This window comes from Pseudomonas sp., from assembly GCF_028293835.1.
GTDB lineage: Bacteria > Pseudomonadota > Gammaproteobacteria > Pseudomonadales > Pseudomonadaceae > Aquipseudomonas.
Genome location: NZ_JAQGNX010000023.1, coordinates 1 through 56,574, shown reverse-complemented (window position 1 = coordinate 56,574; position 56,574 = coordinate 1). Strand labels below are relative to the sequence as shown.

Here is a 56,574-nt window from a genome sequence, read left to right as displayed (position 1 = left end):
GTTGATCGTGGCGTTTCTGGCCGAAGGCATGGACATCCTGCTGGACGCCGAAAGCCTGTTGCAGCGTTGGCGGCAGCATCCCGGTGAGCGGCAGGAGCTCAGCGCACTGCTTGATGAGTTGACCACTTTGGGCCACGGTGCGCACCTCGCCGATCTGCCGCAGGTGGATGAGTTATGCGAGGCACTGCTTGATCTGTACGGCGCTGTTGAAGAAAGCAGCCTGGCGGTCAGCGATCGTTTCTTTGATGAAGCGGCCAGCGGACACGAAGCCTTGATCGACATGCTCGACCAGGTAGCGGCGGGCCAGGAAGTGGATGCGCGCCCGGAACGCATCGAAGCGTTGCGCGACTTGCTCGATCAAGCGCTCGACCCCAGCGCCATGGGCGTGATCAAAGCCGACGGCAGTACCCGTGCGTTGAGCGTCACCGAATTGAATGCTGCCACCGAGCGCCTGGCGGCTCAACTGCCTGACGATGCCTCGGCGTCCGACGAATCGTTTTCCGAGTCAACATGGGCGCCAAGCGGCGAGATTGACCACGAGATTGTGGAGATTTTCCTCGAAGAGGCGGTGGATATTCTCGACAGCGCTGGGCATGCCCTGCATCGCTGGCTGGATGATCCTGATAACCCGACGCCGCTGTCATCCTTGCAGCGTGATTTGCACACCTTGAAAGGCGGCGCCCGCATGGCTGAGATCCAGCCGGTGGGGGATTTGGGCCATGAGCTGGAAACCCTGTACGAAGGCTTGATCGACCGTCGTTTCAGTTATTCAGCGGAAATGGCCAGTCTGCTGCAACGTAGTCATGATTTGCTGGCGGAGCTGCTGGAGCAGTTGCAAGCCCATAAACCGCTTAGTTGTCCCGCCGGGTTGATCGACGCGATTCGCGCGTTTCGACAGGGTAATAGCGTCGTCCAAGGCCATGAGGTTGACGTAAAACCCATCAAGTCAGCGGTCGAAACCCTCAATGAGCGTGATCCCGAACTGCTGGAAATCTTCCTCGAGGAAGGCTTCGATATCATCGAAAGCTCCAGCGGTGCGTTGGCCCGTTGGCAGGATGAGCCGAAAAATACCCTTGAGATCGAAAACCTGCTGCGTGATTTACACACCCTCAAAGGGGGGGCGCGCATGGTTGAAATCGCCCCGATTGGCGACTTGGCGCACGAACTTGAGTTTCTCTACGAAGGCCTGGCTGCTGGTTCTTTGCACAGCCATCCACTGCTGATCAGCTTGCTGCAAAGCGGTCATGATCTGCTCGCTGACATGCTTGATGCGGTGCGTGGGCATGAGCCATTGCCCAGTGCGAAACTGTTGATCGATAGCATTCACCAGTTCAGTGCCCTCGGTGATTCGGCTGAGGTGGCAGCCAGTGCCGCGCCAAATACAGCCACCGAACCGGCATTGCCCGTGGTGCTCACACCTGAGCCCGAAGCGGAGCGTACGCCGCCGGAAATGGTCAAGGTCGCCGCCGAGCAACTGGAAAGCCTCGTCAACCTGGCGGGTGAAACCTCAATCTTTCGTGGGCGCATCGAACAGCAGGTCACAGACGCCGAAGTTACCCTGGCCGAGATGGAAACCACCATCGAGCGGATGCGAGACCAGCTTCGACGTTTGGACATTGAAACCCAAGGCGGCATCCTCAGCCGCGAGCAGGTCCAGGCCGAACGTTTGGGCTATGAAGAATTCGACCCGCTGGAAATGGACCGCCATTCGCTATTACAGCAGCTGTCGCGTGCCTTGTTCGAGTCCGCCTCCGACTTGCTGGACCTCAAGGAAACCCTTGATACCCGTAACCACGACGCGCAAACATTGTTGTCGCAGCAGGCCCGGGTCAACACCGAACTGCAAGAAAGCTTGATGCGCACGCGGATGGTGCCCTTCGAGCGTTTGTTGCCGCGTTTACGGCGGATCGTGCGACAGGTCGCGGGAGAGCTGGATAAGCAGGTTCAGTTCGAGGTGGGCGATGCCGAGGGCGAAATGGACCGCAACGTGTTGGAGCGAATGGTCGCGCCGCTGGAACACATGCTGCGTAACGCCGTCGATCATGGCTTGGAAAGTGCCGACGAACGCCGTGCGGCGGGCAAACCGGAAGAGGGTACGATCAGTTTGAGCCTGGCCCATGAAGGCGGCGACATCGTCATTGAAATGCGCGATGACGGGGCTGGCATCGATCTGGATGCGGTACGCCGCAAGGCTATCAAGCGCGGGTTGGTCGAAACCGGTACTGAGGTGAATGACTACGAACTGCTCCAATTCATTCTTCAGGCGGGTTTCTCCACGGCGGAAAAAGTCACGCAGATTTCCGGACGAGGCGTGGGCATGGACGTGGTGCATGCCGAGGTCAAACAGCTCGGCGGCTCTATGATCATCGACTCAACGCCGGGGCAGGGCACGCGCTTCCAGATTCGTTTGCCATTTACCGTGTCGGTCAACCGGGCATTGATGGTGCAGTGCGGCGAGGAGCAATACGCCGTGCCGCTAAACACCGTCGAAGGCATTGTGCGGGTCATGCCTAACGAGCTGGAGGCCTGCTACCAATCGAACCCGCCGCGCTATCAGTTTGGCGAGCGCATTTATGAATTGCGCTACCTCGGCGAATTATTGAACAACGGTTTGTCACCTAAATTGCTTGGTCAAACCCAGCCGCTGCCGGTGTTGTTGGTGCATATGTACGATCAGTGGGTCGCCGTGCAAGTGGACGCATTGGCCGGTTCACGGGAAATCGTGGTAAAGAGCCTGGGCGCGCAATTTTCCGGCCTGCAGGGTATTTCCGGCGCGACCATCTTAGGTGACGGTCGCGTGGTATTCATTCTGGATCTGTTGGCGCACATTCGCGCGCTGCATTTGAGGCTGTTAGCGCAACAAGCAGCGGGCTTGGGTGCGCCGAAATACGTTGAAATGGAACAGGCGCGCCCGCTGCTGGTCATGGTGGTGGACGACTCGGTGACGGTGCGCAAAGTCACCAGTCGCTTGCTCGAACGCAACGGCATGAACGTGCTTACAGCCAAAGATGGCGTCGATGCCATGGCGCTGTTGCAGGAGCACACGCCGGACATCCTGCTGCTGGACATCGAAATGCCGCGTATGGACGGCTTTGAAGTGGCCACTCGAATTCGCAATGACGAACACCTCAAAGACCTGCCCATCATCATGATCACTTCCCGTTCAGGGCAAAAACACCGGGATCACGCCATGGCCATCGGCGTAAACGATTACCTGAGCAAGCCGTATCAAGAGTCAGTCCTGCTAGAGAGCATCGCCCAATGGAGTCAGGTCAATGTCTAACCCCACCGCCTCTTTAAGCTTGAGCAGCCGCGTCACCAGTCTGACCGGACTGTTACTGCCTTTGAGCGACCGCAGTCTGTTGCTGCCCAACATTGCCGTGGCTGAACTCATCGATTACCAAGACAGCAAGACCGAGCCGGATGCACCCGATTGGTACCTCGGCCCTATTACCTGGCGCCATCGCACCTTGCCCCTGCTCAGCTTCGAAGCCGCTTGCGGTGGCCGCACCCGCGTCGGCGGTCGTGCACGGATCGTCGTCCTCAACGCCCTTGGTGGCCGTGCCGATCTGAAATTCATCGCCCTGCTGACCCAGGGTATTCCCCGCTCCTGCAAAGTCGACAGCCAACTCAGCTACGTCGACGTGCAGTTAGCCGAGCTGGAACTCGCTGCCGTCCAAGTCGGCGACACCGTCGCCAAAATTCCGGATTTGGTCGGATTGGAAGAGTGGCTGGTTGCATCCTCTGTGGGCGCTAATCTGTTGGCGAAGCAATAATTCCCACGGTCTACAGATCCTCTGTAGGAGCCAAATTGTTGGCGAGGCAATGGAAGCCTCGCCAACAAGTTGGCTCCTACGGAATATTTTCAAGCATAGATCTTAGTGTGCGAACTGTTTCGCCATGGCTTTCGTCACAAGACGCAGGCGCATAATGAGCCGAATATTAACCGTATTCGGCTCACGCCATGAGCCGAATAGGGCTATTATTCGGCTCATATGTCTCGGAACCAGCCCATGAACGAATCCACCGATTGGATCTGGCAGCAATCTGCATGGCCGCACTTCACGTGGCAGGCAGAGCGCTTGACCGTCTTGTTGCGCGCTTGCTCCCAAGCCCAGGGTCAATTGCTGGGGATGATCGGCGCAGCAGGATCCGATGCCAGCGCACAGACCGAACTGGACGCATTGCTACAAAATATCATTACTTCATCGGCCATCGAAGGGGAGCAACTGAACGCAGGCTCGGTTCGCTCGTCCCTGGCACGGCGCCTTGGATTGGCGGGGAACCAACCTGTCAGTCAGCGTAGCGAGGGCTTGGCCGAATTAATGCTCGATGCCACTCAACAGCATCTGTCGCCATTGACCCTTGAGCGAGTATTGCACTGGCACCGGTTGCTGTTCCCCGTTGCGCAAACCTACTCATCGCATGCTATCCAGGTGGGCACATTGCGCGGCGACGAGCCGATGCAGGTTGTGTCCGGCAGGCTGGATCGGCCGACAGTGCATTTTCAAGCTCCCCCTCGTGAAGGCCTGGAAGCGCAGCTCACTGCGTATTTCAACTGGTTCAACAGCAGTCGGGCAGACGCAAATCTGGATCCTTTTCTAAGGGCAGGCATCGCGCATTTCTGGTTTGTGACCTTGCACCCGTTCGACGACGGCAATGGCCGTTTGACCCGTGCTATTACTGACCTTGCGTTAGCTCAAGGCGAAGACCAGGCCATCCGTTTTTACGCCATGTCGGCGAGTATCCTGACAGCGCGCCGAGACTATTACCGCATTCTCGAACACAGTCAGAAGTCGACGCTGGATATCACACCGTGGCTGGAGTGGTTCCTGCAAACCCTATTAGAGACCTTACAGCAGGCGATCAAGCGTATTGACCGAGTGCTGAGCAAGGCGCGTTTCTGGCAGCAACACCGTGAGCATGGGCTGTCGGCGGAACAGATTAAAGTGCTCAACCGTTTACTGGATGGCGATGTGTCGGCAGACAGAAATGGATTCGAAGAAGGCATCAGCGCCGCCCAATACCAAGCGGTGACGAAGGTGAGTAAAGCCACTGCCACCCGGCATCTCGGTGACCTGCTGGAAAAAGGCTGCCTGCAGAAATTACCCGGCGGCGGACGCAGTACGCGGTATCAGATCAATTGGCGGTAAACACATTCGCTGGCGCCCGCCTGGATGGGCGAACTCTCAACGCCTGTTTGATCGCCACAAGTTGGCTCCTGCAAAGGGCGTGGGCCATCCGCAACCATTACCCCAACCGTAACGATTACGCCATCTGCTTGATTGATGCTGAAGGCCATTCGCTTCTAAGGTGATCCACGACAGCGAATTCGTGGAGCCAGCATGACAACAATAACGACACTCGATCCGCGCTGGTCGCGTCGGCGCAACGAAAAGCAGCGGCGGCTCGAGCAGGTGCGGTCTCTCGCCGATGGCGTAGTTCTGCCAACCGAAAATATCGTCGCGGCGCTTGAAGCACTCATTGCACCCGGCGACCGTGTGGTCCTCGAAGGCAACAACCAGAAGCAGGCAGATTTTCTGTCGCGCTCACTGGCCAAGGTCGATCCCGCCAAGCTGCACGATCTGCACATGATCATGCCCAGTGTTGGCCGCTCCGAACACCTTGACCTGTTCGAACTGGGCCTCGCCCGCAAGCTCGACTTCTCCTTTGCCGGCACCCAAAGCCTGCGCATCAGCCAACTGCTTGAAGATGGCCTGCTGGAAATCGGCGCCATCCACACCTACATCGAGTTGTACGCACGGCTGGTGGTCGACCTGATTCCCAATGTCGTGCTTTCAGCCGGGTTCATGGCCGACCGCGCGGGCAACATCTACACCGGCCCCAGCACCGAAGACACCCCGGCATTGGTCGAACCCGCTGCGTTTAGCGACGGCATCGTGATCTTCCAGGTCAACCAGATCGTCGACGATGTCAGCGACCTGCCACGTGTGGATATCCCGGCTTCGTGGGTCGATTTCGTGGTCTTGGCCGATCAGCCGTTCTACATTGAACCGCTGTTCACCCGCGACCCGCGCCACATCAAGCCCGTTCATGTCCTCATGGCGATGATGGCAATTCGCGGCATCTACGAAAAACACAACGTACAGTCGCTGAACCACGGCATTGGTTTCAATACGGCAGCCATCGAGTTGATCCTTCCTACTTATGGCGAATCCCTTGGGCTGAAAGGAAAGATCTGCCGCAACTGGACGCTCAACCCACACCCGACTTTAATCCCGGCGATTGAAAGCGGTTGGGTCGAAAGCATCCATTGTTTCGGTACTGAACTGGGCATGGAGAATTACATCGCAGCGCGCCCGGATGTGTTCTTCACCGGTCGCGACGGCTCGCTGCGCTCCAACCGGATGATCTGCCAACTGGCCGGCCAATACGCGGTGGACCTGTTCATCGGCGCGACCTTACAAGTCGATGGTGATGGCCACTCTTCAACCGTTACCCGTGGCCGCCTCGCCGGTTTCGGTGGCGCGCCGAATATGGGCCATGATCCCCACGGCCGCCGTCACGCTACGCCGGCCTGGCTGGACATGCGCCAACAGACCGGTGATGGCCAGGACGCCTACCTTGAGCGCGGCAAAAAGCTCGTGGTGCAGATGGTCGAGACCTTCCAGGAAGGCGGCAAACCCACCTTCGTGGAAACCCTGGACGCGGTTGAGGTGGCGAAGAAAAGCGGCATGGCGCTGGCGCCGATCATGATCTACGGCGACGACGTCACCCACTTGCTTACCGAAGAAGGCATCGCCTATTTGTATAAGGCGCGCTCGCTGGAAGAACGCCAAGCGATGATCGCTGCGGTCGCCGGTGTTACTGCGATTGGTTTGCGCCACAACCCCAAAGACACTGCGCGGATGCGTCGTGAAGGCTTGATCGCGCTGCCGGAAGATTTGGGCATTCGGCGTACCGATGCCAGCCGTGAACTGCTCGCTGCCAAAAGCGTCGCCGATCTGGTGGCGTGGTCCGGAGGCTTGTACAACCCACCCGCCCAATTCAGGAGCTGGTGATGCGCGCGCTCAAGCTGGAAGCCGTGGCCTTATCGCTGGCAGACCGTTTGGCTGACCTCGCGGTGGACGCATTGATCGACGAAGCCGACCTGTCGCCGAAACCGGCATTGGTCGATCGTCGCGGCAACGGTGCCCACAGCGATTTGCACTTGGGCCTGATGCACGCCTCGGCGTTATCGCTGTGGCCAGCGTTCAAAGAAATGGCCGAAGCCGCGCTGCAATTCGGCGTTGTTGGCCAGCCATTGCGTGAAGCCATTGGCCGTATCGGCCGCGAAGGCGAAGCCGCGATGCTGCACACCACGGGCGGTGTGAACACCCATCGAGGGGCGATCTGGGCCTTGGGGTTGTTGGTGGTCGCTGTCGCGCTGGAACCCGCCCATCGAACCCCGGCCGCTATCGGTTTGCGAGCCGCACGCTTGGCACTGATCGACGACCGCAACTCGCCGGTGCAAAACAGCCACGGCGCGGAAGTGGCCCAGCGCTACGGCGCGCGCGGCGCCCGAGAACAGGCGCAGTTGGGCTTTCCTGCGGTGCTGCAATGGGGTCTGCCACAGTTGCAACGCAGCCGGGCCACCGGCCATGGCGAGCAGAACGCCAGGCTCGATGCATTGCTCGCGATCATGACCACGTTGGGCGATACCTGCGTGCTGTACCGCGCCGGTGAAGCCGGTCTTGAAGCAATGCAGCGCGGTGCACAAAAAGTGCTGGATGCGGGGGGCAGCGCGAGCCTCAGCGGTCGGCGTTGCCTGCATGAATTGGATCAGCAACTGTTGAGCCTGAACGCGTCGCCGGGTGGCGCGGCGGACTTGCTCGCAGCCTGCCTGTTTATCGATAGCCTTGAGCCTAAGCTCGGCGAACCTTCGAGGAATTTTTGACCATGGAAACCCTGTCTTTTGAATTCCCCGCCGGGCAACCGCCTATGGGCCGTGCATTGGTGGGCTGCGTCGGATCTGGCGATCTGGAAGTGATGCTGGAACCCGGCGCACCGGGCAAGTTGTCGATTCAGGTGATAACGTCGGTCAATGGCGCTTCATCCCGTTGGCAGCACCTGTTTGAGCGTATGTTCGATGGGCAAACCCCGCCCGCCATGAGCATCAACATCCATGATTTCGGTGCGACGCCCGGTGTTGTGCGGCTGCGCATGGAGCAGGGCTTCGAGGAGATCGGTCATGACTGACAGCGCGCACTTGCTTCAGCAACACAGCTTCGTCGAGCTCAACGCTCGTCAACGTGCTCGGGCCATCCTGGACGCTGGGAGCTTTCGTGAATTAGTCGGTCCTTTTGACCGGATGACGTCGCCCTGGCTGGCCAAGCAAGGCGTCGTGCCCCAGGCCGATGACGGTGTGGTCATCGCCAAAGGCACCGTCGGCGGTTTGCCCGTCGTCGTCGCCGCGATTGAAGGTGCGTTTCAGGGCGGCAGCATGGGCGAAGTCGGCGGCGCGAAAATGGCTGGCGCTTTGGAACTGGCCGCTGAAGACAACCGCAACGGGATTCCCACCGCCGCCGTCCTACTGCTGGAAACCGGTGGCGTGCGCTTGCAGGAAGCCAACCTGGGCCTGGCGGCGATTGCCGATATTCATGCCGCAATTGTCGACCTGCGCCAGTACCAGCCGGTGATCGGTGTGGTGGCAGGCAGCGTTGGCTGTTTCGGCGGGATGTCCATTGCCGCAGGCTTGTGCAGCTATCTATTGGTCACCCAAGAGGCTCGTTTGGGCTTGAACGGTCCTCAAGTAATTGAGCAAGAAGCCGGTATTCAAGAGTACGACTCGCGAAATCGGCCCTTCATCTGGAGCCTGACCGGAGGCGAGCAGCGTTTCGCCAGCGGCTTGGTGGACGCGTTTGCCATTGATGACAAAGCGCAAATCCAACAAAAAATCGCGGGTCTGCTCGCCAAAGGTTTGCCGACCCTGAATCGCAGCGGTCGATACGAGCACTTTTTGCAGCGACTGTCTCAGTTGGACACCACCACACAAATCGACCCGCAGACGGTGCGCACGTTGTATGAGGGAGAACAGTCATGAGTGATTTCTCAGTGCGGGGTTTGCAGTGGTTTTTAGCCCTGAGCAATGGCGCCGCTGAAGTGCAAGGTTTACCTGTTTCACTGAAAGTGGCCGATGGCGAGTTGGGCCAGCAGCCAGCGCGCTTTTTAGCCGTGGTCGCTGATCCTGAAAACCCCTTTCCCCGGGCGCGTAACGGCGAAGTCGGCCTGCTGGAAGGTTGGGGGTTGGCCAAAGCCGTCGATGAGGCCATCGAGCTGGATCAGCGCAACGAACACAAGCGCACCTTGATTGCCATCGTCGATGTGCCAAGCCAAGCGTATGGGCGCCGGGAAGAAGCATTGGGCATTCATCAAGCCCTCGCCGGTGCTGCTGACAGTTACGCCCGCGCCCGTTTGGCCGGGCACCCGGTGATTGCGCTGTTGGTGGGGAAGGCCATGTCCGGCGCATTTTTGGCCCATGGTTATCAGGCCAACCGCCTGATTGCCCTGCGCGATCCCGGTGTGATGGTACATGCCATGGGCAAAGCGTCTGCGGCTCGGGTCACGCTGCGCACTGTCGAAGAACTGGAAAAACTCGCCGCCAGCGTTCCGCCCATGGCTTATGACATCGACAGCTACGCGAGCCTCGGTTTGCTGTGGAAGACCCTTGCTGTCAGCCAGATCGAACAGCCGACCCCGCAGGATATCGAGCAGGTTCAAGCGTGCCTGATCGCCGCCGTAGATGACGTTCGCGGGAAAGGAAACGACCTGAGCAGTCGCCTCGGTGCCGACAACCGCGCGGCCTCTTCCAAAGTGCGAGAACTGCTGCGGGCGCAGTGGTAAATGAACGGTCTCGGCGCGGTGCTGCCCCATGATTTGCTCTGGGGTTTGCCTGCGCGTGCGTTACCAGCCGACGCGCCCCACTGGGTGGCCGAAGCGCTGAGCCTCGATCAGCCGGTGGTGGTGCGTCGGGCGTTGGTGGCGGCTGATCAAATCGCGGTGGGCGTTCGTGGGCCGTTGCGGGAACAGCGCTACGCCACGCTGATGAGCCGCGCTGATATTCAGCGACAGGTTTCGCCGGAGCAATTAATCGAGGTTGGTTGTCAGCGCAGCCTCGATTGGCCCGCCTTAAAAGCGCTGCAGCAGATTCGATCAGTGATGGACGATTTGGGGCTGGTATGGGGTATCAGCGGCAGCGCTGGATTTGAGTTGGCCAGCCGGTGTGCGGCACTGCACGCGGACAGCGATCTGGATTTGATACTGCGCACGCCGGTGCTATTTGATCGTGCACGGGCCGCGCAGCTGGTCAAAGATCTGCAGCGCGTGGCATGCCAAATCGACGTGCAGCTGCAAACCCCCGGGGGTGGCTTAGCACTGCGGGAGTGGGCAACTTCTGCGCGATCGGTTCTGCTTAAAACAGACCAAGCCCCGCGCCTGATCGACGATCCCTGGCTGTTAGCCGAGTGTGCCGCATGAGCAGCTTTATGGTGTTCCCCGGCCAGGGCGCGCAGTACCCGCAGATGCTCCATCAACTGCCCGAGCAAGCGCTGATTCGTCAGTGCTTGATTGAGGCCAGCGATGAATTGGGCGAAGACGCATGGGCCCTGGATTCTGCCGAAGCACTGGTCAACACCCGCGCCGTGCAGCTGTGCTTATTGATCGCAGGTGTCGCCTGCGCCCGGTTGCTGATTGAACGAAGTGCAGCGCCTACGTATGTCGCTGGCCTGTCGGTTGGCGCGTACCCCGCAGCCGTTATCGCCGGTGCGCTGGATTTTGCCGATGCCGTACGTCTGGTCGCTTTACGCGGCACGTTGATGCAAAACGCCTACCCCTCGGGGTTTGGCATGACCGCAATTCTCGGGCTGGATCAAACTACGGTCGAGGCCTTGATCACTGAGGTTCATAGCACCGAGACGCCGCTGTACCTGGCCAACATCAATGCCGACGCGCAAATGGTGGTAGCCGGCAGTGACATAGCGATGGCGCAGATCGCCGAGTTGGCAAAAGCCCACGGCGCAGCGGCAGTAAAACGCTTAGCCGTCAGCGTGCCATCTCATTGCGCGTTGCTCGAGCAACCTGCTTCGGCGTTGGCCGAGGCGTTTGCCACAGTGTCCATGCGAGCGCCCGCCGTGCGTTACCTGAGCGGCAGCACGGCGCGCCTGATCATGACCGCCGACAAACTACGCGATGACCTGACCTACAACATGTGCCGGGTGATCGACTGGCGCAGCACGGTGCAAACCGCTTACGAGCGTGGCGTGCGCCTGCAAATCGAGTTGCCGCCTGGAACCGTGCTTACGGGGTTGGGCCGAAAAGCGTTTGAGCAAGGAACAGCGGTCGCCTTTCAGGGGGCTCGCATGGATACGTTGAGCGCGTTGCTGCAAGAGGAGGGAAGCCGTAACCCATAGACCGATAGCTGCTGCGAAGGATAAAAACAACAACTTCAGCAACGCAATGTGAGGATAAAAATAATGATTATTTACGGCGTGGCCTTACTGGCTATCTGCACCCTGGCAGGGGTAATTCTTGGCGACATGCTGGGGGTTTTGCTAGGCGTCAAATCCAATGTCGGCGGTGTCGGTATCGCCATGATCCTGTTGATCTGCGCCCGACTGTATATGCAAAAACGCGGCGGCGGCATGACCAAAGACTGTGAGATGGGCGTCGGTTTTTGGGGCGCGATGTACATTCCGGTAGTGGTCGCCATGGCCGCGCAACAAAACGTGGTGACTGCCCTGCATGGCGGCCCGGTAGCCATTTTGGCTGCCATCGCCTCGGTGTTGGTTTGTGGTTGCGTAATCGCGCTTATCAGTCGCTTCAACAAAGGCGAACCGCTGCCGGATGAAGAGCCTTCGCTGATTTTGCCCGCTTCACCGTCGCCGCCTGTTGCAACCACCGCAGGGGGACGCTGATATGTGGCCTCTACTGGCAAAAGATTTGGGCCAATACGGCCTGGTGACGGCGTTCGCGTTTGTCGGCATCGTCATGTGGGTGTCGGTGTTGATCTCCAGGCACCTGACCTTCGGGCGCATTCACGGCTCGGCGATTGCGATTGTGATCGGGCTGATTCTGGCCTGGGTTGGCGGGACCATGACCGGAGGCGAAAAAGGCTTGGCGGATATCAGCTTGTTCTCCGGCATCGGCTTGATGGGCGGCGCCATGTTGCGTGACTTCGCCATTGTTGCCACAGCTTTTGAAGTGCAAGCCACCGAAGCGCGCAAAGCGGGATTGATCGGCGTCATCGCCTTGTTACTGGGCACCACGCTGCCGTTTATCGTGGGTGCGAGCATCGCCTGGATGTTCGGTTATCGCGATGCAGTCAGCATGACGACCATTGGCGCTGGCGCCGTGACATACATCGTTGGCCCAGTGACTGGCGCAGCGATTGGAGCGAGCTCTGACGTGATGGCCTTGTCCATCGCAACCGGGTTGATCAAGGCGATTTTGGTCATGGTCTGCACACCCATGGCTGCACGTTGGATGGGCCTCGACAACCCACGCTCGGCGATGGTCTTCGGCGGCTTGGCGGGTACTGTCAGCGGCGTTACTGCGGGACTTGCGGCAACCGATCGACGCCTGGTGCCATACGGCGCGCTTACCGCCACCTTCCACACCGGCTTAGGCTGCTTATTGGGGCCTTCGGTGCTGTACTTCATTGTCCGCGGGATAATGGGTTAGGGAGAAGGCCACTCGCTTGTGCCTGATACGCCGCCTCGCCAACGCGGTGTATCAGACAAACCGCGCCGTCCGCGTCCTACAGATCAATTGCCGTTGTATCAGGCCGAATGCCGATTCGCATACATCCGGCATTCAGCCACTAATGCCAACAAGTTTGGGTCGCGTTCTTTGGCTTTGAGAAATACCACGCCGATGTGCTGCTGCATGCGGTAGCGCTGTTGCAGCGGGATCAAGCGCACTCGGTTTTCGTACACCGCCGCCACCCGTCCCGGCAGCAGGGCATAACCAACCCCGGAACTGACCATGCTCAGCAGGGTAAAGATGTCGTTGACCTGCATCGCCACTTTTGGCTCGAAGCCCGCCTGTTGAAACACCCGAACACCGTCCTGGTGGGTGGCGAAGCCTTGGGTCAGGGTCAGGAAAGTGGCTTCGCGCAGGTCGCTGAGGTCGACTTCGCTTTGATGGGAAAACGGTGAATCAGCCGGTGCAGCGAGAAAGATATCGTCGGAGAACAGCGCCAGCTGCTCGCAGTCCGGGTCACTGACGCTTTCGTTGAGCGACACCAGAATCGCGTCAACTTCCATGTTCTTCAGCTTGTAGAACAGGTCAATGTTCGAGCCGAGGATCAGATCAATGTTCAACTCGCTGCGACGTATTTTCAGTCCCATGATCAACTGCGGCACGGTTTTGACGGTGAGCGAGTACAGCGCGCCAAGCTTGAAACGCGCCGCTGAAAAGCCGGCCGCCTGGCGCGTCATCTCGACCGTTTTGACCACGTCCTGAATCAGCTTCTGCGCGCGTTCTTCCAGCACATAAGCACTTTCCAGCGGAGTTAAATTGCGCCCTTCGTGTTTGAACAGCGGACAGCGCAGTGCGCTTTCCAGCGAGTGAATCGCCCGGTGAACACTGACATTGCTGGTCTGCAGCTCAACGGCTGCCCGCGCCAGGTTGCCGGTGCGCATGAAGGCCAGAAAGATCTCCAGCTTCTTCAAGGTCAATTCTTCATCGATCAGCATGGCGGGGTGGCTCCATCAAACAACGTATAAATTACTGAATGAAGGTAACTGTAGGAGGGTGTTTTGCTAAATAGAGCGGCCACCAAATCGCGCAATTGTGCCCGAGTCGTCGGCTGCTGGCTGCACATCAAAACCAATCAGCATTCAGCAGGCCGCTGGTCAGGCCCAGCGCTGTGCCGATGAGGATCAGCCAGATGGCGTTAAGACGGGAAAAATAGATGACCGCTGCGCTGACGATGGTCAGGGATATCTGCGCCCAGCCGTTCTCCATGCTTTTGATCAGCACGAATGACGCTGCCAGAATCAGGCCGATGGTCACCGGCAACAGCGAGCGTTTGACTCGTTGCACCCATGGCCGATGGGATTGGCGCTCCAGCCAGGCCGCACCGTAGTAAGTGATCATCGAACATGGCACCAGCTTGGCGACCATCACGGTCAAGGCCCCCGTAACACCCGCCGCCTCTTGACCGATGAACACCAGAAACATGCCATTTGGCCCTGGCAACGCTTGGGCCATGGCAAAGAAAGCGACAAATTGTGCATCGGTGACCCAATGCGCCTGCATCACCGCGTAGCGGTGGATATCACTGATCGCCACGCTGTTGCCGCCAATGGCCATCAGCGACCACAGCGCGCAGTTGAACATCAATTGCAGCAGCACACTCTGCATGGGCTCAGGCCTCGCCGTGACTGGCGCGTACGCCGGGCGTGAGGTAACTCAGGGCCAGGGACAGGGGAATGCAGATCAGCAATACCATCCACAGCGGCAGCACCAGCAGCCCGGTCAGGACAAAAGTGATGACGAACACCACAAGGGTGTGCACATTGCGCGGCATCCCGTGCAGCAAGCGTAATGTGGTGCCGAGCATCAGGCCGGTGGCAATGGGCATCACGGCGCCAAATACCTGCTGCACCGCATACACATTCCACCATCTGGTGTAAGCAAAACCGGCGAGGATCGTGACAATGGTGGGAAATAAATACAGCCCGACAATGGACACCCAAGCCCCGGCGAGTCCTTGCTGGCGCCTGCCGTAAATAATGCTGATATTGCCGATATTCGGCCCGGGGAAAAACTGGCCAGTGGTCAACAGTTCGGCGAATTCTGCCTCATCTACCCATTGTCGACGGTCGACCATCATCTGCCGCGCCCACGGCATCACGCCACCAAACCCGAACAGTCCGACCATGGCAAAGTTGAAAAACAGCTCCCACAGCGTTGGGCGAATACGGTCGGAGGGTTCCATGTTGATTCCCAAAAAAGGTTAAGGCGTAAACGGTGCCAGTGTGAACGTTAGGGAGCTAATTACTCTAGCGTTTTATCGACTGGCGTTGCGCCAGTTCTCGCCGGGGGATTGCGCTTTTGCGACAGAACCCTGAGCCTTGCGCGCTTGGTTGTGGCGCTTTTGGGGTTCGAGTATGTATCACGGAGAACGTTTCAACGCCTGGACCCACCTGGTGGGTGCCGTGCTGGCATTGGTCGGCGTGGTCTGGATGCTGGTGCTGGCGAGCCTGGGCGGCGACGTCTGGAAGATCGTCAGCATGGCCATTTATGGCGTGACGCTGTTGCTGCTGTACAGCGCATCGACGATTTATCACAGCGTTCGCGGAAGGGCGAAGGTGATCATGCAAAAGGTCGATCACCTGTCGATTTACTTGCTGATCGCGGGCAGCTACACGCCGTTCTGCCTGGTGACATTACGCGGCCCGTGGGGCTGGACCCTGTTCGGTGTGGTTTGGGGATTGGCGGTCATCGGCATGTTGCAAGAAATCAAACCGCGTTCCGAGGCGCGGGTGATGTCCATCGTGATCTACGCGGTGATGGGCTGGATCGTATTGGTGGCGGTCAAGCCGTTGATGGCAGCGTTGGGCACGGCGGGATTCATGTGGCTGGCCGGAGGTGGGATTTTATATACCATCGGCATTATATTTTTCGCGTTCGACACCCGTTTCAGGCACTGGCATGGCATCTGGCACTTGTTCGTGATTGCTGGCAGCTTGCTGCACTTTGTGGCGATTTTGTTTTATGTATTGTGAGGCGAGTAGCGAGGCGGCCCAGCAAGGTCCTCGCCTACAAGTTGGCTCCTTGGGGTTGTTCCGATCTCAGAAATCACCCCACAGTTGTTGTGCGATGCTTAATGCGACCACGGGTGCGGTTTCGGTTCGCAGTACACGGGGGCCGAGGCGGGCGGCGTGGAAGCCAGCAGCTTTCGCCTGATGGATTTCGGCATCGTTGAGGCCACCTTCCGGGCCAATCAAAAAGGCCAGGGTGAACGGGCGGTCGTGCCGGGTCAGTGGTTCGGCAACCGGGTGCAACACCAGTTTCAAATCGGCATCGGTTTGCTTCAGCCAATCGGCCAGTACCAGCGGCGGATGGATCACCGGCACCACCGAGCGCCCGCATTGCTCGCAGGCACTGATTGCGATTTGTTTCCAGTGCAGTTGGCGCTTCTCGGCGCGCTCGTCTTTGAGACGAACCTCACAGCGCTCGCTAATGATCGGTGTTATTTCACGAACACCCAATTCGGTGGCCTTCTGAATCGCCCAGTCCATGCGCTCACCCCGTGATAAGCCCTGGCCCAGATGGATTTTCAGTGGCGACTCGGTTTGTCCGGCGAACTGTTCGTCGAGTGTCACCCGCACGCGTTTCTTGCCGACTTCCAGTAATGTGCCGCGAAATTCATTGCCCGAACCGTCGAACAATTGCAGCGCGTCACCTTCGGCCATGCGCAGCACTCGGCCAATGTAGTGCGCCTGGGCTTCTGGCAATTCGTGTTCGCCAAGGCTCAATGGCGCATCGATAAAAAAGCGGGACAGTCTCATGTTGGGTCTCTGGGATTTAGTAAACAGTGCTTCTTCAAATGCATGTTCCCCTGTAGGAGTATGTGTACCCGTGCTGCTTAGCCCGGATCACGAAAATCCGGATGATAATTTTCGTGCACGGCAACGCTGACATGGGTGCGGGTTGCGATGTCGATGCCTTCTGTGGCGACCGCGGCCAGAAAGTCGATTTCTTCCGGCGTGATCACATACGGCGGCAAGAAATACACCACGCTGCCCAGCGGACGCAACAGGGCGCCGCGCTCCAGTGCATGCTGGAACACTTTCAAACCACGTCGTTCCTGCCACGGATAGGCAGTTTTTGTAGCCTTGTCCTGGACCATTTCGATGGCCAGAGCCATGCCGGTCTGGCGCACTTCAGCCACGTTAGGGTGATCAACCAAATGCGCGGTCGCGCTGGCCATTCGTGCAGCCAGGGCCTTGTTGTTTTCGATGACGTTGTCCTGCTCGAAAATATCCAGTGTCGCCAATGCCGCCGCACAGGCCAGGGGATTTCCGGTGTAGCTGTGGGAATGCAGGAAGGCCCGCAAGGATGAGTAGTCATCGTAAAACGCGTTGTACACGTCGTCGGTAGTGATGCAGGCGGCCAGGGGCAGATAACCACCGGTAAGCGCTTTGGACAAGCACAGGAAATCCGGGGTGATGCCGGCTTGCTCGCAGGCGAACATGGTACCGGTGCGGCCGAAACCCACCGCGATTTCATCATGAATCAAGTGCACACCGTAGCGATCACAGGCATCGCGCAGCAGCTTGAGGTAGATCGGGTCATACATGCGCATGCCGCCAGCGCCCTGAATCAACGGCTCGACGATTACGGCTGCCACGGTGTCGTGGTGCTCGGCCAGGGTCTGCTCCATGGCGGCGAACATGTTGCGCGAATGTTCTTCCCAGCTCATGCCTTCGGGGCGATGGTAGCAATCGGGGCTCGGCACTTTAATCGTGTCCAGCAACAGCGCTTTGTAGGTCTCGGTAAACAGCGGCACATCGCCTACCGACATGGCGGCCATGGTTTCGCCGTGATAACTGTTGGTCAAGGTGACGAAACGCTTTTTGTTCGGCTGACCGCGATTGAGCCAGTAGTGGAAGCTCATTTTCAACGCGACTTCGATGCACGAAGAACCGTTGTCGGCGTAAAAGCAGCGGGTCAGACCCTCAGGCGTCATCTTGATCAGGCGTTCGGAAAGCTCGATGACCGGCTGATGGCTGAAACCGGCCAGAATCACGTGTTCCAGTTGGTCGACCTGATCCTTGATCCGCTGATTAATACGTGGGTTGGAATGGCCAAACACATTGACCCACCATGAACTGACAGCATCAAGGTAGCGTTTGCCTTCGAAATCTTCGAGCCATACGCCTTTGCCGCTTTTGATCGGGATAAGCGGCAAGCTTTCGTGGTCTTTCATCTGGGTGCAAGGGTGCCAAAGCACCGCGAGGTCGCGTTGCATCCACTGGTTATTCAAGCCCATTCGTAATCTCCTGATGACAACTCGCTTCGCGCGAGGGCAAACAATCGCGCAAGCCTATGCAATGCATGACTGCGGAACAACCTCTTGTAACGCAGATTGACCGGTTAGCTCCGCTCGTCGGAGTCGAATGTCCGGTTGTCACGGCGCAGTATGGTCCAATGGGCATTATCAGGATGCTGGCGTTCGGATTGCCCTGACCGAATAATGATCGTATTTCTCGATATTTCGTAGCGAAAATTTGCGCTTCCATTCGATAGATAAAAAGCTAATCTTGGACCCATTCTTAGAAGGTAATCGGTATGCAGCTACGCAACTCATCCTCTCGTTACGGTCTGGTCGGCATGACGCTGCACTGGAGCATGGCGGTCGTAGTGTTCGGTTTGTTCGCGCTCGGGTTGTGGATGGTTGGGCTCGATTACTACGACGCCTGGCGCAAAGCCGCGCCGGACCTGCACAAAAGCATCGGCCTCACACTGTTTGCCGTGATGTCGTTCCGGGTGATTTGGCGTTGGATCAGTCCGCCGCCTACGGCCCTTGCTACTCACGGCAAATGGACGCGTCTGGGGGCCAGGCTGGGTCATCTGTTTTTATATGTCGTGCTGTTTGCCACGATGTTTGCCGGTTACCTCATTTCCACCGCCGACGGTGTGGGGATCTCGGTGTTTGGCCTGTTCGAAGTGCCGTCGTTGATCGACAGCATCCCTGATCAGGCAGATGTCGCTGGTGCCATTCATTTATACCTGGCCTGGACGCTGGTGGTTTTCTCAGTCCTTCACGGTCTTGCAGCGTTGAAGCACCACTTTATTGATCGCGATGCGACCCTTACGCGCATGTTGGGTCGCGACTAATGTTCAAACCAAACAGGAATTACAGCATGTTGAAGAAGACTTTCGCCGCTCTGGCACTGGGTACCGCTTTGTTGTCGGCCGGTCAGGCGATGGCCGCTGATTACAAAGTCGACAAGGAAGGTCAACACGCCTTCATCAACTTCAAGATCAGCCACTTGGGCTACAGCTTCATCTACGGCACGTTCAAGGATTGGGACGGTTCGTTCAGCTTTGATGCCGCGAAACCTGAAGACAGCAAGATCAGCATTACGCTGAAAACCGCCAGCGTTTTCACTAACCAGGCTGAACGCGACAAGCACATCAGCAGCAAGGATTTCCTCGATGTCGCCAAGTACCCTGAAGCTACATTTGTCTCTACCTCAGTCAAAACGACCGGTAAAGATGCTGACGGTAAAGTGACTGCTGACGTAACGGGCGACCTTACCCTGCACGGTGTTACCAAGTCGGTTGTGGTCAAGTCCACCTTCCTCGGTGAAGGCAAGGATCCGTGGGGCGGCTACCGTGCTGGCTTCGAAGGCACCACCACGATCAAGCGTTCTGATTTCGGCACGATGATGGATCTGGGTCCGGCTTCCGAGTCGCTGGAACTGATCATCGCGTTCGAAGGTGTTAAAGCCAAGTAAGCGTTTTACTGAGTGACACCCAAACGCCGGCCTTAGGGTCGGCGTTTTTGTATCCGGAACTAAAGCAACATTCTGTAGGAGCCAACTTGTTGGCGAGGCGTTATAAATGATGCACCGCATATGCCCTCTCGCCAACAAGTTGGCTCCTACAGGGGAATATCCCTTAACCGCGGACAAAAAAAACGCCCCGATCGGGGCGTTTTTCTATCCGCTAGCTCAACCTTCGCGATTACGCGTCAGCAGTGCTGGCTTCTCGCCGCGTGGGCGGCTTGGCAGTTGGTCCAATTGCTCAGCCGAAGGGAAACGGTCGGTCTTGGACTCTTTGTGCACGATGGTCGGCGCAGGCTGACCGTCGCGCGGGCCGCGAACGGCGGGCTCTTGGCGCGCGGGTTGATCATCACGGGCCGGACGGCGGTTGCGTGGTTGCTCTTCACGACGGGCTTGACCGTCGCGAGGTGCGCCATTACGCGGACCGCCGCCGGTGCGTTTGGCAGGCGGTGTGCCAGTCGTGGCGCCGGTGCCGGTGCGTGGACCGCTTGGACGGCCTTGGCTTGGTGCGCGAGCAGCAGGTGCTGCACCGCCCGCGACGGCTGCCGGAGCAGGTGCGCCCGGACGCCGACCACGGCCTTGGCCTTTGTTCGGGTATGGGCTGACGTAATCAGCGCGGTTACCGAAGTTATCCACTTCGTCATCCAGAAACTCGTCCGGCGCACGATCAGAGCGCGGGGCAGGCTGACGCTGTTCGCGGGCCGGAGTACCTTCGCGAGGCTTTTGTGCTGGACGCTCGGCGCGCTCAGGACGTGCTGCAGCCGCCGCAGGTTTTTCCTGGCCACGGTCCTTGCCTTTGTCCTTGCGACCGCTGCCGCCACCACCACCGGCAGGACCATCACCGCGTGGGCCACGGGGGGCGCGTGGATTAGCACGCACATCCGGGCGCTCGCGTACTTCTGGCTTTTCGGCTTCAACGGCCGTGATGTCGAAGCCCATCAGATCGCCGTCGGAGATCTTCTGCCGGGTCATGCGTTCAATGCTTTTGAGCAGCTTCTCTTCATCCGGTGCAACCAAAGAAATAGCTTCACCGCTGCGGCCCGCGCGGCCAGTGCGGCCGATACGGTGAACGTAATCTTCATCAACGTTCGGCAATTCAAAGTTGACCACATGGGGCAACTGATCGATATCCAGGCCACGAGCGGCGATATCGGTAGCGACCATGATGCGTACGGCACCGGCCTTGAAGTCGGCCAGGGCTTTGGTTCGTGCATTCTGGCTTTTGTTACCGTGAATCGCCACGGCGGAGAGGCCGTGTTTATCCAGGTACTCGGCCAGACGGTTGGCACCGTGCTTGGTCCGGGTAAAGACCAGAACCTGTTCCCAGGCGCCGGCTGTAATCAAATGTGCCAGTAACGAGCGCTTATGGCTCGACGACAAGCGGAAAACGCGCTGTTCGATACGCTCAACCGTGGTGTTCGGCGGCGTGACTTCAATGCGTTCCGGGTTATGCAACAGCTTGCCGGCCAAGGCCGTGATGTCGTTGGAAAAGGTCGCCGAGAACAGCAGGTTCTGACGTTTTGACGGCAGACGGGCCAGGACCTTTTTCACATCATGGACGAAGCCCATGTCGAGCATCCGGTCGGCTTCGTCGAGCACGAGGATTTCAACGTGGGACAGGTCGACGCTGCCTTGGCCAGCCAGATCGAGCAGGCGACCTGGGCAGGCCACCAACACGTCAACGCCTCGGGCCATGGCCTGGACCTGTGGATTCGTACCGACACCGCCGAAGATCACCGCACTGACGAACTTCAGGTTTTTGGCATAGACCTTGAAGCTGTCATGCACTTGCGCCGCAAGTTCGCGGGTTGGGGTCAGGACCAGGACGCGAGGTTGGCGCGGGCCGTGACGCTGGGACTTGTCCGGATGACCGTTGGGGAATAACCGTTCCAGAATCGGAAGGGCGAAACCGCCGGTTTTACCAGTACCTGTCTGGGCCGCAACCATCAGGTCGCGACCTTGCAACACGGCGGGAATGGCCCGCTGTTGCACTGGAGTAGGCTGGGTATAGCCAGCGGCCTCGATGGCGCTGACTAAAGCCTCGGAGAGACCGAGGGAAGCAAAGGACATGAGTAATCCTGTTTTAGTTAGGGCGATGCCCATAAGAATGGTCTTGCCTGGCGAATGGCGTTTAGATAACGCAATCTCGTCCGGTCCTGCTGGGCCTTTAAGTCATTTCGGCACGTCGTCGCGGGAAGGAAAAGGCGCGACTGGCGTGATCAAAAGGTCTGTTGCAAGGCGGAGCGTCCGGGCGTAAGCCTGACGGGAAGGCCAGAGTATAACAGAGCAATCACCGCGCGCCGCTTTCCTGCTGCTCAACGGTTTTATTGGGCGTAGCGGCAGAAGGCTCAGGCTCTCCAGCGTGCAAAGTCTCTGCTGGCATGCTCTCGCCAGTGTAGCGGGACAATAACTCGGCATACGCCGGCTCGCGCTTGAATCGTTTAAGCTCGGCGCCAAACCGCTGCACCAGCAGGTCCATGCCAGCATTTCTGCGCAGTGCGAGGTACTCCGGCTCTCGGCCCAGGACGGTGGAAGACTGGCTAACCAGGGCCTGGGCCTTCATTTGCTTCAGCACATACTGACCGACGCGGCGGTCAGTGATCACCATGTCAATCCGACCCAACAGTAGCTTGCCGAAGTTAGCTTCATGGCTTGGCGCGGGTTCGCGAGTGAACACCGTCGATGCGTCGAACGCCGTGCTGTACAGATAACCCGGCGAAATCCCGATGGTCAGGCCACGCAAGTCTTCCATTGTCAAAAACGGATGAGGGCGGGCGTTAGCGTCAAACAACACCCACTCGACCTCAGACAGTGGCTCGCTGGGGTACAGCAGTAATTCGTCACGCTCGCTCCGCTTGAAGATATCCAGCGCGCCGTCCGCCTGTCCTTGCTGAAGCATCGAGAGGCAACGCCTCCAGGGCAAAAACTCCCACTTCACGTCGATACCCAGCCGCTCGAAAACGATCGCGGTGGTTTCGTAATCCAGCCCCCGTGCCTGACCGTTTTCGATGTACACATACGGCGCCCAGGGTTCGGTCACGATATGCAGTGTTTCACCCGACGCAGTGAAGCTCAGGCAGGCGAAAAGAAGGGCGGTCAAAAACCAGGTGGGAGCAAGCATGAGCGGAGATTACGACGGGCGCTGATTAAAGAAAAGAGCCGGATCGTGGCGTATGACCGGGCGGATCATCCCTTCGCGGATTCCTGCGCGAGCAGGTGCCGGTAAATTTCGTCGCGTCGCTTGCCAAGAATCTGTCGAACGCCCCAATGGTTCAGCCAACTGCTAAGTTGGGCAGATTCCAGTCGGTGCTTAAGGCGTTGTTCCGCGTTTTCCCGGGCCTTTTCCCACCATACCGGCGAACACGCGCGATCGAATTCATTGCTGTGCCAGGTGCAACCGTAGAGGATTTCTCGCAAAAACTGCCGTTGCGTGGACGAGACGCCTGCGGTCACGGCCTTGTACATCAGGCGTTTCCAGGTGGCCGGACGCGGTAGGTGGGTGGTTACCCGTCGCGTGTCATCCAGCGCTGCCGTGCTGAGCAGGTCGTCTTCGTGCTTTGACAGCCACGCGCGAGTTTTTGCTCGAAACAGTTGTTTGCGGCTCCAGTAGTGGTGGATCAGGTCCGTGCACTCGTTGACCGTTTTGCTGCGATAAGCCGCCACGCTCAGACAAAACTCTTCGAGGGTATAGGACGTGGCCACTTCCGGGTAAAACTCGTCCATCAAGGCGATGGAGTGGTCCAGCACGCTTGCGTCTTCACGCATCAGGCCGATAACCCCGGAGTTAAGCAGCGGCATCGCGTCGTCGGCCAGCCCTCTGGCGCTTAAGCGTTCTGCGAGGACCACATACAACGGCACTTGTTTAAAAACGCCATAGCGTGGGCCGAACGCATTGCACAGCAGGGTGCCAGGCTTGACCCGGTCAAACAGCTTTAGGGGCGAACAATGGAAAAAGGTATCGGTGTCGATCAGCAGGGCGCATTCCGATTCCGCCAACACACTGCGCAGCGCTACGTGTTTGGTCCGAAAATGGTAGCCATGGGGTGCGCTCCACTGCGTGCGGGTTTCTTTGTCCAGTGACCGAATGCGCACCGGCAATTGTGCATACGGCGCTGGATTGTCGGTGAACACCTGAATGTCCAGCGCCTGACCTGGCGTTTCGCGCATGCCGGCAATAGCGCTGGCAATGCTGAATACCGCTTCCTGATGGTAGGTGTTCGCACCAAAAACCAGATAGACGAGCTGCGGTGCTTGCGGGGTGGAGAGTGAAGATGTCAACAGGGTAAGTCCGTAGTCCAGGGTGTCGGCAAGGTCCGGCGGGTGCGGGACCTTGCTGATTAAACAGGCATGGATGGTACACAAGCACACCTGTCACGTTGGATTTGTTTTCAGCGGGACAGTTTCAAGTTATTCCAGATGGCCAGGCTCGGTTCGGCTTGATTCAGGGTGTAAAAGTGCAAACCCGGAGCGCCGCCTTCCAGCAGCCGGTTACACATTTCGGTAATAACTTGCTCACCAAACGCCTGGATGCTTTGGACGTCGTCACCGTAAGCTTCCAGCTGCTTGCGAATCCAGCGCGGGATCTCTGCGCCGCAGGCGTCAGAGAAGCGCGCCAGCTTGCTGTAGTTAGTGATCGGCATGATGCCCGGCACGATTGGGATGTTTACCCCCAATTTCCGCACGCGCTCGACGAAGTAGAAATAGCTGTCAGCGTTGAAGAAATATTGGGTGATGGCGCTGTCGGCACCGGCCTGAGCCTTGCGCACGAAATTCGCCAAATCGTCTTCGAAATTGCGCGCTTGTGGGTGCACTTCCGGATAGGCGGCCACTTCAATGTGAAAATGACTGCCAGTTTCTGCGCGAATAAAAGCTACCAGGTCGCTGGCGTAACGCAATTCGCCGCTGGACATGCCCATGCCTGAAGGCAGGTCACCGCGCAGGGCAACAATGCGTTTGATCCCGGCATCTTTGTATTGAGTCAGCAGGGCGCGCAAATCTGCCTTGCTGTCACCCACGCAGGACAAATGCGGCGCGGCCGGAACTTTTACTTCGCGCTCAAGCTGCAGCACGGTATTGATCGTGCGGTCTCGGGTCGAGCCGCCTGCACCATAGGTGCAGGAAAAGAAATCTGGGTTGTACGTGGCCAATTGACGAGCGGTGGCGAGCAATTTTTCATGCCCGGCATCGGTCTTGGTCGGAAAAAATTCGAAGCTAAAACCACGGTCTTGGGACATGAAAGCCGATCTCATTGTAGGAGCGGGCTTGCCCGCGATAAGGTCGGAACGACCTTCAAAATGTCGATGATGGCTCCTGCGACTGCTTCGCGCTCGTTCGCGGACAAGTCCGCTCCCACAGGGGGAGCGGACAGGCCGAGATCAATCGCGGGCGCGCAAGCGCCGATCAGTCAATAACGATAAGCGTGCGGCTTGAACGGGCCTTCAACGGTCACGCCGATGTAGTCGGCCTGGGTCTTGGTCAGTTGCGTCACAACGCCACCGAACCCGCGAACCATTTCCAGCGCCACTTCTTCGTCGAGCTTCTTCGGCAGCACTTCTACGGTCAAGCGCTCGGCTTTTTGAGCCGGTGCCAGGTCCGCGTACTTCTGACCGAACAGGAAGATTTGAGCCAACACCTGGTTAGCGAACGAACCGTCCATGATCCGGCTCGGGTGACCTGTGGCGTTGCCCAGGTTTACCAAACGGCCTTCAGCCAGCAGAATCAGGTAGTCATCGTTGTGCGGATCGAAGGTGCCAGGGCCGGTACGGTGAATCTTGTGAACCTGTGGCTTCACTTCTTCCCATGCCCAGTTTTTGCGCATGAAAGCGGTGTCGATTTCGTTGTCGAAGTGACCGATGTTGCACACGACCGCACGCTTCTTCAGGGCCTTGAGCATGTTCGAGTCGCACACATTAACGTTGCCGGTGGTGGTCACGATCAGGTCGATCTTGCCCAGCAGCGCCGTGTCGATGCTGGCGGCGGTGCCGTCGTTGATCCCGTCGATGAACGGCGAAACCAGTTCGAAACCGTCCATGCAGGCTTGCATGGCACAGATCGGATCGACTTCGGAAACCTTGACGATCATGCCTTCCTGACGCAGCGACTGGGACGAGCCTTTGCCCACATCGCCGTAGCCGATAACCAAGGCTTGCTTGCCGGACAACAGGTGGTCGGTACCGCGCTTGATGGCGTCGTTCAGGCTATGACGGCAGCCGTACTTGTTGTCGTTCTTGCTTTTGGTCACGGAGTCATTGACGTTGATGGCCGGGATTTTCAGCTCGCCCTTGGCCAACATGTCCAACAGACGGTGGACGCCGGTGGTGGTTTCTTCCGTCACGCCGTGGATGCGCTCGAGCATCTGCGGGTATTTTTTGTGGATGATCTCGGTCAGGTCGCCGCCGTCGTCGAGGATCATGTTGGCGTCCCAAGGCTGACCATCTTTAAGGATGGTTTGCTCGATGCACCACTCGTATTCAGCTTCGGTTTCGCCTTTCCAGGCGTAAACAGCGATGCCGGCAGCGGCAACAGCAGCAGCAGCCTGGTCTTGAGTCGAGAAAATGTTGCACGACGACCAACGCACTTCGGCACCCAGGGCAACCAGGGTTTCGATCAGCACGGCAGTCTGGATGGTCATGTGAATGCAGCCGAGGATCTTCGCGCCCTTGAGCGGTTGCTCACCGGCGTACTTGCGGCGCAGGCCCATCAGGGCAGGCATTTCGGATTCGGCAATGATGGTTTCGCGACGGCCCCAGGCAGCCAGGGACATGTCGGCGACTTTGTAGTCGTTGAAATCAGCGGGCGAAATTACAGCACTCATTGAGAGTCTCCATTCGTAATATGCGAATGGGCGCCGTTGTGCGTTTAAGGTTTGATCGGCGACTCTGGGAGCCTGCCGATGAAACAACGCCCCATCCGAGCCTGACAGGATGAACCTGCTGCAGCGCCCCTCGGACAGGTGGCGGGAACGGTATCAAGGGAAGATGACCGTTTTGAAGCGACGGCGATTATAGCTGTGCTGGCGATTGTTCTAAAGCCTTTCTGTCGCATAAACCGATGAAACTAATGGCCATCATAGAGGCAGCTGCGTAGAGAGAATGCGGCGGGTCTGCCATTATTGCCCGCATCCATCAGAATCAATCGGCAAGACGGTCAGGAGTGAGCATGAATTTCCACACCCGCAAGTGGGTTAAACCCGAAGACCTCAACCCCAATGGCACGTTGTTCGGCGGCAGTCTGTTGCGCTGGATCGACGAGGAGGCGGCGATTTACGCCATCGTTCAATTAGGCAACCAGCGGGTTGTCACCAAGTACATTTCCGAGATCAACTTCGTCAGTGCTTCACGTCAGGGCGACATCATCGAGCTGGGCATCACCGCCACCGAGTTCGGTCGCACCTCGATCACCTTGACCTGTGAAGTGCGTAACAAGATCACCCGCAAAAGCGTGCTCACGGTGGAAAAAATGGTTTTCGTCAACCTGGGCGAAGACGGCCTGCCAGCGCCCCATGGCCGGACTGAAATCAAATACGTGAAGGACCAGTTTCAGGAAGACATCATTAACTGAAACCGGTGGGACCGAATTCATCCGAATCAGGCAGCGCTGTCTGTCTGAAATACCGAGGTGTTGCATTCGCGAACACGTTCGCACCACCGGGGATTTGTGGGTTGCCCCCAAATCGTGCCATGCCGCGTCCAGCCCACAGGCTCTGTCATGGGCAGCCATCAAGCACCCACAACGTGAGCATTACGCCGTTGCAGGTAGATATAAAACAGGGCTGTCAGCACGGTTAAAACTGCCAAGGCGGCCCCGGTCCATGGCAGGTCGGCCAGGTCGACGCCGCTGCCGACGACCAGTCCGCCGATCCAGGCTCCGGCCGCATTGCCGAGGTTGAAGGAGCTTTGGTTGAGCGTCGAGCCCAGATTCGGAGCGTCGCTGGCTTGATCAATAATCAGCAATTGCAAAATCGGGCACAGTGCAAACGCCACAACGCCCCAGACTAACAGCGTAATCGCCGCCGGAATCACTGAGTGTGCGGTCTGGCTGAACAATGCCATTACCAACACCACCGCCACCGACATGCCCACTAACGCCGGCAATAATCGGCTGTCGGCCAACTTACCGCCGATCATGCTGCCACCGGTCAAGCCCAAGCCAAACAGTAACAGCATGATGGTCACGCCGTGGGGGCTTACGCCGGTCACGTCGCGCAAAATCGGTGCTATATAAGTGAAAACGGCGAACAGACTGGTCGATGCCAATGCGCTCATGGCCAATGCCAGCAATACGTTGGTCTTAGCCAGTACGCGGAACTCGATGGCCAGATGGGTTTTTTCCATGGGTATGTTTTTCGGCAACCAGATGATCTGCGCCAGTACCGCCGCCACGCCTATCACCGCCACTGCCCAGAACGTCGAGCGCCATCCGGCATATTGTCCAAGCGCTGTGCCCAGCGGCACACCCAATACATTGGCCAAGGTCAAACCGGTGAACATCAGCGCGATGGCCTGGGCCCTTTTATCAGGCGGCACCAGACCGGCAGCCACCACCGAACCGATGCCGAAAAAGGCGCCATGGCACAACGCAGTGATGACCCGTGCGGCCATCAACGCCGCATAGTTCGGCGCCAGCGCACACAGGATATTGCCAAGGATGAACACCACGGTCATGCCCAGCAGCGTGGCTTTGCGCGGCATATTGGCAGTGGCCACCGCAAGAATCGGACCCCCCAACACCACGCCCAGGGCGTAGCCAGTGATCAGCAGCCCGGCGTTAGGGATGCTGACCTGCAGGTCTGCGGCGACTTCGGGCAGCAAGCCCATTATCACGAATTCGGTGGTGCCAATGCCAAAAGCGGCAACGGCCAGTGCGAGCAAGGCAAGTGGCATGCGTCTATTTCCCGTGTGTGTCTTGACGCCAGAGCAAGCACACGCATGCGAACGACAAAACCCGATCCACCAATGGTCGAGTTCAGAAGCAGCAAGCTTATTGGAATTGTTGGGTGCGCAACTGGGTATGGCGTGTTAATGGATAGTATATCTAGCAACGGAAATATGGCGAATCAAGTACCTTAGGCGGGATAGGCAAGGGTTAACTGGACCAACTTTTCAGTAGGCTCTGCCTCATAACTGCCGATGAATGTTATTTGGAATGCTCCTAATAGAAGCTGAGACCATAAGGATGAATGTATGACTGTTGCTTTCTGGTGCGTGTTTATCGCGATATTCCTGCCTTATGTCTGCACAGGTCTCGCCAAGTTTAGCGGCGGCAAGTTTGGCGCTCGGCAGAATCATGATCCGCGTGCTTTCCTCGACAGCCTCCAGGGCTTTGCCAAGCGCGCCGACTCTGCCCAGCGCAATAGCTTCGAGGTAACGCCAGCGTTTGCTGCTGCGGTGATCATTGCGCAATACGTCGGCCATGCGCAGATGGTCACGATCAATGTGTTGGCGGTGTTATTCGTCACCAGTCGCCTGCTGTACATCATTTGCTATCTGGCGGACTGGGCGCCGTTGCGCTCATTGTTCTGGGCCATTGGCATGGGCATCATCGCGGCGCTGTTCCTGGTTTCGGCGTAACAGGCGGAGGCTGCGGCAATGGCGCGCTTGGCCTTTGGCAATCAGCCGAGGATACTGGCGACCGTTTCCCTAGCCTGAAGCCGTCATGACCTTGAAAAGATTTTCCGTAGTATTGCTGGCCTGCCTGGCGTTGAGCGCGTGCGGCGGCGTCGATCCCAACTCGCCGCTGGGCCAGCGCAAGGCAATCTTCAAGCAGATGCTCAAGACCAGCGAAGACCTTAGCGGCATGCTCAAAGGGCGTGTGGCATTCGACGGTCAGCGCTTCACCGATGGCGCGGTCAAGCTCGACAGTTTGTCCCATGAGCCATGGAAGCACTTTCCTTCGGTGAAGGAAGACTCCAATAGCAGCGCCAAAGACGAAGTCTGGCAGAAGCAGGCACGCTTTCAGGAGCTTGCTCACTCGCTGGAATCAGCCACCGGAGAGCTGGTGGTCGCCACCAATGCAAAACCCTTCAAAGCCAGCAACCTGAACCCCGCGGTGCAGAAGGTTCAAGACGCCTGTGAGGCGTGCCATAAAGAATTTCGCGATCATTGATCCGTAGAGGAGCGAACGTGTTGGCGAGAGGTCTGGTGCGGTGTATCAGACACACCGCCTCGCCAACCCGTCGGTTCCTACAAAGGCTTCGGCATTAACCCCGGCACTTCAATCCTCATCAGGCGCGACTTTCTCCAATTCCGTGTGGGCGTCTTTGAGTTCCTGGCGGGCTTCGGCGAGCTTGTCTTTACGCTTATTAATCTTGTCCGGGTCGCCTTTGCTTACGGCTTTGTCCAAATCTTTTTGGCGGCGGCTGACTTCGCTTTTTGCGTCCAGCACTTTGTTTTCAAACGCTTTGAGTAGCGAGGCGTCGGTGCAATGGGCGATATTTTCGCTTAACGCTTTTTCCAGCCCGGCTTGCTGATCAATGTTGCCGCGGGTTTTGGCCTGTTCAATCTGAGTGCTGATCTCCTGGCGCTTGGCGGCGCAGCCCGTCAGAGGTGGCGCGTCCGCTGCAAGAACAGGCGCAACGAGTAGGCCGTACGCAGTGAACAAAACCAACGGTGACAAAATATTCATACGAACTCCCTTTGAAACATTCCTGAAATAGAGTCGACCTAAAAACCTTCAATTCCGTGCTCCCGCAACTGGGTGCTCAATGCCTGTACGTGCGGGTCATTAAAAAATGCACTGAGTTGCGTGGCCCGCCCTGGGCCAATGCCCGGTTCGGCTTGCCATTGCTCTACCGTTTTCGCCGCCAGCACATTCCACTGGTTTCCCAGTTCAACCTCGGCGGTGGGCGGTAAACCGATGGCTTTAAGCCAGCGATGAAACGGTTGTTGCCGAGCGGTTTGAAGACTGGTCCACAGTTTAGCGCCGCTGCGCTCGCCAAAGCCTGGAATGTTAACAAGCTCTGCGGCATCCAGGGTCATCCAATCGAGCAATCCATTGATGCGCCTGGCGCTGATCAGTTTTTCCCAGGTGCCCGGACCGACGCCGTTCAGGGCTAAACCCTTCTTACCGCTGAGCCAGGTCAGTCGCGCCTGAAACTGGCTTTCGCAGCCTGACGTGGGCTGCCAGCAACTGAGGAAGTGATAGTCGCTTGCCACGGGAATATCGAGCTTCACACGGTCAGCACTGCGCGACACCACGCCGTCCAGCCTCGGAATGGTCAGTCCGGCGAGACTGATGGCAATCTGATCGCCGGGACGTATGTCCATCTGCGCCCAGCGTTGCAGCGAGCCAACACTGATGCGTTTGATTTGGCGGTCGTCGAGTCTGACCGGCTCGAGTTCCAGTACAGGGGTAATTCGCCCGCTGCGTCCGATGGCGAAGTTGACCTTGCGCACCTCTGCCAGGGCTTGGGCAAACGGATACTTCCATGCGGCGATCCAATAAGGCGCTTTAGCCTGCCAGCGCTGTGCGGGCGGTCGCAGACTTTGGCGCAGCACCACGCCGTCGCTGGCGAACGGCAAGCCAGTGCGATACCAATGCTCACGCCAGGCTTTTGCGTGTTCGAAGTTTTCCAGCGGATGGCTATAGGTGGCGCTGTCGCTGAAGCCCATGGCGGTTAGCCCGGCCAGTCGGTCGGGCAACGACTCGGGTCCGCTGGGCCAATCCCAGACGAACAGACCGACGTTCCGCGCTTCGGCCACCCGAATGGTTTTGCGCGCCAACAGCCCGGCGACTTTGCTCCGCGCGTTGAGGCTGCCGCCGCGGGCCTGCACATGATCTTGCAACCGCCAATACAGCTCGCCTTGCAGCACCACGTCATCCGGCGCCGGGAGCTGTTGCGGTATGGCGGGTATCAGCCGTGCATGAGCGGTCCAGTCCTGACCATTGAGCCCGTCGCCGCGGCTGATGGCCTGTTTGAATTGACCGTTCTGATAAATCAGCGTGACCGCTACGCCGTCGACCTTGGGCTGAATCCACAGGTCGTTGCGATCTTTCAGCCAGTTTTGCACCGCCCGCTCTGTGGGTAGCTTGTTCAGGCCCGTATGGGGGATCGGGTGAGTGGTTGCGCCGCGCGCCGTTTTAAGCGGATCGTCGTTGATCGCTGGAGTCTGGGCAAAGCAGGAACGCCATTGGGCCAGGCGCCCACGAGATTGGTCATACAGTTCGTCCGCCACCAGCGACACGCCGAGACGGTGATAACTGTCGTCCCATAGGCTGATTTGCTGTTGCAGCGTGGATATTTGTCTGTTGGCTTTACTGGCGGGCCAATCGGGGCATTCGGTTGCGGCGTTGGCAGTCAGACAGGTGAAGGTAAGCAGGCAACCGGCGAATAAGCGCAGCATCGAAGCATCCTTGCTTGTGAGGGAGCTGTGAGGCTAGTTGCTGGTATAGGACGGTGGGGGCTGGAGTGGTTACGGGGTTTTGCAGAAGCTGGCCAGAACGCCAACCCCTGTAAGAGCCAACTCGTTGGCGAGAGGCTTAATGCGGTGTGTCAGTTAAATTGCCTCGCCAACCACGTTGGCTCTTACAGGTAAGGGGGGACATTGCGGGCACAAAAAAGCCCCAACCAACGTGTGTCGGCTGAGGCTTCTTCAGAGGAAGTTACAAACCAGCAGCAGCGCGTAGAGCGTCGGCGCGGTCGGTTTTTTCCCAGGTGAACGTGGTGAAGGTGTCGTTGCCTACAGTCTTGGTTTCCGGCGTGCGACCGAAGTGGCCGTACGCTGCGGTTTCCTGATACATCGGGTGCAGCAAGTCGAGCATGGTGGTGATCGCGTAAGGACGCAGGTCGAAATGCTCACGCACCAGCTTGACGATCTTGTCATCGCTGATCTTGCCGGTGCCGAAGGTGTTCAATGAAATCGATGTCGGTTGAGCGACACCAATCGCGTAAGAAACCTGAATCTCGCAACGCTCGGCCAGGCCGCCAGCAACGATATTCTTGGCCACGTAACGACCAGCGTACGCCGCAGAGCGGTCAACCTTCGATGGATCTTTGCCGGAGAACGCGCCGCCGCCGTGACGGGCCATGCCGCCGTAGCTGTCAACGATGATCTTGCGACCGGTCAGACCGCAGTCACCCACTGGGCCACCAATGATGAACTGGCCGGTCGGGTTGATGTGGTACTGGGTGTCTTTGTGCAGCAGGTGAGCGGGCAGCGCGTGCTTGACGATCAGCTCCATCACGCCTTCGCGCAGATCGGTGTAGGACACTTCCGGGTTGTGCTGAGTCGAAAGCACCACCGCGTCGATCCCGACCACGATGCCGTTTTCATAGCGGCAGGTGACCTGGGATTTGGCGTCCGGGCGCAGCCAAGGCAGCAGGCCGGATTTACGGGCTTCGGCCTGACGCTTGACCAACTGGTGCGAGAACGCGATTGGCGCAGGCATCAGCTCGTTGGTTTCGTTGCTGGCGTAGCCGAACATCAGGCCCTGGTCACCGGCGCCCTGATCTTCCGGCTTGGCACGGTCAACGCCCTGGTTGATGTCGGGAGACTGCTTGCCGATGATGTTCATCACACCACAGGTCGCGCCGTCGAAGCCGACATCGGAGCTGTTGTAGCCGATATCAAGAATCACGTTGCGGACGATTTCTTCCAGATCGACCCAGGCCGAAGTGGTCACTTCACCAGCGATGATCGCTACGCCGGTTTTCACCAGCGTTTCGCAAGCCACGCGAGCAAATTTGTCTTCGGCAATAATGGCGTCCAGAACCGCATCGGAAATCTGGTCAGCAATTTTGTCCGGATGCCCTTCAGACACGGATTCGGAGGTGAAAAGGGAGTATTCGCTCATCTCGACGGATTTCCTGAATTGTACCGATTGTGAGTGTCGCCAGTCGGTCGCTGAAAGTGGCGAACCTGTATCTGGAAACCATTACGTAGGCCTACATAGAGGCTTTCCCCGGGAACCAGTCCCGCAGCGATGGCCCAACGGGCCAGATCATCCTGTTCAAAACCCAACCAGAGATCGCCGCAGGCCTCCTTGGCCCAACTCTGGTTGTGGCTACACAACTCTGTCACCAATAAGCTACCGCCTGGTTGCACCAGATGGGCCAATTGTTTAAGGGCTTCGGCGGGCGCGGCAAGATGGTGAAGCACCATATTCAACACCACGCAGTCGGCGCGTACATCGACGTCGCTTAAGGCGTCTGCCAGGTGCAACTCAACATTGCCCAAGGCTTCGCGCTCGCATAAGTGACGGGCCAACTCCAGCATAGCCGGGCTGTTATCCAGCGCGGTGACCTGGCGAAAGCGCCGCGCCAGTTCCGGAAGAAATCCGCCGTCACCGGGGCCGACTTCCAAGGCAGTGGCATCGCTGCTAAAGCTCAGTTTGTCCATTAATGACAGCAGGCTCTCGCGGTACTGAGGCAAGCCGGCGATCAAATCTTGCTGGGCGCGAAACTTGTCCGCGACCCTGGAAAAGAAGTCCTGACTGGCCGCGGCGCGTTGCCCATGTACGGCGCCTATTCGCGCCTGAACATCGGTCGGCAGCGTCAGGTCGTCGGCTTCGTCGAGCAAGGCTGCGTGCAACCTGCCTCCCGGTAGTCCGATGTGGGGCAGGGCGCGACGGTAAAAGATCGCGTTACCTTCGCGGCGCGTGGCCACCAGTTCCGCTTGCGACAGCACCTTCAAGTGGTGGCTCATGCCGGATTGGCCGATGGCGAAAATTTGCGCCAGCTCTAAAACGCCAAACGAATCGTTGGCCAATGCCCGCAACACATTAAGTCGCAGTGGATCGCCCCCGGCTTTGCACAAGGCAGCCAGGTCGTCACTTTCATCATGGCGGATTGCGGGCACGCGTAAGTTCATAGGGCTGGCAGTCTAGAGAGCGGCTGTTCAGCCCGCAAGTGCTATATCAAAATGTTTTGATATTGAACGATGGGTGGTTTCAGCCGATCTGCTGGCGCTTCTGGGGTCTGAAACGTGGCAAAACGGCGCCAGAACATGGCAATTGCAGGAAAAACACGTTCGGTGATTGCCCCCAAGCAGTGCGTGAGGGAAAATGCTCACTTTTTTCCGATCCCATTCTTTCCAGCCCCAGGAGATCAGCGATGCCCAGCCGTCGTGAGCGTGCAAATGCTATTCGTGCCCTCAGCATGGATGCCGTGCAAAAAGCCAACAGCGGCCATCCGGGTGCCCCTATGGGCATGGCGGATATCGCCGAGGTGCTTTGGCGTGACTTCCTCAAGCACAACCCGAGCAACCCTTCGTTCGCCGACCGTGACCGCTTCATCATGTCCAACGGCCACGGTTCGATGTTGGTCTATTCGCTGCTGCATCTGACGGGCTACGACCTGTCCATTGACGACCTGAAGAACTTCCGTCAATTGCACAGCCGTACCCCGGGCCACCCGGAATACGGTTACACCCCAGGTGTTGAAACCACCACTGGCCCGTTGGGGCAGGGTTTGGCTAACGCTGTCGGTTTCGCCATCGCTGAAAAAGTGCTGGGCGAACAATTCAACCGTCCAGGCCACAATATCGTCGATCACCACACCTACGTATTCCTAGGTGATGGCTGCATGATGGAAGGCATTTCCCACGAAGTCGGCTCGCTGGCTGGCACCTTGGGTCTGGGCAAACTGATTGCGTTCTATGACGACAACGGCATCTCCATCGATGGCGAAGTTGAAGGCTGGTTCACCGACGACACGCCAAAGCGTTTCGAAGCCTACAACTGGCAAGTGATCCGCAATGTTGACGGGCACGATGCTGACGAAATCAAAACCGCGATCGAAACCGCACGCAAAAGCGCTCAGCCAACGCTGATCTGCTGCAAGACCACTATTGGTTTCGGTTCGCCGAACAAGCAGGGCAAGGAAGATTGCCACGGCGCGCCACTGGGGGCTGAAGAAATTGCCCTGACCCGCGCTGCGCTGAAATGGAACTACGGTCCGTTCGAAATTCCGGCTGATATCTACGCCGAATGGAGCGCCAAGGAATCCGGTCTGGCCGTTGAAGCCGAGTGGGATCAGCGTTTCGCGGCCTACGCTGGCGCATTCCCTGAGTTGGCCAACGAATTGATCCGCCGCATGAGCGGTGAATTACCCGCTGATTTCGCCGAGAAGTCCGCAGCTTACATTGCTGACGTCAACGCCAAAGGCGAGACCATTGCCAGCCGTAAAGCCAGCCAGAATGCACTGAATGCGTTTGGCCCGATGTTGCCTGAGTTTCTCGGCGGTTCGGCTGATCTGGCCGGCTCCAACCTGACCATCTGGAAGGGCTGCAAGAGCATCACCGGCGAGGACGCCAACGGTAATTACCTGCATTACGGCGTTCGCGAGTTCGGCATGGGCGCCATGATGAACGGTATCGCCCTGCACGGCGGCTTCGTTCCGTACGGCGCAACCTTCCTGATCTTCATGGAATATGCGCGTAACGCGGTGCGTATGTCTTCGATCATGAAGAAGCGTGTGATCTATGTGTTTACCCACGACTCCATCGGTCTGGGCGAAGACGGTCCAACGCACCAGCCAATCGAACAATTGACCAGCTTGCGTACTACGCCGAACCTCGACACCTGGCGCCCAGCCGATGCCGTGGAATCAGCAGTGGCATGGAAGTACGCCATTGAGCGTAACGACGGGCCATCAGCGATGATTTTCTCCCGTCAGAACCTGACACACCAATCCCGGGATGCCACTCAGCTTGAGGACATCAAGAAAGGCGGTTATGTGTTGCGCGATTGTGTCGGCGAGCCGGAATTGATCCTGATCGCTACCGGTTCGGAAGTGGGCCTGGCGGTACTGGCTTACGACAAACTGTCAGCCCAGGGCCGTAATGTGCGCGTGGTTTCCATGCCATGCACCAGCGTCTTCGAAGCTCAAGACGCCATGTACAAGCAGGCCGTGCTGCCGCTGCAAGTCAGCGCACGTATCGCCATCGAAGCCGCCCACGCGGACTACTGGTACAAATACGTGGGCCTGGAAGGTCGTGTCATCGGCATGACCACCTTCGGCGAGTCGGCGCCTGCGCCAGCCTTGTTCGAAGAGTTTGGCTTCACTCTGGAAAATATCCTGAGTACGGCTGAAGAATTGCTGGAAGACTAAGGAACACGCCACTCCCCTTGTAGGAGCTGCCAAAGGCTGCGATCGACTGCGAAGCGGTCGCGGCTTGAAGCCGCGCAAGGTCCTTCGGACCTTATCGCAGCCTTCGGCAGCTCCTACAGGTTTTGCATTTACCTGCGAGTACCCCCATGCCTCAGCCACGCCTCTATAAAGTTGCTCTCAACGGCTACGGCCGTATCGGTCGTTGTGTCGTGCGTGCGCTGTGTGAGCGAGGGGCGAAGGCCGGATTTGAAGTGGTTGCAATCAACGATCTGGCTGACATGGCCAGTCTCGAATACCTCACGCGCTTCGATTCCACCCACGGTCGCTTTCCAGGCGAAGTGCGGGTCGAAGGCGATTATCTGCATATTAATGATCACCGCATCAAAGTCTTGCGCAGCGCGATCCCGGAAGGTATCGACTGGGCCGGGCTGGGTGTGGATCTGGTGCTCGAATGCTCGGGCGCTTTTCATACCCGTGCCGATGGCCAACGCTTCCTGGATGCCGGCGCGCCCCGGGTGCTGTTCTCGCAACCCATGGCCAGCGAAGCGGATGTCGACGCCACCATTGTTTATGGGATCAATCAACAAGAGCTGACGGGTGATGAACTGCTGGTGTCAGCCGCTTCCTGCACCACCAACTGCAGCGTGCCTTTGCTGCGCTTGCTGGATCAGGCGCTGGGGCTGGAATACATCACCATCACCACGATTCACTCGGCAATGAACGATCAGCCGGTGATCGACGCTTATCACCATGAAGACCTGCGTCGTACGCGGTCGGCTTTCCAGTCGATCATTCCGGTGTCCACTGGTCTGGCCCGTGGCATTGAACGGCTGCTGCCGGAACTTGCCGGGCGAATTCAGGCCAAAGCTGTGCGAGTTCCGACGGTTAACGTCTCGTGCCTCGACATCACGATGCAAGTTGGCCGTGATACCGACACTGCCGAGATCAACCGGATCCTGCGCGCGGCTGCCACCAGTGGCCCGCTCAAGGGGCTTGTGGCTTACACCGAGTTACCGCATGCCAGTTGTGACTTCAACCATGACCCCCATTCGGCCATTGTCGATGCCAGTCAGACCCGCGTTTCCGGCCCTCGGCTGGTGAACGTGCTGGCTTGGTTCGATAACGAGTGGGGCTTTGCCAATCGAATGCTCGACGTTGCAGATCACTATCTGAACGCCGTGCATTACCCACAGTAAAACAGGGACTGCCCATGACCGTGTTGAAGATGACCGATCTCGATCTGACAGGTAAGCGTGTACTGATCCGCGAAGACCTTAATGTCCCGGTGAAAGACGGCAAGGTAACCAGCGATGCGCGGATTGTGGCCTCGCTGCCCACCATCAAGCTGGCGCTGGAAAAGGGCGCGGCAGTGATGATTTGTTCGCACCTGGGGCGTCCTGCCGAGGGTGAGTTTTCGGTTGAGAATAGCCTTAAGCCGGTTGCTGATTACTTGAGCAATGCTTTGGGTCGCGAAGTGCCGCTGGTGGCTGATTATCTGGACGGTTTCGAAATCAAGGCCGGCGACGTCGTCCTGTTCGAAAACGTACGCTTCAACGTGGGCGAGAAGAAGAACACTGACGAGCTGGCGCATAAGTACGCCGCTCTGTGCGACGTGTTCGTGATGGACGCCTTCGGCACTGCGCACCGGGCCGAAGGTTCGACTCATGGCGTCGCCAAGTTCGCTAAAGTGGCTGCCGCAGGCCCGTTGCTGGCTGCCGAGCTGGATGCCTTGGGCAAAGCCCTGAGCGCCCCAGCCCAGCCGATGGCTGCCATTGTTGCGGGCTCTAAAGTCTCCACCAAGCTCGACGTACTCAACAGCTTGAGTTCGATCTGCAATCAATTGATCGTTGGCGGCGGCATCGCCAACACCTTCCTTGCAGCCGCGGGCCATAACGTCGGTAAGTCGCTGTACGAGCCAGACTTGCTCGACACCGCACGCGCTATTGCGGCCAAGGTCAGTGTTCCGCTGCCAACCGACGTGGTCGTGGCCAAGGAATTCGCTGAAAGCGCTATCGCCAGCGTAAAACTGGTGGGAGACGTCGCCGATGACGACATGATTCTCGACATAGGGCCGCAAACCGCTGCGCACTTCGCTGACTTACTGAAATCTTCCAAGACTATTCTGTGGAACGGCCCAGTCGGAGTGTTCGAGTTTGATCAATTCGGCGAAGGCACCAAAACCCTGGCCAAAGCGATTGCCGAGAGTTCGGCATTTTCCATTGCCGGTGGCGGTGACACGCTGGCAGCCATCGACAAGTACGGCATCGCGGATAAAATCTCCTACATTTCCACTGGCGGCGGTGCGTTCCTCGAGTTTGTCGAAGGTAAAGTGCTGCCTGCCGTTGCAGTGCTGGAGCAACGTGCCAAGGGCTGAAAGCAGTCTTGGTAAAGGGGAGCGACATGTTTAAGGGCTTACCGTTGTTGATTATCACCGGCCTGATGGTCGGCTGTGCCAGCGCGCCGGAAGCTGACGAGGCGCCGGTCGCGCCCGCTGGGCTGCAAATGAGCTGTTATCAGTCTGGCTGGCAAGCGGAAACCGTGCCGATCATTTACAAGCGCGGGGGCCAGGAAGCGTTGGACAAATACGACTACGAAGCCGTTAAAGGCAACAAAGGTGCTTCGTGTCGGTGAAGGGCTATGGTTAACGAGGTTAACGACGGCAAAGCAACGTTGGTGATTGGCAGTGGTCTTTTACAGGAGTGATTACTTTTAGAAGAAGGAGTTTCGCCATGAAAGTTGCTGTTATCACGCTGTTCGGTTGTATGGTATTGGCCGGTTGTACCGGTTCAGGCGCACATTCCAAGGCGTGCGAGGTATTAGTACCTGCGCAAGTTGATGTCCCGACGACCCAGAATGATCAACGGGTAGAGGCGCAAGCCACGGGTGAGCCGGCCGGTGATCGTAGTCAGGAACAGAATTGCCCCTGATCGACCGAAGTGACTGACACCTGTCAGGCTTCATGGGGCGACCAGGAGACGTAATGAAAGGCCTAATCGCCCTCACGACACTTGCAGTACTTGGCGGTTGCGCCAGCATGAACATGAAAGAACCCGAGCCCGAAACATGGACCAATTGGGTGTGTGACAGTAAGGCAGCTTTGCTTTGGCACTATGACAACAGCACGAAAAGCGAGGTCGAACTGCGCCTGCTGGGCAGCGACAAGGTCTACCGTTTAAAGCCTGAGCCGGGTGCTTCAGGTGAGCTGTTCAGTGATGGTGTATTGGCGTTTCACATAAAGGGTGATGAGGGCCTGGTTTACTGGGTTTCCACCAATGATTTGATCGGTCGCGGTTGCAAGGCTCTTTAACCAGAGCCGCTGTTGTTCGGGACCGAATACGCGCGCTTAGCGTGTAAGATGCGCAAAAATTGAACCGCAGCCGCCGATCAGGCAGGCTCGCACGATTATCGACTTACCGGGAGAGAGACCTAAAATGGCACTTATCAGCATGCGCCAGATGTTGGACCACGCAGCCGAATTCGGCTACGGCGTCCCCGCCTTCAACGTCAACAACCTGGAACAGATGCGCGCCATTATGGAAGCGGCTGACAAGACCAATTCCCCGGTGATCGTTCAGGCTTCAGCCGGTGCGCGTAAATACGCGGGTGCTCCTTTCCTGCGTCACTTGATTCTCGCTGCCATTGAAGAGTTCCCGCACATCCCGGTGGTCATGCACCAGGACCACGGCACCAGCCCTGACATTTGCCAGCGTTCGATTCAACTGGGCTTCAGCTCGGTGATGATGGACGGCTCCCTGGCCGAAGACGGCAAGACCCCGACTGATTACGAGTACAACGTACGCGTGACCCAACAGACCGTGGCCATGGCGCATGCCTGTGGCGTTTCGGTTGAAGGCGAGTTGGGCTGCCTGGGTTCGCTGGAAACCGGCATGGCTGGCGAAGAAGACGGCGTTGGCGCAGAGGGCGTGCTTGATCACAGCCAACTGCTGACCGACCCGGAAGAAGCGGCTGACTTCGTGAAGAAGACGCAGGTAGATGCCTTGGCCATTGCCATCGGTACCAGCCACGGCGCTTACAAGTTTACCAAGCCGCCTACCGGCGACACCTTGGCGATTGACCGCATCAAAGCCATCCACGCACGTATCCCGAACACTCACTTGGTGATGCACGGTTCGTCTTCGGTCCCGCAAGAGTGGCTGAAGATCATCAACGAATACGGCGGCGACATCAAAGAAACCTACGGCGTACCGGTTGAAGAAATCGTTGAAGGCATCAAATACGGCGTGCGTAAGGTCAACATCGACACCGACCTGCGTCTGGCATCCACTGGCGCAATCCGCCGTTTGATGGCCACCAACCCGAGCGAATTTGACCCACGTAAATTCTTCGGTGCGACCATCATTGCCATGCGCGACATCTGCATTGCCCGCTACGAAGCGTTCGGCACCGCAGGCAACGCATCCAAAATCAAGCCAATCTCGCTGGAAAAAATGTACCAGCGTTACGCGGCTGGCGAGTTGAAAGCCAAGGTCAACTGAGTTTTGGTTGATTGAAAAAAACCCGCAGCGATGCGGGTTTTTTGATTTCTGTGGGAGCCAACTTGTTGGCGAGACAATGCGCCTGACACACCGCATTAATCCCTTCGCCAACAAGTTGGCTCCTACAGGTTTTCGGCACGATTCATCGCTGCAACACCAATATCCGCGACAACAATTCATCCCTATCAATGTAGCAACCCTGAAAGTGCCGGGCGCCGGACGTTGGGTCAAATGCATTGCGTGCATGCAGGGTACGGCGGTTGTCGAAGCACCACATCTCTCCGGGATTCAACCGCGCAATTATTCGAAAACGCTCCTGTCGGGTCATGGCAATAAGACGTCGATAAGCCCGATACAACCCGGGCATTTGCGCAGCAGGTGCGTCGAACGGGCCGCGCAAGAAGTTGGCCATGCGAATTTCACTCACCTGCCCGGATAAGTCGAGGGCAATAATCGGTGCCTGGCAGCGGTAATCGCTGTGGCGATCCTTATTGCGAAACTCCACCGGGATCTCGCACAAGCTGCGAAAGGCTTCCGGGTCTTCCCATCGCAGCGCGTCGGCGATGGCAAACCCATCGACGAATATGCTTTCGCCACCCACCGCATCATTCACCAGGCAATGCAGAAATTGCAGACCTGGTTGCAGCTCGCGGGTTGGCAGGTCGCTGTGCAACGGCAAATTAAATGCGGTATAGGCGTTGCTGTCGGCATTGGCCTTCGAGCGCACGTTGAACAGCACGCCGAAGTTACTCTCGCGAATAAAGGAAATCCGCCGCGCAATAAGCGCCATTGAATCGGGCTCGGTGGGCATGCCGCGAACTTGGCTCAGGCCGACATCCCGCAGGGCCAACAGCCAGTTGAGCAAGGTTGGCGTGTCGTCCATGATCGCTTGGTAATCGAAGACGGGCAGCGACAGGTTGGCGGTCCACAGCTGGCTGCGGGGTTTGGCCGCCAGTCGTTCGGCGCGCGATTCATCGTCATACGCATGGGCACGCAGCCAGCCCGGATCGAAACGGCTCTGGTGGCCGTCATGCCAATCCACACACAAGCAGCCTTTGGGGTCGATGAAACTGGCGTTCGGCACCAGATCGTCGGGGATGTCGACAATCTCCAGCACCTGTTCCCGGGTCACGCTGTGAACGCAATCGGAACAAGCGCAGTTGTCCCGCAGCCATTGATGGTGGAACGGACTGTTGCGGCCGTCGGCCCACTGCACGTGCAGCCGATCAGCCAAAGGTTGAACGGCGACCAGCGCACTGATCAGCGGATAGCTGCGGAAATCTGCGAAGGCTGAAGTGTTGATGGCCAGGTCCTTTTCGTTGTGTGTGGCTCAGGCGGGAAGGGCGATCACGCGGCCAATCCATACCGGTTTCGGCAGGTCCTTCTGATCTTCGGCCAGGGCCAGCAAGGTATTAAGCACCGTCTCGCTGAAAGGCGCCGAGCGGGGGCCCGCCAAGTCGACGTGTAATAACATTTGCTCGTTGGCTGCCAAGGCGTCATCACTGCCGGGTTTGTACAGGCTGTGGTAGAGATGCACGCGTTTGCGGTCATGACCGACGATTTGCGTACGGACTTCGACCTCTTCACCCAGCTTCACTTCGTGCAGGTAATTGAGATGGCACTCAAGGGTGAACAACGAATTGCCGCTGGCTTCGCGATTACTGCTGTCCAAACCCAAGCGGTCCATGAACGCGTCGGTGGCATAGCTGAAAATCAACAGATAAAACGCATCTCGCAGATGCCCGTTGTAATCAACCCAATCGGCGAGGATTGGGGTTTTGTAAGTGGTGAGTGCTGGCATGGGTGTCTCATATTGAGTCTGGGAGCGTTCGGGTTTCCTTAGAACGGCATCAATCGCTAAACGCCATTCCGTGTTTGGCTTTGGTCACCTTAACGGCTTCAAGCACGGCCATCAGGCAGTCGTCGCGATAGCGTTCCAGTGCGGCGATGCTGTGATCGCCCAGTTGTTCAGTGGTGCCGTCCACCACATCGTCGATCAGCTTGTCGGTCAGCTCCGGCGCTGGCAGGTAGGTCCACGGCAGTTTCAATGCCGGGCCAAATTGGGCCATGAAGTGACGCATGCCCGCATCGCCACCCGCCAGGGTGTAAGTCAGGAAGGTGCCCATGAAGGACCAGCGTAGACCAGCCCCGAAGCGGATCGCATCATCGATTTCCCCGGTGGTAGCGACGCCGTCGTTGACCAAGTGCAGCGCTTCTCGCCACAACGCTTCAAGCAAACGGTCGGCGATAAAGCCGGGCACTTCCTTGCGCACATGCAGCGGACGCATGCCCAACGATTTATAAACAGTAATCGCGGCTTGCACGGCTTCAGGGGCGGTGTTTTTGCCACCGACGACTTCAACCAGTGGCAGCAAGTAAACCGGGTTGAACGGGTGACCGACGACGCAGCGCTCCGGGTGAGTTGCGCCTTCGTAAAAATCGCTAGGCAACAGGCCGGAAGTGCTGGAGCCAATCAGCGCGTCAGGCTTGGCCGCCGCACTGATTTTCGCATGCAGCTCAAGCTTCAGGTCCAGGCGTTCAGGCGCGCTTTCTTGAATGAAATCGGCATCGCGCACGCATTCTTCGATGGTCGCAACGAAGCGCAGGCGATCTTGCGACGCGCCTTCGGCCAGGCCGTTTTGTGTCAAAGCGGGCCAGGCATTGGCCACGCGTTTACGCAGCGCCGCTTCTGCGCCTGGCGCCGGGTCCCACGCCACAACGTCCAGGCCATGAGCCAGCGCACGTGATACCCAGCCGCTGCCGATAACGCCACTGCCGAGGGCGGCGAAAGTTTTGATGTCAGTGATGAAAGTCATCGTGAGTTCCTGAAGAAGATAAGGATCTGTAGGAGCCAACTTGTTGGCGAGAAGGCTTATGCGGTGTGCCTGACAGACCGCCTCGCCAACAGGTTGGCTCCTACAGGGAATTGCATCAGCCGCGCTTGGTCAGGCCCATTTTGATGCGGCCCTCCGCTGGGGTCATGACCCGGGCGCCGAGGCGGCTGAGGATTTCAGAGGCACGTTCGACCAGTGCGCCATTGCTCGCCAGCACACCGCGATCCAGCCAGATGTTGTCTTCCAGGCCGACCCGCACGTTGCCGCCGAGCAATACCGCTTGCGCCGCCATGGGCATTTGCATGCGGCCAATCCCGAAGCCAGCCCACACAGCATTTTCCGGCAAGTTGTCGACCATGGCTTTCATGGTGGTGGTGTCGGCCGGTGCGCCCCATGGAATTCCCAGGCACAGCTGGAAGAGAGGGTCGTCGAGCAAGCCTTCCTTGATCATTTGTTTGGCGAACCACAGGTGACCGGTGTCGAAAATTTCCAGCTCGGCTTTCACGCCCAGCTCTTGAATGCGTTTGGCGCCAGCGCGCAGTTGGGCTGGAGTGGACACGTAAATAGTGTCGCCGTCGCCGAAATTCAGGGTGCCGCAATCCAGCGTGCAAATTTCTGGCAGCAGCGCTTCAACGTGCGCCAGACGGGCCAGAGGGCCGATCAAGTCTGTGTTAGGGCCAAACTCCATTGGCTTTTCGCCAGCGCCGATCTCCAGGTCGCCGCCCATGCCCGCTGTCAGGTTGACGATAATGTCGATGTCAGCTTCGCGAATACGCTCCATCACTTCGCGGTACAGCGCTACGTCACGGCTGAATTTACCGGTTTCGGGGTCGCGAACATGGCAATGAACCACGGTCGCGCCAGCCTTGGCGGCTTCAACCGCAGCGGCAGCGATTTGTTTCGGAGTGATCGGGACAAGGTGGCTTCTCCCGGTCGTGTCGCCAGCACCGGTGAGTGCGCAGGTGATGATGACGTCATGGTTCATTTCAGATTCCTTACAGGCTGGTTAAAATATTTTCTGAGAGGCGTAGTAGCCCGCACCGCAGCCAGGAATCGGCTGCGGAACGTTGGGTCGCTCAGATCAAATCAAGGATTGGTGGTGAGTTGCAGGTTGGCGGCGGCGTCTTTGCCGTCAAAGGTCTTCACCCCGGCGAGCCAGCGCTGCAGATCCTGCGGGTGATCCTTAAGCCACTGCTTGGCTGACGCCGTTGCATCTTTGTGATCCAGCAGCGGTTGCATCATCCGGCTCTCGTCGTCGGCGGTGAATGTCAGGTTGGTGAGCAGCTTGTCGACGTTCGGGCAGCGCTGGGCGTAGTCCGGTGCGGTAACGGTCCAGACTTTGGCTTCGCCTTCGTTCGGGCCGAGGGCGTTTTCACTGCCGGTGAGGTAGGTCATCTTCTGATTGACGTTCATTGGGTGTGGTGCCCAACCGAAGAACACGATGGCTTCGTTGCGGTTTACGGCGCGAGTGACTGCCGACAGCATTCCGGCTTCGCCTGATTCAACCAGTTGGAAATCGCCAAGACCGAACTGGTTTTTGGCGATCATGTCTTTGATCTGGGTATTGGCGCCTGAGCCAGGTTCGATACCGTAGATTTTGCCGCCCAGCTCTTTCTTGAACTTGGCGATGTCGCCGAAGGTTTTCAGGCCTTTGTCAGCCAGGTAAGTCGGTACTGCCAGAGTCGCCCGGGCGTCTTTGAGGCTCGGATCAGGCAATATGCGAACCTGATTGGCTTTCACAAACGGGCTGATGGTCTGGGTCATCAGCGGGTCCCAGTAGCCGAGAAACATGTCCAGGCGCTGATCACGGATGCCGGCGAAAATAATTTGTTGTGAGGCGCTAGTCTGCTTGGTTTTGTAGCCCAGGCCATCGAGTAACACCTGAGTCATGGCGCTGGTGGCCATGACGTCGGTCCAGTTAACGACGCCAAGACGCACGTTCTGGCATTCGGGTGCGTCCGCTGCGAGTACACTGCCGGCTATGAAGGTGCTGCTGGTGAGTGCCAGCAAACAAGTGGTGATCAGTCGTTTCATGGTGGTTTTCCTCGGCAGATTCTTTTTATGGGGACAGCGATAGGGGCCGGCGTCTTTGTGCGCAGTGAGGCCACATTACGCAGCCGCAGCCCGGTAAAAACGCACAGCGGCGACCAGCTCTTGCACAGCAGCGACCTGTCCTCTTGCCGTCCTGATACAAGGGGCGTATGTGGTATTTACGCTACCCCGATGAGTGCGCCCCGATGTCCCAGGATTACTATTTTTTACTCATGCCCGGATTCTCGATCATGGGCTTTGTCTCGGCCGTCGAACCGCTGCGTGTGGCTAACCGTTTCGGCGGCGAGTTATACCGTTGGCATGTGCTGAGCATGGATGGCGGGGCAGTGATTGCCAGCAACGGCATGTCGGTCAACGCCGATGCCGCGTTGGAGCCGCTGAAGAAGGGTTCGACGCTATGGGTCGTCGCAGGTTTTGAACCGCTGCAGTTTTGCACCCCCGCGCTGGAACATTGGCTGCGTCGGCTCGACCACGACGGCGTGACCTTGGGCGCCATCGACACCGGCAGTTTTGTGCTGGCTCAAGCGGGGCTGCTCGAGGGGCATCGCCTCACGTTGCATTGGGAGGCACTGGACGCATTCAAAGAGTCATACCCAAACATGGTGGTGACTCAGGAGCTGTTCGAAATCGACCGGCGTCGTATCACTTCTGCCGGCGGCACGGCGTCCATTGACATGATGCTCGACCTCATCGGCCAGGCCCACGGGCCGGAGCTGGCGATAAAAGTGTCCGAGCAATTCGTGCTGGGGCGTATCCGCCCGCGCAAAGACCACCAACGCATGCAAATCGCCACGCGCTTCGGCATCAACAATAAAAAGCTGGTGCAGGTCATCGGTGAAATGGAGCAACACACCGAACCGCCGCTCAGTACCTTGCAGTTGGCCGAAGGCATTCAAGTCACCCGTCGTCAGCTAGAGCGGCTGTTCCGACTGTACTTGAACGACACACCCAGCAATTTCTATCTCGGCCTGCGCCTGGAAAAAGCCCGGCAGTTGCTGCGTCAAACCGACATGAGCGTCCTGGAAATCAGCATCGCCTGCGGCTTTGAGTCACCGTCGTACTTTACCCGCAGCTATAAAGGACGGTTTGTGAAATGCCCGAGGGAAGATCGGCTGCGGTTGAAGGTTTAGCGCGCATCACGTTTGGATTGACATCGGTTTATACCGGATTATAATCTTCACTATAATTTATAGTAGACAAGATAATTGAGTGTAAATCATGGTCAAGTCCACCGGCTTTGTGTTTCGTCGTCCTGCCTTGGCCGCCACTGTCGCTGAGGGTTTGGTAGGGGCGGGCCTTCAGGACTACACCTCAGGTCTATTCCTTGCGGCTCCACGTCGTACGGGTAAAAGCACTTTTCTTCGTGAGGACCTTATTCCGGCCTGTGAGGCGCGCGGGTGGCTAGCTATCTACGTCGATTTATGGGCCAACAAGCAAAAAGATCCCGCCGAATTAATCACTGCTGCGATAGCCGGTGCTTTGGTACCCCATGAGAAGGGTATTCGCAAGCTGGCCAAGTCAATGGGCATCGAAAAGCTCAACTTTTTGCGTACCCTTTCATGGGATTTCAGCAAGCCACAATTGCCCGAGGGCGCAACGCTGACCCAAGCGCTCGAACTTCTCCAGAGCGTTTCGAGCAAAATGATCGTGCTGGTCATTGATGAAGCCCAACATGCCTTGACTACCGACTCAGGCATCAATGCAATGTTCGCACTCAAGGCTGCGCGGGATGAGCTTAATCAGGGCAGAGACACTGCAGCGGGCGGATTAAAGCTGGTATTCACCGGCTCGAACCGGGACAAGTTGGCGCATCTGGTACTCAGCCGAACCCAGCCTTTTTATGGTTCCAGTATCACGCCGTTTCCATTGCTGGGAAAAGAGTTCACCAGAGCTTACACACTCCATTTGAACGCTCACTTGGCGCAAATGAATCAGTTCGAAGCAGAGGATATTGATCGTGCGTTCGAACTGGTCGGTCGTCGGCCCGAAATGCTTAGGAGCATCATCGGCGATGTCGCGCTGGAGCTGGGAGAGGCAAGCAATTTGGGTGAATTATTGCGCGATAGCTCGGAAGTGATCCGAGCCGGAGTCTGGAATGACTTTGAAAGCTCTTATAACGATTTGACGCTAGCCCAGCGAGCGGTGTTAGACGTCATGGCGCAACGTTCGCGGAGCAATGAGCCTTTCTCTGCTTTTACAGAAGCGACCGTATTGGCAGTGAGAAAGCGGTTGGAAGTGATGGGAAGCGACACGGTACCCGGCACCCAGACCATTCAAGCCTGCATAGATGCGTTGCGTGAAAAGGAGCTGGTCTGGAAGTCCAGCCGAGGGACCTATGCGCTCGAAGACAAGTCCATGGCGGAGTGGCTTGAACACCGGGCGAGCAGGTCTGCTTAGCACCGCATTGATGTTGCCGGTGCACCGCGCCGCCTGCTTCCCGAATGCATTCGGTCCCACGGGTTATGTGGAAGTCTTTGCGGGATCGCGAGCAAGCCCGCTCTTGAGCTGCCGGAGGCTGCGATTCGACCGGGAACCGATCGCCCTCGTGATACCGCTGAAGGGGTGCCGGTCGCCCGCGACCCCAGCCTATCGCAGCCTTCGGCAGCTCCTACCGGTTCTCTGTTTGCTGCGCGACAGCGCGGCGTCGAAGACGTGGCGGCCACTCCCGCAGTAATGGCGTCACTCAATCCCGATAGACTGCAAATACTCCGACCGTTCATCGCTGTTCTGCGCAAAACAGTCGTTTTGGGCTATCTGGAAGGCTTGGCTGCCTTTTTCATTAAGGAAGGTCTGTACCGCGCAATCGGCGTCGCGCAGTTTTACCCAAATGTCCTGGGCATTTTTGATTTTTGCCAAATAGTCGCTGAGTTGCGGCGGATGCGCCGCGTACTGTGTACTGATGCGATCAATCAGGTCTTTATAGGCTGTGTTCATCTCCCGATCAGCAGTGGTTCTGTTGAACGCGGAGCATTCGAAGCCTTGCTGGGTGGTTTCCACCTTGTCGCACGGGGTACCTTCTTCGGCTTGCGCGCCGGTGGCCAGCACTGCCAGAACCAATAACATTGACCTCATTTACGACATCCTCGTCCGTTGTTAACAACATTCGTCGGCGATTTTGGCCCAGTAGCCAAGCAAAGAACAGAGCGCAAGCGGTCTATCCGGGCCAGCGGTACAGACCCTTTGTCGCTTCTTGACGGTTTCGGCAAACCCCTTGTCGTTTTTGCACCCGGCTCGCTCAACCCTCAGGCATATGCTGGCCCCAAAGCGCCGGCACATGATTCGGCGCATGAATCACTATAGGGGACCGCCTGATGAGCCCAGCCGAATTGCACGCCGACAGTATCGTTATTGACGGGCTGATCATTGCCAAGTGGAACCGTGAGCTGTTCGAAGACATGCGCAAAGGTGGCCTGACCATGGCCAACTGCACCGTGTCGGTGTGGGAAGGTTTCCAGGCGACCATCAATAGCATCTGCACCAGCCAGAAGCTGATGCGTGAAAACAGCGATCTGGTGATCCCCGTACGGACCACGGCGGATATCCGCAAGGCCAAAGAACAAGGCAAGACCGGCATCCTCTTCGGTTTCCAGAACGCCCACGCTTATGAAGACCAGATTGGCTACGTCGAGATTTTCAAGCAGCTCGGCGTCGGTATCGTGCAGATGTGCTACAACACGCAAAACCTGGTCGGCACCGGCTGCTACGAGCGTGACGGCGGCCTGTCGGGCTTCGGTCGCGAGATCGTTGCCGAAATGAACCGCGTCGGCGTCATGTGCGACCTGTCTCATGTGGGTTCGAAAACCTCCGAGGAAGTCATCCTCGAATCGAAAAAACCGGTCTGCTACTCTCACTGCCTGCCGTCCGGGTTGAAAGAACATCCACGCAACAAGTCCGATGAAGAGCTGAAGTTCATTGCCGATCACGGCGGTTTCGTTGGCGTGACCATGTTCGCGCCGTTCCTGGCCAAGGGCATTGAGTCCACCATCGACGATTACGCCGAAGCCATCGAATACGTGATGAACCTTGTCGGCGAAGACTCCATCGGTATCGGCACCGACTTCACCCAGGGCCACGGCCAGGACTTCTTCGAGTACCTGACCCACGACAAGGGCTATGCCCGCCGTCTGACTAGCTTCGGAAAAATCATCAACCCACTGGGTATCCGTACCGTGGGCGAATTCCCGAACCTGACCGAGACCTTGCTCAAGCGCGGCCATCCCGAGCGCGTCGTGCGCAAGATCATGGGCGAAAACTGGGTCAATGTTCTGGCCGACGTCTGGGGCGAGTAACACCCCCGGCAGCCTCAAAATAATTGAATACCCCTCTGCCATTTGCGCAGAGGGCGTCACCATATTTCTGGAGTTTTACCCCATGGCTAAAATCGCCCCGCAATTGCCTATCGAAGTCGACAGCGAAACCGGTGTCTGGACTTCTGATGCATTGCCGATGCTGTACGTGCCACGTCACTTTTTTGTTAACAACCACATGGGCATCGAAGACGTTTTGGGCGCCGACGCCTACGCCGAAATTCTGTACAAAGCGGGCTACAAATCGGCTTGGCACTGGTGCGAAAAAGAAGCTGAATGCCACGGCCTGAGCGGTGTTGCAGTATTTGAACACTACATGAAACGTCTGTCGCAACGCGGTTGGGGCTTGTTCAAGATCGAAGCTATCGACTTGGAAAAAGGCACCGCCAGCGTTCGCCTGGAACATTCGGCGTTCGTCTACGTGTACGGCAAAGTCGGACGTAAGGTTGATTACATGTTCACCGGCTGGTTCGCAGGTGCCATGGACCAGATTCTTGAAGCCGCAGGCAGCCCGATTCGCACAGTCGCCGAGCAGGTGTATGGCGGTTCGGAAGAAGGCCATGACGACGGCCTGTTCATCGTCAAGCCGTTGTAAGTCGAGGTTTCTGTCATGGCTTTCGAAGCAATGTTCCAACCCATCCAAATCGGCAAATTGACCATCCGCAACCGCGTACTCAGTACTGCCCACGCCGAGGTGTACGCCACCGACGGCGGCATGACCACTGACCGTTATGTAAAGTACTACGAAGAAAAAGCCAAGGGCGGCATTGGCCTGGCGATTTGTGGCGGTTCGTCCAGCGTGGCCATCGACAGTCCGCAAGGCTGGTGGAAATCGGTCAACCTGGCGACTGACAAGATCATTCCGCACTTCCAGAACCTGGCCGACGCCATGCACAAGCATGGCGCCAAGATCATGATTCAGATCACCCACATGGGCCGCCGCTCCCGCTGGGACGGCGACCATTGGCCGACGCTGTTGTCGCCGTCGGGCATCCGTGAACCGGTGCACCGCGCGACCTGCAAAACCATCGAGCCAGAAGAAATCTGGCGGGTGATCGGCAACTACGCCAGCGCTGCGGGCCGCGCCAAGGCCGGTGGTTTGGACGGCGTTGAGCTGTCTGCCGTGCACCAACACATGATCGACCAGTTCTGGAGCCCACGGGTTAACAAGCGTACCGATGAGTGGGGCGGCAGTTTCGAAAACCGCATGCGTTTCGGCATGGAAGTAATCAAGGCAGTGCGCAAGGAAGTCGGTCCTGACTTCTGCGTCGGCCTGCGCATCTGCGGCGACGAATTTCACCCTGATGGCTTGAGCCATGAGGACATGAAGGAGATTGCCAAGTACTACGACGCCACCGGGTTGATCGACTTCCTCGGCGTCGTCGGTTCGGGTTGTGATACCCACAACACCCTGGCCAACGTTATCCCGAACATGAGCTACCCGCCTGAGCCGTTCCTGCACTTGGCAGCCGGGATCAAGGAAGTGGTCAAGGTGCCGGTGCTGCACGCACAGAACATCAAAGACCCGAACCAGGCCACACGGATTCTGGAAGGCGGCTACGTCGACATGGTCGGCATGACCCGCGCGCACATTGCTGACCCGCACCTGATTGCCAAGATCAAAATGGGCCAGATCGACCAGATCAAACAATGCGTCGGCGCTAACTACTGCATCGACCGTCAATACCAGGGTCTGGATGTGTTGTGCATCCAGAACGCTGCGACTTCCCGTGAATACATGGGCGTGCCGCACATCATCGAAAAAAGCACCGGCGTGAAACGCAAGGTAGTCGTCGTTGGTGCAGGCCCTGCAGGCCTGGAAGCTGCTCGGGTGTGTGCTGAACGTGGGCATGACGTGACCTTGTTCGAGAAGAAAGACACCCTCGGCGGGCAAATCACCACCGCATCGAAAGCGCCGCAGCGCGATCAAATTGCCGGTATTACCCGTTGGTTCCAGCTGGAACTGGCGCGGTTGAAGGTTGATGTGCGTTTGGGCACGGCGGCTGATCCAGCCACCATTCTCGACCTGCGTCCAGACGTAGTGGTGCTGGCCAACGGCGGTCATCCGTTCCTGGAGCAGAACGAACATTGGGGCGCGGCTGAAGGCTTGGTTGTCAGCAGTTGGGACGTGCTTGACGGCACCGTGGCGCCGGGCAAGAACGTGCTGGTCTACGACACCATCTGCGAATTCACCGGGATGTCGGTTGCCGACTTCATGGCTGACAAAGGCAGCCAGGTTGAAATCGTCACCGACGATATCAAGCCGGGCGTGGCCATCGGCGGCACGTCGTTCCCGACGTACTACCGCAGCATGTATCCCAAAGAAGTGATCATGACCGGCGACCTGATGCTTGAGAAGGTCTACCGCGAAGGCGACAAACTGGTTGCTGTGCTGGAAAACGAATACACCGGTGCCAAAGAAGAACGCGTGGTTGATCAGGTGGTGATCGAGAACGGCGTGCGTGCTGATGAATGGATGTACTACGAGTTGAAAGAGGCCTCGCGCAACAAAGGCCAAATCGACATCGAAGCGCTATTCGCCATTCAACCGCAACCTTGCCTTAGCGAACCGGGCGACGGCTACTTGCTGTTCCGCATCGGCGACTGCGTGGCCCAGCGCAACATCCATGCGGCCATTTATGACGCATTGCGGTTGTGTAAAGACTTTTAAGGGAACCCTGTGGGAGCGCGCTTGCCCGCGATAAGGCCGGAACGGCCTTCGAATTTCATTGGATAAGTGATTTTTGTGGCCGCTCCGCGCTCTAGCGCGCTCTTACAGATGACCGAGTCCGGTTTTAAAAGCGTGAATTCAGACCCACCCGGTTTTTGATGGGAGCTCCACATGTTGAACACCCTTCTTCCCATCCTGTTGTTCGTCGCCCTGGCTTTGGCCGTGTTGGGCGCGTTGCGGCGGATGATGCTGTGGCGTCAGGGCCGGGCGTCCAAGGTCGACCTGCTTGGTGGCTTGCTGGCAATGCCCAAGCGCTACATGGTGGACTTGCACCACGTGGTCGCCCGGGATAAATACATCGCCAATACTCACGTCGCAACGGCCGGCGGCTTTGCGCTGGCGGCGTTGCTGGCAATTCTGGTCCATGGCTTGGGCCTGCATAACCGTATCCTTGGCTACGCTTTGCTGCTGGCCACGGCGATCATGTTCGTCGGCGCGATCTTCATGGCGCTGCGTCGGCGCAACCCACCGGCGCGGCTGTCGAAAGGTCCGTGGATGCGCTTGCCTAAAAGCCTGATGGCGTTTTCCGTCAGCTTCTTTCTCGTGACGTTGCCGATTGCCGGGATTTTGCCTGAAGATTTCGGCGGTTGGGTTCTGGTGGCGTTATTGAGCCTGGGCGTGGCCTGGGGCGTATCGGAAATGTTCTTCGGCATGACCTGGGGCGGGCCGATGAAGCATGCCTTCGCTGGCGCGTTTCATCTGGCCTGGCACCGTCGTTCCGAGCGTTTCGGCGGCGGTCGTTCTACCGGTTTGAAACCGTTGGACCTAAGTGACAGCAGTGCGCCGTTGGGCGTAGAAAAACCCAAGGATTTCACTTGGAACCAACTGCTGGGTTTCGACGCCTGCGTGCAGTGCGGTAAATGCGAAGTCGCGTGCCCGGCGTTTGCCGCTGGCCAACCGCTGAACCCGAAAAAGCTGATTCAAGACATGGTCGTTGGTTTGGCGGGCGGCACCGATGCCAATTTTGCAGGCAGTCCGTATCCAGGGAAAAAAATCGGCGAACACGGCGGTAACGCCCATCAGCCAATCGTCAACGGCCTGGTCGATGCCGATACGTTATGGTCATGCACCACTTGCCGTGCCTGCGTCGAAGAATGCCCGATGATGATTGAACACGTTGACGCCATCGTCGACATGCGCCGTTTTCTCACTTTGGAAAAAGGCGCGACGCCGAACAAAGGCGCTGAAGTCCTCGACAACCTGATCGCCACCGACAACCCGGGTGGATTTGCGCCGGGCGGCCGGATGAACTGGGCGGCCGACTTGAACCTCGCTCTGTTCAGCGACCTCTCCAGTCAAGGCCGGACTGCCGACGTGTTGTTCTGGGTAGGTGACGGCGCGTTCGATATGCGTAACCAGCGCACGCTGCGCGCCTTCGTCAAGGTGCTGAAAGCCGCCAATGTCGATTTCGCCGTGCTGGGCCTGGAAGAGCGCGACAGCGGCGACGTGGCACGGCGTTTGGGCGATGAAGCTACCTTCCAGATGCTGGCCAAACGCAACATTCAGACGTTAGCTAAATACGATTTCAAACGCATCGTCACCTGCGATCCCCACAGTTTCCATGTGCTGAAAAATGAATACGGCGCGTTCGATGGCAATTATCAAGTGCAGCACCACAGCACTTATATGGCAGAGCTGATCGAAGCGGGCGCATTGAATCTGGGCCAGCACAAAGGCACCAGCGTGACCTACCACGATCCGTGCTACCTCGGTCGTTATAACGGCGAATACGAGGCGCCGCGCGAGGTACTGCGCGCGCTGGGGATTGAGATCAAAGAGATGCAACGCTCTGGTTTCCGTTCACGCTGCTGCGGCGGCGGTGGCGGCGCGCCGATTACCGACATCCCCGGCAAGCAACGTATTCCGGACATGCGCATGGACGACATCCGCGAAACCGGCGCTGAGTTGGTCGCGGTGGGTTGCCCACAATGCACAGCGATGCTCGAGGGCGTAGTCGAACCTCGGCCGCTGATCAAAGACATTGCCGAACTGGTGGCGGACGCATTGCTGGAAGGCGTTGCCGCCAGCAAGCCTTTGCCGCTCAAACACGGTTCGACCAAGCCCAAACTCGCGGAGGTGCACTGATGAGCGACATTATTCGCCGTGACCCTCGCGCTGAATGGATTGCCCGTAACCGCCTGCACCCGCTGCATGCGGCCATGCAACCGGCACAGACCAGCTGGATGGGGCCCAACGGCATTGTCCGTAAAGACGTGCACAACGTCGGCTTTATCGGCCCCAACGGCATCAAACGTATTGACCGCAGCGGCGCGCAACAGGGCGGGGCGGTTAAACGCTCTTCCGCTGCTGAAGTGCAATTGCCGCTGCATCAGATTGCGCAACCGGCGTTCTACATTTGTGTAGCCCCGGACATGGTTGGCGGCCGCTTGAGTGCCCATGACCGTGACTTGCTGGGCCTTGCCCACAGTTTGGCCGGCACAGACGGCGCGGTCCTGGCCGTTATCTTTGGCGAACACAAAGAAACGACCTTCGCTACAGCGGGCGTTGACCGACTGTTGGTATTGGACGGCGGCGAATTCAGCGGTTATTCACCAGAGCAACGAGTTCAGGGACTGCGGGCTGTGGATAACCAATTCAGCCCCCGCCATTGGTTGCTGCCTGATAGCCGCACCGGTGGTGGCGAACTGGGTCGGCGTTTCGCCGCCAGCCTGGGCGAACGGCCGGCAACACGGGTGTGGCAAGTCACGGCTGACCAATGCATCGGCCGTGCCGGTGCGGGTCGTGAAGACCTGGCCGGTCCATTGGCGCGATTGATCCTGGCCGCCGTCGAATGTGCAGAGCCGGTTAGCGAAACCCGTCACGAAGCCTTGCCCGTGGAGTTATCCACAGCCGTGGCGCGTAGCTTGCCGCGTATCGAGGACCTCGGCGCAGTGGCCGTCGACCCGGCAGCGATTCCCATGGCCGAAGCCGAGTTCATTTTCTCGGGCGGCAATGGCGTAAAGGATTGGGACTTGTTCCACCGTACGGCTGTGGCCTTGGGCGCTACCGAAGGCGCCTCCCGTGTGGCGGTGGACGATGGCTACATGGCCCGTGATCGTCAGGTCGGCGCCAGCGGCACATGGGTCACTGCGCGGGTATACGTTGCGGTGGGTATTTCCGGGGCGATTCAGCACCTTCAAGGCATCGGCGCCTGCGACAAGGTCGTGGCGATCAACCTTGATCCAGGTTGCGACATGATCAAACGCGCCGATTTGTCGGTGATCGGTGAGAGCGCAGACATTCTTAAGGCGTTGATCGCTGCGATTGAGACCTACCGCAACGAGGGGAAACGCGATGCCGCTTAATTCGCTTCTTAGTTCAAAGGCGCCGGTGGATAACAATGCAATCCATGTGGTTAGCCTGGTTTCCATTGGAGCCCACCCCACTTCTGGCCGTCCGCGCCGTGCCGAGCAAGATGCCCGCGCGGTTGAGCTGGGCTTGCAATTGGCCGGGGATAACTTGCACGTGCTGCATGCCGGCAATGTCCAGGAGCCTGCGCTACGGGCCTATCTCGGCATGGGTCTGGATGAGTTGCATGTACTGGAGCAGCCCGAAGGCGCCGATGCATTGCCAGCGTTGGTTGATTA

At 58.1% G+C, this 56,574-nt stretch carries 53 protein-coding genes, 1 pseudogene and 1 riboswitch (1 of these 55 only partly in view); of the genes and pseudogenes, 33 read left to right on the top strand and 21 right to left on the bottom strand.

The features are described 5' to 3' along the window. The 12 genes from JWR17_RS03420 to madM form a co-directional block, all read left to right on the top strand. Nucleotides 1-3,283, top strand: the 3' portion of a protein-coding gene (locus JWR17_RS03420) for an Hpt domain-containing protein (RefSeq protein WP_299828321.1). Its footprint begins 2,750 nt before the window's first position; only the last 3,283 of its 6,033 coding nucleotides appear in the window; its start codon lies beyond the left edge, outside the window; it ends in the stop codon at nucleotides 3,281-3,283. Further along, a complete protein-coding gene (locus tag JWR17_RS03415) occupies nucleotides 3,276-3,776 on the top strand; it encodes a chemotaxis protein CheW (RefSeq protein WP_299828319.1) in 501 nt (166 codons plus the stop codon). The genes JWR17_RS03420 and JWR17_RS03415 overlap by 8 nt, the downstream gene beginning before the upstream one ends. A gap of 237 nt (nucleotides 3,777-4,013) precedes the next feature. Next, complete coding sequence (locus tag JWR17_RS03410; protein WP_299828317.1) at nucleotides 4,014-5,153, top strand: Fic family protein; 1,140 nt, start codon at nucleotides 4,014-4,016, stop codon at nucleotides 5,151-5,153. Nucleotides 5,154-5,345: 192 nt separating this feature from the next. Next, nucleotides 5,346-7,022 carry a malonate decarboxylase subunit alpha gene (gene mdcA / locus JWR17_RS03405; protein ID WP_299828316.1) on the top strand — a complete coding sequence of 559 codons (1,677 nt, stop codon included), beginning with the start codon at nucleotides 5,346-5,348 and terminating at the stop codon, nucleotides 7,020-7,022. Next, nucleotides 7,022-7,897, top strand: a complete 876-nt coding sequence (locus JWR17_RS03400; RefSeq protein ID WP_299828314.1) for a triphosphoribosyl-dephospho-CoA synthase — start codon at nucleotides 7,022-7,024, stop codon at nucleotides 7,895-7,897. The genes mdcA and JWR17_RS03400 overlap by 1 nt, the downstream gene beginning before the upstream one ends. A 2-nt stretch (nucleotides 7,898-7,899) precedes the next feature. Next, entirely contained in the window at nucleotides 7,900-8,199 is a 300-nt protein-coding gene (locus JWR17_RS03395) for a malonate decarboxylase subunit delta (protein ID WP_299828312.1), read from the top strand. Then, nucleotides 8,192-9,043 (top strand): biotin-independent malonate decarboxylase subunit beta, encoded by an 852-nt coding sequence (locus tag JWR17_RS03390; RefSeq protein WP_299828310.1) that lies wholly within the window; start codon nucleotides 8,192-8,194, stop codon nucleotides 9,041-9,043. The genes JWR17_RS03395 and JWR17_RS03390 overlap by 8 nt, the downstream gene beginning before the upstream one ends. Further along, a complete protein-coding gene (mdcE, locus tag JWR17_RS03385) occupies nucleotides 9,040-9,843 on the top strand; it encodes a biotin-independent malonate decarboxylase subunit gamma (protein WP_299828308.1) in 804 nt (267 codons plus the stop codon). The genes JWR17_RS03390 and mdcE overlap by 4 nt, the downstream gene beginning before the upstream one ends. Continuing rightward, nucleotides 9,844-10,476, top strand: coding sequence for a malonate decarboxylase holo-ACP synthase (locus JWR17_RS03380; RefSeq protein ID WP_299828306.1), 633 nt, complete (start codon nucleotides 9,844-9,846; stop codon nucleotides 10,474-10,476). Continuing rightward, entirely contained in the window at nucleotides 10,473-11,408 is a 936-nt protein-coding gene (gene mdcH / locus JWR17_RS03375; protein ID WP_299828304.1) for a malonate decarboxylase subunit epsilon, read from the top strand. Before JWR17_RS03380 ends, mdcH begins: the two co-directional genes overlap by 4 nt. Nucleotides 11,409-11,471: 63 nt before the next feature. Then, nucleotides 11,472-11,912, top strand: coding sequence for a malonate transporter subunit MadL (gene madL, locus JWR17_RS03370; RefSeq protein WP_299828301.1), 441 nt, complete (start codon nucleotides 11,472-11,474; stop codon nucleotides 11,910-11,912). Between the two features lies 1 nt (nucleotide 11,913). Further along, complete coding sequence (gene madM / locus JWR17_RS03365) at nucleotides 11,914-12,678, top strand: malonate transporter subunit MadM (protein WP_299828299.1); 765 nt, start codon at nucleotides 11,914-11,916, stop codon at nucleotides 12,676-12,678. Between the two features lie 98 nt (nucleotides 12,679-12,776). Here the strand turns inward: madM and JWR17_RS03360 are convergent, their stop codons facing one another. The 3 genes from JWR17_RS03360 to JWR17_RS03350 form a co-directional block, all read right to left on the bottom strand. Beyond that, a complete protein-coding gene (locus JWR17_RS03360) occupies nucleotides 12,777-13,694 on the bottom strand; it encodes a LysR substrate-binding domain-containing protein (protein ID WP_299828297.1) in 918 nt (305 codons plus the stop codon). A gap of 127 nt (nucleotides 13,695-13,821) precedes the next feature. Further along, a complete protein-coding gene (locus JWR17_RS03355; RefSeq protein WP_299828295.1) occupies nucleotides 13,822-14,364 on the bottom strand; it encodes a chromate transporter in 543 nt (180 codons plus the stop codon). 4 nt (nucleotides 14,365-14,368) lie between these two features. Next, entirely contained in the window at nucleotides 14,369-14,941 is a 573-nt protein-coding gene (locus JWR17_RS03350; RefSeq protein WP_299828294.1) for a chromate transporter, read from the bottom strand. 172 nt (nucleotides 14,942-15,113) lie between these two features. On the opposite strand from JWR17_RS03350, the gene JWR17_RS03345 reads away from it, so the two are divergent. Beyond that, nucleotides 15,114-15,731, top strand: coding sequence for a hemolysin III family protein (locus tag JWR17_RS03345; protein ID WP_299828292.1), 618 nt, complete (start codon nucleotides 15,114-15,116; stop codon nucleotides 15,729-15,731). Between the two features lie 66 nt (nucleotides 15,732-15,797). Here the strand turns inward: JWR17_RS03345 and JWR17_RS03340 are convergent, their stop codons facing one another. Both JWR17_RS03340 and JWR17_RS03335 read right to left on the bottom strand, forming a co-directional pair. Further along, entirely contained in the window at nucleotides 15,798-16,517 is a 720-nt protein-coding gene (locus tag JWR17_RS03340) for a 16S rRNA (uracil(1498)-N(3))-methyltransferase (protein WP_299828290.1), read from the bottom strand. Between the two features lie 77 nt (nucleotides 16,518-16,594). Further along, nucleotides 16,595-18,001, bottom strand: a complete 1,407-nt coding sequence (locus tag JWR17_RS03335; RefSeq protein WP_299828288.1) for an adenosylmethionine--8-amino-7-oxononanoate transaminase — start codon at nucleotides 17,999-18,001, stop codon at nucleotides 16,595-16,597. A gap of 299 nt (nucleotides 18,002-18,300) precedes the next feature. On the opposite strand from JWR17_RS03335, the gene JWR17_RS03330 reads away from it, so the two are divergent. Together JWR17_RS03330 and JWR17_RS03325 are read left to right on the top strand one after the other, a co-directional pair. Then, entirely contained in the window at nucleotides 18,301-18,849 is a 549-nt protein-coding gene (locus JWR17_RS03330) for a cytochrome b (protein ID WP_299828286.1), read from the top strand. Between the two features lie 26 nt (nucleotides 18,850-18,875). After that, a complete protein-coding gene (locus tag JWR17_RS03325; protein ID WP_299828284.1) occupies nucleotides 18,876-19,472 on the top strand; it encodes a YceI family protein in 597 nt (198 codons plus the stop codon). A 216-nt stretch (nucleotides 19,473-19,688) separates the two neighbouring features. On the opposite strand, the gene JWR17_RS03320 is transcribed toward JWR17_RS03325, so the two are convergent. From JWR17_RS03320 to JWR17_RS03300, 5 genes are all read right to left on the bottom strand, one after another. Beyond that, the gene (locus JWR17_RS03320; protein ID WP_299828282.1) at nucleotides 19,689-21,590 is read right to left on the bottom strand and encodes a DEAD/DEAH box helicase; all 1,902 of its coding nucleotides are present in this window, start codon (nucleotides 21,588-21,590) and stop codon (nucleotides 19,689-19,691) included. A 220-nt stretch (nucleotides 21,591-21,810) separates the two neighbouring features. Then, the gene (locus JWR17_RS03315; RefSeq protein ID WP_299828280.1) at nucleotides 21,811-22,641 is read right to left on the bottom strand and encodes a transporter substrate-binding domain-containing protein; all 831 of its coding nucleotides are present in this window, start codon (nucleotides 22,639-22,641) and stop codon (nucleotides 21,811-21,813) included. A gap of 65 nt (nucleotides 22,642-22,706) precedes the next feature. Next, nucleotides 22,707-23,798: a hypothetical protein gene (locus JWR17_RS03310; protein ID WP_299828278.1), complete on the bottom strand. Its 1,092-nt coding sequence runs from the start codon at nucleotides 23,796-23,798 to the stop codon at nucleotides 22,707-22,709. Nucleotides 23,799-23,908: 110 nt separating this feature from the next. Further along, the gene (gene metF, locus JWR17_RS03305; protein WP_299828276.1) at nucleotides 23,909-24,754 is read right to left on the bottom strand and encodes a methylenetetrahydrofolate reductase [NAD(P)H]; all 846 of its coding nucleotides are present in this window, start codon (nucleotides 24,752-24,754) and stop codon (nucleotides 23,909-23,911) included. A gap of 170 nt (nucleotides 24,755-24,924) precedes the next feature. After that, a complete protein-coding gene (locus JWR17_RS03300) occupies nucleotides 24,925-26,334 on the bottom strand; it encodes an adenosylhomocysteinase (RefSeq protein ID WP_299828274.1) in 1,410 nt (469 codons plus the stop codon). Between the two features lie 21 nt (nucleotides 26,335-26,355). Beyond that, nucleotides 26,356-26,472, bottom strand: a riboswitch (S-adenosyl-L-homocysteine riboswitch). 206 nt (nucleotides 26,473-26,678) lie between these two features. Between JWR17_RS03300 and JWR17_RS03295 the strand changes: the two genes are divergently transcribed. After that, nucleotides 26,679-27,080: a hotdog domain-containing protein gene (locus JWR17_RS03295; RefSeq protein WP_299828272.1), complete on the top strand. Its 402-nt coding sequence runs from the start codon at nucleotides 26,679-26,681 to the stop codon at nucleotides 27,078-27,080. A 158-nt stretch (nucleotides 27,081-27,238) separates the two neighbouring features. On the opposite strand, the gene JWR17_RS03290 is transcribed toward JWR17_RS03295, so the two are convergent. After that, the gene (locus tag JWR17_RS03290) at nucleotides 27,239-28,402 is read right to left on the bottom strand and encodes an MFS transporter (RefSeq protein WP_299828270.1); all 1,164 of its coding nucleotides are present in this window, start codon (nucleotides 28,400-28,402) and stop codon (nucleotides 27,239-27,241) included. Nucleotides 28,403-28,702: 300 nt separating this feature from the next. On the opposite strand from JWR17_RS03290, the gene JWR17_RS03285 reads away from it, so the two are divergent. Then, entirely contained in the window at nucleotides 28,703-29,089 is a 387-nt protein-coding gene (locus JWR17_RS03285) for an MAPEG family protein (protein ID WP_299828268.1), read from the top strand. Between the two features lie 85 nt (nucleotides 29,090-29,174). Next, on the top strand, nucleotides 29,175-29,624 hold the full coding sequence (locus JWR17_RS03280) for a cytochrome c (protein WP_299828266.1): 450 nt from the start codon (nucleotides 29,175-29,177) through the stop codon (nucleotides 29,622-29,624). Between the two features lie 108 nt (nucleotides 29,625-29,732). Here JWR17_RS03280 and JWR17_RS03275 read toward each other — a convergent pair whose 3' ends face one another. The 4 genes from JWR17_RS03275 to JWR17_RS03260 all read right to left on the bottom strand — a co-directional run bounded on the left by JWR17_RS03275 (nucleotide 29,733) and on the right by JWR17_RS03260 (nucleotide 34,327). Then, nucleotides 29,733-30,143 (bottom strand): DUF1090 domain-containing protein, encoded by a 411-nt coding sequence (locus JWR17_RS03275; RefSeq protein ID WP_299828264.1) that lies wholly within the window; start codon nucleotides 30,141-30,143, stop codon nucleotides 29,733-29,735. 38 nt (nucleotides 30,144-30,181) lie between these two features. Then, a complete protein-coding gene (gene ligB / locus JWR17_RS03270) occupies nucleotides 30,182-31,861 on the bottom strand; it encodes an NAD-dependent DNA ligase LigB (protein WP_299828262.1) in 1,680 nt (559 codons plus the stop codon). A gap of 259 nt (nucleotides 31,862-32,120) precedes the next feature. Beyond that, on the bottom strand, nucleotides 32,121-33,311 hold the full coding sequence (metK, locus tag JWR17_RS03265) for a methionine adenosyltransferase (RefSeq protein WP_299828260.1): 1,191 nt from the start codon (nucleotides 33,309-33,311) through the stop codon (nucleotides 32,121-32,123). Continuing rightward, entirely contained in the window at nucleotides 33,308-34,327 is a 1,020-nt protein-coding gene (locus tag JWR17_RS03260; protein WP_299828258.1) for a metalloregulator ArsR/SmtB family transcription factor, read from the bottom strand. The genes metK and JWR17_RS03260 overlap by 4 nt, the downstream gene beginning before the upstream one ends. A gap of 242 nt (nucleotides 34,328-34,569) precedes the next feature. Here JWR17_RS03260 and tkt point away from each other — a divergent pair, with 242 nt between their 5' ends. The 7 genes from tkt to fba all read left to right on the top strand — a co-directional run bounded on the left by tkt (nucleotide 34,570) and on the right by fba (nucleotide 41,063). Next, on the top strand, nucleotides 34,570-36,567 hold the full coding sequence (gene tkt, locus JWR17_RS03255; RefSeq protein ID WP_299828256.1) for a transketolase: 1,998 nt from the start codon (nucleotides 34,570-34,572) through the stop codon (nucleotides 36,565-36,567). Between the two features lie 146 nt (nucleotides 36,568-36,713). Then, on the top strand, nucleotides 36,714-37,763 hold the full coding sequence (gene epd, locus JWR17_RS03250; protein WP_299828254.1) for an erythrose-4-phosphate dehydrogenase: 1,050 nt from the start codon (nucleotides 36,714-36,716) through the stop codon (nucleotides 37,761-37,763). Nucleotides 37,764-37,777: 14 nt separating this feature from the next. Beyond that, a complete protein-coding gene (locus tag JWR17_RS03245; protein ID WP_299828252.1) occupies nucleotides 37,778-38,941 on the top strand; it encodes a phosphoglycerate kinase in 1,164 nt (387 codons plus the stop codon). A gap of 26 nt (nucleotides 38,942-38,967) precedes the next feature. After that, nucleotides 38,968-39,198 carry a hypothetical protein gene (locus JWR17_RS03240; protein WP_299828250.1) on the top strand — a complete coding sequence of 77 codons (231 nt, stop codon included), beginning with the start codon at nucleotides 38,968-38,970 and terminating at the stop codon, nucleotides 39,196-39,198. 98 nt (nucleotides 39,199-39,296) lie between these two features. Next, nucleotides 39,297-39,494, top strand: a complete 198-nt coding sequence (locus JWR17_RS03235) for a hypothetical protein (RefSeq protein ID WP_299828248.1) — start codon at nucleotides 39,297-39,299, stop codon at nucleotides 39,492-39,494. 53 nt (nucleotides 39,495-39,547) lie between these two features. Then, the gene (locus JWR17_RS03230; RefSeq protein ID WP_299828246.1) at nucleotides 39,548-39,874 is read left to right on the top strand and encodes an MliC family protein; all 327 of its coding nucleotides are present in this window, start codon (nucleotides 39,548-39,550) and stop codon (nucleotides 39,872-39,874) included. Between the two features lie 124 nt (nucleotides 39,875-39,998). Further along, nucleotides 39,999-41,063 (top strand): class II fructose-bisphosphate aldolase, encoded by a 1,065-nt coding sequence (fba, locus tag JWR17_RS03225; RefSeq protein WP_299828244.1) that lies wholly within the window; start codon nucleotides 39,999-40,001, stop codon nucleotides 41,061-41,063. Nucleotides 41,064-41,205: 142 nt separating this feature from the next. On the opposite strand, the gene JWR17_RS03220 is transcribed toward fba, so the two are convergent. The 5 genes from JWR17_RS03220 to choX all read right to left on the bottom strand — a co-directional run bounded on the left by JWR17_RS03220 (nucleotide 41,206) and on the right by choX (nucleotide 45,931). After that, nucleotides 41,206-42,366 (bottom strand): gamma-butyrobetaine dioxygenase, encoded by a 1,161-nt coding sequence (locus JWR17_RS03220; RefSeq protein ID WP_299828323.1) that lies wholly within the window; start codon nucleotides 42,364-42,366, stop codon nucleotides 41,206-41,208. 27 nt (nucleotides 42,367-42,393) lie between these two features. Continuing rightward, nucleotides 42,394-42,864, bottom strand: coding sequence for a thioesterase family protein (locus tag JWR17_RS03215; protein WP_299828242.1), 471 nt, complete (start codon nucleotides 42,862-42,864; stop codon nucleotides 42,394-42,396). Between the two features lie 49 nt (nucleotides 42,865-42,913). Continuing rightward, a complete protein-coding gene (locus JWR17_RS03210) occupies nucleotides 42,914-43,879 on the bottom strand; it encodes an L-carnitine dehydrogenase (RefSeq protein ID WP_299828240.1) in 966 nt (321 codons plus the stop codon). Nucleotides 43,880-43,994: 115 nt separating this feature from the next. After that, nucleotides 43,995-44,882: a 3-keto-5-aminohexanoate cleavage protein gene (locus tag JWR17_RS03205; RefSeq protein ID WP_299828238.1), complete on the bottom strand. Its 888-nt coding sequence runs from the start codon at nucleotides 44,880-44,882 to the stop codon at nucleotides 43,995-43,997. A 101-nt stretch (nucleotides 44,883-44,983) separates the two neighbouring features. Continuing rightward, entirely contained in the window at nucleotides 44,984-45,931 is a 948-nt protein-coding gene (gene choX, locus JWR17_RS03200; RefSeq protein ID WP_299828236.1) for a choline ABC transporter substrate-binding protein, read from the bottom strand. Between the two features lie 203 nt (nucleotides 45,932-46,134). On the opposite strand from choX, the gene JWR17_RS03195 reads away from it, so the two are divergent. Together JWR17_RS03195 and JWR17_RS03190 are read left to right on the top strand one after the other, a co-directional pair. Continuing rightward, nucleotides 46,135-47,079, top strand: coding sequence for a GlxA family transcriptional regulator (locus tag JWR17_RS03195; protein ID WP_299828234.1), 945 nt, complete (start codon nucleotides 46,135-46,137; stop codon nucleotides 47,077-47,079). Nucleotides 47,080-47,167: 88 nt separating this feature from the next. Then, on the top strand, nucleotides 47,168-48,346 hold the full coding sequence (locus JWR17_RS03190; RefSeq protein ID WP_299828232.1) for a hypothetical protein: 1,179 nt from the start codon (nucleotides 47,168-47,170) through the stop codon (nucleotides 48,344-48,346). 282 nt (nucleotides 48,347-48,628) lie between these two features. On the opposite strand, the gene JWR17_RS03185 is transcribed toward JWR17_RS03190, so the two are convergent. Further along, nucleotides 48,629-49,021 (bottom strand): lysozyme inhibitor LprI family protein, encoded by a 393-nt coding sequence (locus JWR17_RS03185; RefSeq protein ID WP_299828230.1) that lies wholly within the window; start codon nucleotides 49,019-49,021, stop codon nucleotides 48,629-48,631. Nucleotides 49,022-49,260: 239 nt separating this feature from the next. Here JWR17_RS03185 and JWR17_RS03180 point away from each other — a divergent pair, with 239 nt between their 5' ends. The 6 genes and pseudogenes from JWR17_RS03180 to JWR17_RS03155 form a co-directional block, all read left to right on the top strand. Further along, on the top strand, nucleotides 49,261-50,238 hold the full coding sequence (locus JWR17_RS03180) for a dipeptidase (protein ID WP_299828228.1): 978 nt from the start codon (nucleotides 49,261-49,263) through the stop codon (nucleotides 50,236-50,238). A gap of 82 nt (nucleotides 50,239-50,320) precedes the next feature. Beyond that, nucleotides 50,321-50,851 carry a 4-vinyl reductase gene (locus tag JWR17_RS03175; protein ID WP_299828227.1) on the top strand — a complete coding sequence of 177 codons (531 nt, stop codon included), beginning with the start codon at nucleotides 50,321-50,323 and terminating at the stop codon, nucleotides 50,849-50,851. Nucleotides 50,852-50,866: 15 nt separating this feature from the next. After that, nucleotides 50,867-52,927 (top strand): dimethylglycine demethylation protein DgcA, encoded by a 2,061-nt coding sequence (dgcA, locus tag JWR17_RS03170; RefSeq protein ID WP_299828225.1) that lies wholly within the window; start codon nucleotides 50,867-50,869, stop codon nucleotides 52,925-52,927. Nucleotides 52,928-53,098: 171 nt separating this feature from the next. After that, nucleotides 53,099-55,072, top strand: coding sequence for a dimethylglycine demethylation protein DgcB (dgcB, locus tag JWR17_RS03165; protein WP_299828223.1), 1,974 nt, complete (start codon nucleotides 53,099-53,101; stop codon nucleotides 55,070-55,072). Then, nucleotides 55,072-56,292 (top strand): electron transfer flavoprotein subunit alpha/FixB family protein, encoded by a 1,221-nt coding sequence (locus JWR17_RS03160; protein ID WP_299828221.1) that lies wholly within the window; start codon nucleotides 55,072-55,074, stop codon nucleotides 56,290-56,292. Before dgcB ends, JWR17_RS03160 begins: the two co-directional genes overlap by 1 nt. Beyond that, nucleotides 56,282-56,574 (top strand): annotated as a pseudogene (locus JWR17_RS03155) (electron transfer flavoprotein subunit beta); the annotation flags it as partial. The gene JWR17_RS03160 and the pseudogene JWR17_RS03155, both read left to right, overlap by 11 nt.

Excerpts from the sequence above, each read along its gene's own strand:
- JWR17_RS03415 (WP_299828319.1), top strand. The coding sequence starts at position 3,276 with ATGTCTAACCCCACCGCCTCTTTAAGCTTGAGCAGCCGCGTCACCAGT.
- JWR17_RS03410 (WP_299828317.1), top strand. The coding sequence starts at position 4,014 with ATGAACGAATCCACCGATTGGATCTGGCAGCAATCTGCATGGCCGCAC.
- mdcA (WP_299828316.1), top strand. The coding sequence starts at position 5,346 with ATGACAACAATAACGACACTCGATCCGCGCTGGTCGCGTCGGCGCAAC.
- JWR17_RS03400 (WP_299828314.1), top strand. The coding sequence starts at position 7,022 with ATGCGCGCGCTCAAGCTGGAAGCCGTGGCCTTATCGCTGGCAGACCGT.
- JWR17_RS03395 (WP_299828312.1), top strand. The coding sequence starts at position 7,900 with ATGGAAACCCTGTCTTTTGAATTCCCCGCCGGGCAACCGCCTATGGGC.
- JWR17_RS03390 (WP_299828310.1), top strand. The coding sequence starts at position 8,192 with ATGACTGACAGCGCGCACTTGCTTCAGCAACACAGCTTCGTCGAGCTC.
- mdcE (WP_299828308.1), top strand. The coding sequence starts at position 9,040 with ATGAGTGATTTCTCAGTGCGGGGTTTGCAGTGGTTTTTAGCCCTGAGC.
- JWR17_RS03380 (WP_299828306.1), top strand. The coding sequence starts at position 9,844 with ATGAACGGTCTCGGCGCGGTGCTGCCCCATGATTTGCTCTGGGGTTTG.
- mdcH (WP_299828304.1), top strand. The coding sequence starts at position 10,473 with ATGAGCAGCTTTATGGTGTTCCCCGGCCAGGGCGCGCAGTACCCGCAG.
- madL (WP_299828301.1), top strand. The coding sequence starts at position 11,472 with ATGATTATTTACGGCGTGGCCTTACTGGCTATCTGCACCCTGGCAGGG.
- madM (WP_299828299.1), top strand. The coding sequence starts at position 11,914 with ATGTGGCCTCTACTGGCAAAAGATTTGGGCCAATACGGCCTGGTGACG.
- JWR17_RS03360 (WP_299828297.1), bottom strand. The coding sequence starts at position 13,694 with ATGCTGATCGATGAAGAATTGACCTTGAAGAAGCTGGAGATCTTTCTG.
- JWR17_RS03355 (WP_299828295.1), bottom strand. The coding sequence starts at position 14,364 with ATGCAGAGTGTGCTGCTGCAATTGATGTTCAACTGCGCGCTGTGGTCG.
- JWR17_RS03350 (WP_299828294.1), bottom strand. The coding sequence starts at position 14,941 with ATGGAACCCTCCGACCGTATTCGCCCAACGCTGTGGGAGCTGTTTTTC.
- JWR17_RS03345 (WP_299828292.1), top strand. The coding sequence starts at position 15,114 with ATGTATCACGGAGAACGTTTCAACGCCTGGACCCACCTGGTGGGTGCC.
- JWR17_RS03340 (WP_299828290.1), bottom strand. The coding sequence starts at position 16,517 with ATGAGACTGTCCCGCTTTTTTATCGATGCGCCATTGAGCCTTGGCGAA.
- JWR17_RS03335 (WP_299828288.1), bottom strand. The coding sequence starts at position 18,001 with ATGGGCTTGAATAACCAGTGGATGCAACGCGACCTCGCGGTGCTTTGG.
- JWR17_RS03330 (WP_299828286.1), top strand. The coding sequence starts at position 18,301 with ATGCAGCTACGCAACTCATCCTCTCGTTACGGTCTGGTCGGCATGACG.
- JWR17_RS03325 (WP_299828284.1), top strand. The coding sequence starts at position 18,876 with ATGTTGAAGAAGACTTTCGCCGCTCTGGCACTGGGTACCGCTTTGTTG.
- JWR17_RS03320 (WP_299828282.1), bottom strand. The coding sequence starts at position 21,590 with ATGTCCTTTGCTTCCCTCGGTCTCTCCGAGGCTTTAGTCAGCGCCATC.
- JWR17_RS03315 (WP_299828280.1), bottom strand. The coding sequence starts at position 22,641 with ATGCTTGCTCCCACCTGGTTTTTGACCGCCCTTCTTTTCGCCTGCCTG.
- metF (WP_299828276.1), bottom strand. The coding sequence starts at position 24,754 with ATGTCCCAAGACCGTGGTTTTAGCTTCGAATTTTTTCCGACCAAGACC.
- JWR17_RS03300 (WP_299828274.1), bottom strand. The coding sequence starts at position 26,334 with ATGAGTGCTGTAATTTCGCCCGCTGATTTCAACGACTACAAAGTCGCC.
- JWR17_RS03295 (WP_299828272.1), top strand. The coding sequence starts at position 26,679 with ATGAATTTCCACACCCGCAAGTGGGTTAAACCCGAAGACCTCAACCCC.
- JWR17_RS03290 (WP_299828270.1), bottom strand. The coding sequence starts at position 28,402 with ATGCCACTTGCCTTGCTCGCACTGGCCGTTGCCGCTTTTGGCATTGGC.
- JWR17_RS03285 (WP_299828268.1), top strand. The coding sequence starts at position 28,703 with ATGACTGTTGCTTTCTGGTGCGTGTTTATCGCGATATTCCTGCCTTAT.
- JWR17_RS03280 (WP_299828266.1), top strand. The coding sequence starts at position 29,175 with ATGACCTTGAAAAGATTTTCCGTAGTATTGCTGGCCTGCCTGGCGTTG.
- JWR17_RS03275 (WP_299828264.1), bottom strand. The coding sequence starts at position 30,143 with ATGAATATTTTGTCACCGTTGGTTTTGTTCACTGCGTACGGCCTACTC.
- ligB (WP_299828262.1), bottom strand. The coding sequence starts at position 31,861 with ATGCTGCGCTTATTCGCCGGTTGCCTGCTTACCTTCACCTGTCTGACT.
- metK (WP_299828260.1), bottom strand. The coding sequence starts at position 33,311 with ATGAGCGAATACTCCCTTTTCACCTCCGAATCCGTGTCTGAAGGGCAT.
- JWR17_RS03260 (WP_299828258.1), bottom strand. The coding sequence starts at position 34,327 with ATGAACTTACGCGTGCCCGCAATCCGCCATGATGAAAGTGACGACCTG.
- tkt (WP_299828256.1), top strand. The coding sequence starts at position 34,570 with ATGCCCAGCCGTCGTGAGCGTGCAAATGCTATTCGTGCCCTCAGCATG.
- epd (WP_299828254.1), top strand. The coding sequence starts at position 36,714 with ATGCCTCAGCCACGCCTCTATAAAGTTGCTCTCAACGGCTACGGCCGT.
- JWR17_RS03245 (WP_299828252.1), top strand. The coding sequence starts at position 37,778 with ATGACCGTGTTGAAGATGACCGATCTCGATCTGACAGGTAAGCGTGTA.
- JWR17_RS03240 (WP_299828250.1), top strand. The coding sequence starts at position 38,968 with ATGTTTAAGGGCTTACCGTTGTTGATTATCACCGGCCTGATGGTCGGC.
- JWR17_RS03235 (WP_299828248.1), top strand. The coding sequence starts at position 39,297 with ATGAAAGTTGCTGTTATCACGCTGTTCGGTTGTATGGTATTGGCCGGT.
- JWR17_RS03230 (WP_299828246.1), top strand. The coding sequence starts at position 39,548 with ATGAAAGGCCTAATCGCCCTCACGACACTTGCAGTACTTGGCGGTTGC.
- fba (WP_299828244.1), top strand. The coding sequence starts at position 39,999 with ATGGCACTTATCAGCATGCGCCAGATGTTGGACCACGCAGCCGAATTC.
- JWR17_RS03215 (WP_299828242.1), bottom strand. The coding sequence starts at position 42,864 with ATGCCAGCACTCACCACTTACAAAACCCCAATCCTCGCCGATTGGGTT.
- JWR17_RS03210 (WP_299828240.1), bottom strand. The coding sequence starts at position 43,879 with ATGACTTTCATCACTGACATCAAAACTTTCGCCGCCCTCGGCAGTGGC.
- JWR17_RS03205 (WP_299828238.1), bottom strand. The coding sequence starts at position 44,882 with ATGAACCATGACGTCATCATCACCTGCGCACTCACCGGTGCTGGCGAC.
- choX (WP_299828236.1), bottom strand. The coding sequence starts at position 45,931 with ATGAAACGACTGATCACCACTTGTTTGCTGGCACTCACCAGCAGCACC.
- JWR17_RS03195 (WP_299828234.1), top strand. The coding sequence starts at position 46,135 with ATGTCCCAGGATTACTATTTTTTACTCATGCCCGGATTCTCGATCATG.
- JWR17_RS03190 (WP_299828232.1), top strand. The coding sequence starts at position 47,168 with ATGGTCAAGTCCACCGGCTTTGTGTTTCGTCGTCCTGCCTTGGCCGCC.
- JWR17_RS03185 (WP_299828230.1), bottom strand. The coding sequence starts at position 49,021 with ATGAGGTCAATGTTATTGGTTCTGGCAGTGCTGGCCACCGGCGCGCAA.
- JWR17_RS03180 (WP_299828228.1), top strand. The coding sequence starts at position 49,261 with ATGAGCCCAGCCGAATTGCACGCCGACAGTATCGTTATTGACGGGCTG.
- JWR17_RS03175 (WP_299828227.1), top strand. The coding sequence starts at position 50,321 with ATGGCTAAAATCGCCCCGCAATTGCCTATCGAAGTCGACAGCGAAACC.
- dgcA (WP_299828225.1), top strand. The coding sequence starts at position 50,867 with ATGGCTTTCGAAGCAATGTTCCAACCCATCCAAATCGGCAAATTGACC.
- dgcB (WP_299828223.1), top strand. The coding sequence starts at position 53,099 with ATGTTGAACACCCTTCTTCCCATCCTGTTGTTCGTCGCCCTGGCTTTG.
- JWR17_RS03160 (WP_299828221.1), top strand. The coding sequence starts at position 55,072 with ATGAGCGACATTATTCGCCGTGACCCTCGCGCTGAATGGATTGCCCGT.